This is a genomic window from Verrucosispora sp. WMMC514 (genome assembly GCF_027497295.1).
GTDB lineage: Bacteria > Actinomycetota > Actinomycetes > Mycobacteriales > Micromonosporaceae > Micromonospora > Micromonospora palythoicola.
This window is the reverse complement of sequence record NZ_CP114906.1, coordinates 746,364-803,498: the sequence shown is the minus strand read 5'-3', so window position 1 is coordinate 803,498 and position 57,135 is coordinate 746,364. Positions and strand designations below refer to the sequence as shown.

Here is a 57,135-nt window from a genome sequence, read left to right as displayed (position 1 = left end):
CCGGTGCCGGTGCCGCCCTATGCGGCTCCGGCGCACGCGGCGACTTCATCGATGGCTGGAGCGACCTCGACCTCATCGCCTGGGGACTCGAACCCGCATCCCCGGCCGCGCTCGCCCTGCGCCAACTCGCCGACGAGGTCAGCCACCAAACCGGCATCCGCATCTCACTGCGCCTCGCCCGCTCCGACGACGCCAATGCCGACGGGATCAAGCGGCTGCATGCCATGAAGCTGCGCGCCGTCCTGCGTCGAACCCACATCGACGTTCCGATCGTGGCCGGCACCCCCACAGCGTCGCTGCCGGAAGTGCCCCACACCGCCGACCTGGCCGCCGATATCGGTCACCTGCTCGACTTCGCCCACCAGCGCCAGGCCGCAATACCCACCACCGACACCGACCGCGCTGATTGCGCCCGCCGTACCCTGGCGGTGCTGTCCAGCGCTGCCCGTCAAACCGTCCTCACCATTGGCACGCATGGATTACTCCGCTTGCCCGACGTCGTGGTGACCCTCGACCAGCACTGGCCCGGCACCGAGGCTGCGCGGCTCCTCGACGACTACGACGCCTTCCGCCGCACGGGTGCGGCCGACCTCATCCGAGCCGAGCAGCTCGCCAGTCAGGTGCCTGCAGCGTTGGAGGAACTACACCAGCTCGCAGCCGCCCGCGACGGTCGACGCACCACGATCCAGGCCACCTGAGCGGCGACATGATCGTCTTCATAGACGGCCCGGACGGCAGCGGCAAGTCCACCCTCATTGCCCACCTCGCCCCGGCCTTGGTCGCACACGGGCGTACCGTCACGCACGCACCGCCGCTGTGGACCTACCTGAACGAGCTGTCCGCACCGGAGGACTTCGCTCCCTGGGTACGGACAACACCAGGTATCCAGATTGCCCATGCACTACTCGAAGCCAAGGTACGCCGAATCGAATCGCTGGTCACGACAGCCGGAACCCGCCGCGCTCACGACGTCGTGCTCGTTGACCGTGGCCCCAAGACGGTCATCTGCTCCGCGCTGGCCCACCACAAGACCGGCATACCCTCGCCGGACAACCCTCGGCTGCGATCTCCGTCCACCGGCCAGCACCGTGCGCGACTCGAACAGCACATACGCCACCTCGTAGCCGTCGAAGCGTGCATGGCGATAGAGCTCCGGCTGCCGGAGCAGCCGGGAGGGCTGGACCTGATCCTCGCCCGGCTGTCGCAGCGTGAAGAATTGCCGCCTTCCTATGTCGGCTACCTCAAGGCGCTGGTAGCCGAAATGGCGACCTTCTCCTACACAGTCCTGCCACTGCTACCACTCGACGCCACGGCGGGCATCGCGGTCAACACCGAGGCGGGCCTCACGCCCGCGCCCAGCCGATTGGCCGCACCGTCGGATGCATAGGCTGGATAACCGAAGCAGACGCACGTAGCGCCGATTCCGTCACCGCTGGGCGGCCTGTCCTCCCGGGGCCACTCGTTTAACGAAACTTCCATCTGGCGGATGACCAGGTCGACGGCGGCCCGCTCGTGGTCGGGCGGGTAGTCGTAGCGGGCGAGCAGGCGGCGGAGCGCTGAGGCGGCGAGGTGCGGGTGTCGGAGTTCTGCAGGCGCTGCAAGGCGACTTCGTTGAGCTCGGTGATGCCGAGCTTGCCGAGGCCGGCTTCCTCGTAGATGTCGTTGATGTCGGCGGCGTCGACCACCTCGGCAGCGAGTTGGGAGAGGTAGCGGCTCAACTTGTGCCGTTTGGGCAATCCCTTGGCCCCCGCTCGGCGGATTCTTCCTTGACGATCCAAACCCGTACGTCGCGGAAGAAGTGGATGTCACGCCCAGGTGTTGGATGTCGCCGGCACGGTTGACGAAATCGCGGCTGGTGGCGCAGAGCGTGTAGAACCGTTCCAGCCGGCCCGCCGAGTCGCGGGACCGGGCGCTGCGCAAGCGCGAGGCGGTGCAGCACACCTTTGACTGGGTTGAGGACGGCTGGTAGCACTCACTCCTGTTCGAGCGCGGCCACGATGGCCCCAGCCAACTGTTCGATCCAGTCGATGGTCTGGGTCGTGGCCGCGGCATCGATCGGCCGCTTCCTCGGAGCGTTCTGGGGGTCCTCGTCGTACTCGTGCGCGATCTTGTTCCGTCGGCGGACAATCTCCCGAAGCTGTTGCTGCACCTCGATGCCGGAGGTCTTGACACCGTCACCGGCCTGCTCGCTGAGCACCCTCGCGACCCGGTCCCACAGCCCGTTGACGTTGCCCACCAGGGCGAAGCCTTCCCGGATCTTGTTCGGGTTCTGGTAGGTCAGGTGGCTGTGCGTCTGTCGCAACTGCTGGTCGAGCGCTTCGGCGAGGGTGAGCTTGCCCTGCTGGACCTGCTGGAACAGGCCGAGTGTCATCGAAAAGGCGCCGAATCCCTGGAACTTCTCCGCCGCGTCGGGCTGCTCCGCCAGCCGGCGCATCCGTTCCCTGATCTCTTGCCGCACCCAGTGGTCCAACGCGGCGACCGCCTGCACCCAGGCCGCCCGGAACACGTCGTCGACCTCGAACGCCCGCACCTTGAGCTGTGCCAGATGCTGACCCGCCGTAGCAAGGTTTCGCGCATAGTTGAGGTTGCGCTGGAGGTTGACGAACGGCCCGGACTCCTGGGCCGTCACCGGCTGGTCGGCGGCGGCGTCGGGCGCCTCCGGAGTCGCCCCGCCGAGCAGGCGGCGCATCCGCTCCACCACGTCGGGCTGGTTGATCCGGAAGATCGTGGCCAACGCCGGGAGGTTCAACAGTTCGGTTGCCAGCACCGATCGGGGCAGGTCGGTCCGTACCCAGTTCACCGGCCGGACGTGTCGCATCGTCCGTCCGAGATCCGCACGGTACTGGTATGACCCGGTGACCCAGCCGACGGCGACGTCTGGACTGGTGCGGCGCAGCAACAGAACGAGATCACCGACGCGCATCCGACTCCGGAAGGCGAATAGCTGAATAGCGTACGTGTCTGCGGACCTCGGCTCCACCTCCGGGTAGTTCGCCCGGACAACATCCTTGATGTCCTGCTGGGTGGAGCGTGACGTCAGGTCTCCGGCGGCCGACCAGCCGATCGAGATGATGTTGTGCTTGAAGATGCTTTTTTCGTAGTCATCTTCCCGCCCGGCCCGGACGATCCATGCTTCTGCCACGGCGCATGCCCATTCATGTTCCAGCAACTGTCACTCTGTGTTGGTGACGGGGAAACGGACCCGTTCGTCGTTCCATGGAGCGGGTGGGACCTCGGGAATGGCGGACATTGGGCGGGCACTCGCCCGCTCGCGATCGAGCACTGACCGCCATTCCTCCGGAGTGCCGACGACCATGAACGGTCCGATCGGCACCTCGACCGAGTCTTCGGCGATCCGCACCGGCACCGATTCACCCGCAATTTCCAGATCGCTGTCAAGACCGGCGATCCGGGCCGACTCGATCGCGTTCTCCAGGTCGGCCATCCGTGCCGAACCGGTCCAGTCGACCCCCTCGCCCGTGGCGATGAAGATCATCCGACCGTCCTCCCATGGACTCTCGTAGAGCGCGAGGTCAAGGGCGAGGCCCGTTGTCGAGTCACTGGGTACGGCTGACCCGGCATCGAGCCACGCCGGACGGAACCGGTCGAGCAGATCGTTCATCGCGCGGGCCAGCAGACTCCTGCGGATGGCCAGGAAGTCCCGGTACGCACCCGGATCACGCAACTCCTCGTCCAACGGCACCAGGTGGGCGGCCAACTCGTCCTTCGACAGCTCCGGGAAGTAGTCGGCCGGAGACCGTCCGGCGATTTTCTTGCTGGCCTTCCCGGAGATGAAGGCAAGGTTCGCCAGGTCGTTGATCTCGGCCTTCTCGTAGGCGTCGGCAAGGGTGGTCGGCGGGTGAATGTGGTGTTGCTCGATGCCCCGTTCGCTGTCCACGCCGGGCAGGATCTCGCTTCCGTACCACCAGTCGCGGGCGTCGTTCGATTGAGCGACGAGCAGACTAAGGAAGAAGTACGAGCTCTCCTTGGTGCGGCCCACGAGCGCCCGCTCGGTCACCTCGACCCGGGAGTGCTCGACGTCCAGGTTGTCCAAGAGGGCCCGCACGGCTCCGCCCCCCTTCTCCGCAGCCTGGATGTCCTGGCTGAGCCGAGTGTCCGTTGAGCCGCTGTAGCGGGTCCGCACAGTAGCGATCAGCAGCCAGTAGATGACGCCGTTGATGGTGTCCCTGTCGGTCGGCTCCTCGTCGGGCCTGCCGAGTACGACCACCAGCGGGATCAGCACCACCAGCGAGGGCAACGGATCGGATCGGGTCAACTTGAGCTGGGAGCGCAGCAGCGGCACCAACCGGCGTAGACCGCGCTGCACCACTGTCCAGCCCTGCGCCAGCTCTACATCCTTGGCCTGACGCAGCCGACTGTGAGAGTAGGCGGAGAGACCCCGACCGAGGACAACGCCGGCCAGCGCCCGGGAGAGAAAGTTGACGTCGATACCGCCGTAACCCTGGGATCGCCAGTAGTCGGCTTCCTGCTCCAGCTTGGCCAGCACTCCGGTCCATCGGGTAGAGAGCGTGGCCATGGCTAGGTCAAGCGTGCCTAGCCGACGACCACCACTGTTCACCCGTACGAAAATTTCCGCGACCTCCTCGTACGGGAAGCCCTTCAGCACTTCCATCATGAAGCGCCCGCTGCGCAGTTGCTTGACCTTGCTCAGACGTCGTTCGATCTCATGATCGGGAAGGGTGGTGCCCGCATCGAGCATCCGTTGCGTGATCCGCAACATGCTGGCCTCGGGGTTGAGTACGTCGTACACCTTGATCCATTTGGGATCTCGGCGGGTGGCGGCGCTCTGGTTCTGGAAGCGTTCCCCCTCCACGTTGAACACGATCTGGGCCTCTGGATGATCGGTGAAGACCCGGTGCAGCGAGGTGAGTCGCTGCTGTCCGTCGAGGAGAAACAGTGGGGGTCGCGTGGGTCGGACGTCGAGCCCGGTCACCGCCATCTCCCTGGTTTCCGGCATGTCGTTGGTCTGCCAGAACAGCAGTGACCCGAAGGGGTAGCCCCGATAGATCGAATCCATCAGCTTGGCGATCTGTGTCGGCTTCCAGACATACTCCCGCTGGATCTCCGGCAGCCGGATCTCTGCGCTCGAAATCTGGTCGATCAACTCTCCGATCGACCGCTCAGTTCGTTCGACGTGCACGGGGTGATGCCTCCACGGCGAGAGGAATTGATCATTCGTCTTCGAACTCGGCCTGCTCGAACCTTAAGGCACGGGCATTCTCCCGGACCGTACGCACCCGATCCACACTGAAGCCCGTCGCTTGGACCGCGGTGATCTCCACTGAAACGGTGAGTTCGACACCCGGGTCTGCCGTCAAATGCTGAAGCACCTCCCGATCTAGGTCGGTGAGCAGCTTCATGCGACGCAGCGGGTTGGGGTCAACGCGGTAAACGCCAAAGAACCGCCTCGGGCGCTGCGACGACGTCAGGGAATCATCTTGCTCCACCGGCTCGGAGCCACTGTCCTTCGGAAGGTGGATGACGCCCGGCACAACGACGTTGACCTCGAGGCCCTGCCGGCGAGCCTCTTCGGCCCGCCGCTCGGTGTTTTCCAAGTCCCGCTGGGCCCGCGCCCGTCCAGCGTCGACGATCAGTGTGGAGTCGACGATCTGGCCGAAACTGTCCTCGTGCGGCAGCGCCAGGCCAAGGTAACGCCCGTCGTTGTCGTCGTAGCCGACGGCCAGCGCGAACCCGGCCACCGTCCAGGCGAGTTCGTCCAGCACGTACCGCACCGCCGTATCGAGCACCTGCCGGTTCCGCAGCCGGGCCAGGTACGGGTACCGGCAGTAGAGTGCCCACAGCTCGCCGACGCTGATGTGCCCGCGTTCCCAGAGGGAACCGAGCCGCTTCGGGTCCTCCAGATCCAGCCGGATATTGCGCACCCCGTGCTGTACCCGTAGCAGGTCGGACTGCCGCAGCTTGGCGCTGGTTCGCGGCCCGAGACCGGCGGTGGAGCCCTCGGCCCGGACGGTTTCCCACTCCACCGGTCGGTCCGGTTGCGGCTGTACCGGGACGAGGGCGTAGATGTAGGTCTCGGGGATGCGCAGGTTGATCGCGTGGTCGGCCTCGGTACGACGGGTCTCGGCAAGCTTGCGCTGCGCCGTGTCGAGGTTGCGTTCATCGCGGGAGTTGTGGATCTGGTCCCAGGCGATGAACTGCCGGGCCGCCGTCTCCAGCTCGGCCACCCGCTTGTGGTCGGGGGCGAGGAAGACCAGCATGTTGCGGTTCACCCGTTGGGCGCTGCCCCGGGTGTCGAGCGCGTTGCGGGCGAAACCGATGGCCTCGGAGTCGGTCGCCCCGCGAGTGTGTGTGAAGCGGGGATGCAGGATGACCAGCCGGGCCTCGGGATCGTCGGGTATGTCGCCGCTGTCATCCGCGGCGGCGTGCACCTGGACGAAGTCGCCGGGGGTCGCCTGCTCCTTCCGTAGCCGGCGGACGATCAGTGCCCATGCCTCCTCCGGGCGCTCTCGCAGCCGGTCGGCAATGTCGGCGGCGGTCCGGGCGACCGACTCCTGGACGTCGTACCACCAGCGGCCCCGGTCGCTGTAGAGGTAGGTGGCGCGCTCACCGAGCAGGTGCAGGGCGGACCCGAAGTTGCCGACGACGTCGCCGGGGATCGCCACCCCCAGCCAGATCCGCTGCTGGTCGATGCCCTTGTGGCCGCTCTTGATGGTGGGTGCCGAACCGAGGAAGATCGTCCGCGCGATCCGCTGGGTGAGCGCCCGCTGCTGGAAGGCGGGGCGGGTGGCATCGATGGCGGCCGGGGTGGCCTGCGGGCCATCCACGTCCTTGTCAAGGATCGGTTTCCAGGAGTCTTCGAGATACTGGGTCAGCTCGTCCCGGGGAGCGGAGATGTCCAAGGGCACGCTGCCCGGCATGATCAGAGGGCCGGCATCGTTGGAGATCCAGAGCGTGTGGATCACCTTGCTCATCAGCCGCAACACGCCCCGGGTGCGCTGAAAGCGGTCCAGGGTGGACCAGTCGCCATAGAGCCGGTCGAACAGGTCCGGGTGGATCGGGTAGGCAGCCCGGATCCGCTGCTCGTACTCCCGCTCCGAGCATCCGCTGGGAAACTCGCCCTTGTGCTGGTGGTAGAACCGGGTGAACTGATGCGCGACGGCGGCGATGTCCCGCAGCGCGTCTCCGTTCGGGGTCTCGAAGAGCCGACGTCGCACGATCTCGAAAGACTCCTCGGCGCTGGCCGGTCGCCAGTTATCAGCGAGCCGGCGCACCACGTGCTGTAGCCGGTTGAGCGCCTCCTGGCCGTTAGGTCCGCCGACCTCCAGGTCCGTGGCGCGGTGCGAATCCTCCGGACGGTGCGAGGCCGGGATGGAGACGACCAGTAGCGCACCGGGCACCGCTGCGACCGCCTCGGTGAGGGTCTGGGCGAAGGTGAACTGGGTCTCGAACGTGCCGCCGGCCAGATCGTCGCGGCCGAACAGTTCGCGGGCGTAGGCCACCCACTCGTCGATCAGTATCACGCAGGGCGCGTAGGCGGCGATCAGCTCGGTCAGCGCGGCCCCGGGGTTGGTTCGGCTGGTGTCCGAGTCGGCGATGCTGTCATACGCTGCGCGCCCGCCGAGCTGCCAGGCCAGCTCTCCCCAGAGCGTATTGATTCGAGTGCCGTCCGGCTTCGCCGGCAGCCCGTGCGCGGCGAGCCGGTTGCCGACCAAGACCACCCGACGCACCCGTTCGCCAAGCTTGGTCAGGTCGCGGTCCGCGAGCAGCTCCTGCACATCCTGCGGGTACGCGGTGAGTGGCCGGCCGCAGAAGACGTGGTACAGCGCCAGCATCGAATGTGTCTTGCCGCCGCCGAAGTTGGTCTGGAGGTTGACCACCGGGCTGGCGTTGGCGTCGCCGGAGACCCGCCGCACTGCCCGGTCCAGCAGGTCCCGCAGCCCCTCGGTCAGGTAGGTGCGGCGGAAGAACTCGACCGGGTCGCCGTACTCGTCGCTGGCCGCGTCGCCGTGCGCAACGTGCCACAGGTCGGCAGCGAACTCGGCGGCGTGGAAGGCGTTCTCCCGAACGTCCTGATGTGGCACGACGACGTCGCGCCACGACTTGACTCCGAGCCCTTCGACGAGCCGGGCGGTGCTGCTCTTGGTGTCGCGGCGAGTTTCCTCGGCGTAGACCGCCCGCTGGTGCTCGATCTTGGCCCGGCGGACCGTCTCGGCCTGGTCGGCCGCGCCCATCGCCTGCAACAGCAGCTCGATGGTGTCGAGCGTACGGTAGGTCTCGTCGGCGCTGAACGGCTCGTGGTGGGCGACCTTGTTGCGGGCGTCCTTAAGCAGGCCGGCGAGGTTGCGGTGGCTGTGGCCGAGGACGCTGCTGAAAGCCCGCCACTCCTCTAGCAGCATCCGGATCTGGACCTGCGGATCCGACTTGTTAATGGTGGTACGGCGGCCGTGGCGCTGCTCGTCCCGGGCGACGATTACCGCCGTCCAGTCGTCCTTGCCGGAGGCCCGCATGTGGGCGGTCATGTGCTCGTCGACGAACGGGGCGGCACCCTCGGCGAAGAGTTCGAAGGCCCGGTTGACCCGGTCGCGATTGCTGATGGCCATGGGAGGGGAGTCCTTGCCGTCGTGAGTCGCTTATTGGATTGGCTTGGTCGGTTGGCGTCGGCTCAGAACAGCGCGTCGAAGTCGATCTCGGCCTGCTCGCGACGGACCACCGGCATCGAGCGAGCAGCGCTGCCCAGGTCAGACCACATGCTCACCAGGTTGTTGAACCGCAACGCCTGCTTGGCCCACTTGCGGCGTTCGCAGATCGCGTAGAGCAGGTAGGCAAGCTCCTTGACCGCGTCCAGGTCGCCACGGCTGGCTCCGGCGTCGGCCATGAACCGGGCCGCCGAGTCGATGCCCTGGGTGTCGAGCCGCTTCACCAAGTGCAGCACAACCTCCCAGACCGCCACCCGGTCGTCGTCGACCAGTGAGTAGTCGTCGGGCAGTTCCTCGGGGGTGATCAGCCGCGCCTTCCCAGCCCGCGCCCGGAAGATTCCGGCCCGCTCCAGCCCCGCCACGCTGGTGTTGATCGCCTTGGCGAGCGTCTCGGCGGTGCCGTACGGCCCTTCGTCCCAGCCATACTGCTCGAACCACTTGAGCGCGAACCGGCTGTCGGCGTCCAGGTCGCCCTCCTGCTCGGTCAGCACCTCGGCGAGCACCTGATTAATCAGCGCCAACGCCGTCCGCACCCGCATCGGGGAACCATCCGGCTCGGTCACCTGGCTATAGCCGCTGAACACCGCCATCCCCGGCCCAATCGCCGCCTGCGCCAAGTCGACGGGAGCGATGTTCCCCTGCTGAAGCTCCTTAAGCGCAATCGGCAACTCCTCACGGAGATAAGCGATCAAGCCCCTCCGGTCAGTCGACGCAGCCTGCTGTTGCCGTCGTCGGCACGCCAGGACCACTGATGACGCCAGCGCATTCGATCCAATATCGCGCATTCGACCGCCGCGCTCCGTGCGAATTGGCCAAGTGCCGGTAATCGCCCACCCTGCGCGGATTAAGCCCTCAAGCAGACTCTCCCATCCGGTAGAGGCGCTACCTTCACCACTCGCCTCGGCCTGCTTGAACGCGTAGTAGATGGTAATCGGATATCCAACTGGCGCATTGTCGCAAAGTCGTCGAAAAACCTGCTCAAATCCCTCTCGGAAAAACTCTTCAGCCGCCAGGGGGCCACCTTGCCGAACGGGGTCAGCAACAAGTTCCATGTCTTTAGGGGTTGCTATTGTCTCGAATATGGAATGAAATCGCGGAGCCAGCGCCCGACGAAGCCATACGTAGAAGTAGTCGGCAAGATTCGCGTAGGACACGTTGTCGTAGTATGGCGGATCTGTCGAGACCAGCTCGCCCCTCGCGGCGGCCGTTCGAGTAGCTGCGTCGGACTGAACGACATACCCTACTTTGCCGGGGCGCAACTGATAGAGAACTCGGACTATGCCGCGGAACATAAAATCCAAGTTGCCCGATGAATTGCTGAACGGGTTGACCTCTGCATAGTCCCAGGTCATGGGTAGCGCCTGTCTTGCGAACGCGTTGCGAATACCTTCATTTTTGGGGTCAGGCATCCACGTGCTGACCGTCGAACTGTAGTCACTAAGTCGACTCACGGCGAGAGCCAAATATCCGGAAATTGCATCAGCGTACGATAGAGAACGATCGTCGCCTCGACTATGAGATGCCACCATGGCATGGCCTGCCACTATGTCACGGGCTTCTCTTGCAAGGTCGCATAAGGTAACAAGTGCAGCCAACTGCCGCCCAGTAAAAAGTTCAGCGTACCGAAGCATCCCGTAGCCCGAGATCCACAAATTCCGCGGATCCAGCGCCAACTCCGTATCAGGCACTTCAGGAATGATTAGGTTATCGACCGGCATATGGGAAGCACCGCAAGGCGGAAGATAGACACGCCGACGCCGACCCTCGGCAACGATGGCCATGAGTTGGGCACCGATCCGCTTCGCCCTGCCCTCCGAGCGCACGTAGGAGAGCGGTACCGGCTCGGCGCACCCGATGCAGATCGCGCCCGTTCGGCTGACCGTGCCGTCGTTGTCCTTCGTCGGGGCGTTCGACACATCGTGACCGATCGCAAAGGTCACCTTGCCGCCCACGACGGACGGGATGACGTACGCCTCCTTGCCCTTCTTCTTGCCCAGCCACCACGATCGGACGAGCGGCATCTCGATCCGGCACGCGGGGTTCGGGCAGCGAACCGTGCGCGCCCAGATCCAGGCGATGACCGTGGCCTTGCTGCCGTCCGGCAGCGTCGCCTTCGGATAAAGGTGCCCGATTCGCTTCTCGGCCTCGTCCCGCATCCACTGTCCGTACCGGCGCACGTCCTCGGCGAGGCCCGTTGTGCCGGGCCAGCCACCGATCCGAGATGATGCGGCCCCCGGAAACACTGGCGGTTGTCCGGCCCACTTCGGCGGAATCTCGATCAACGCCTTGTTGATCAGGACGGCCACCGGGTTGAGGTCGGATGCATGCGCCTCCAGACCGAGCCGCTGGGCCTCCAGTGGGATCGAGCCACCCCCGGCGAACGGGTCCAGGATCGGCGGCGGGTTCCCGCCGCACGACTTCCAGATCTCCCTCCGTGCCTCCTCAAGCAGCGCCTCGTCGTTTGTGTTCTCCCAGACGACCATGCGCTCGATGAGGTTGTGCAGCCTTTTGCGCTCCAGAATTTGATCTTCTTCGGACAGGGCCGGGTCCGATGACGGGTCATCCACGAGCTGGGCAAACAGCACGGCACGGCAGGCCGCGAGCGGGCGTCGAGCCCACCAGAGGTGCAGAGTTGAGGGGTGCCCGTGTCGGATCGACTTCTCCCGGGCGGACTCCTTGTTGATCGCCTCAAGCGGCAGCGACACCTCGATCAGCTTCCGCTTACGGAACTCCATTGCTCTCGACCCCCCTAGCGTCAGTCTGGGAGCGCACCGACGCTATTGAGGCCGATTCAGTTTTGCCAGTGCGTCATATCGCGACCTTTGAACCTTCAAGGAAGCCACGAGACTATCCAGACCGCAGCGAAAAAGCCTCATACAAGCGAGTGCTGTCGATGGCACTGACGGACGGATGTGCTGACAAGTACAAGACAAGGGCATTGACAACATTGCTATCAATGGGTAAAAGGGTGCGCCATTAAAGGGGTGTCCAAGGGGGCCTTGCTGAGAGTAACGCCCAAGACGTGCCGGCTCGAAAGACTCGGACTGTATGTAGGCAGGTGGGTGGCACGGGAATTGGAATCACGCACAGGCGTTCGAATGACTAGTTGTAATGTGCCCATGGGTCGACCGTTGCTGGAACGACTCGACAAGTTGGCCCGGTCACACAGCTGGCCAGTTGGAAACAGATGACGAGCGGCATCGACGCGGTCACGAGCAGGTGGAAGGCTCTGGAACAGGGACACCTCGCTCACCAGGGTGGGCGGGCCCGCGCCCAGTTGTCGGCCCAATCGCCGGTGATCCCGGTCGACTCAAAGTCGCCGAAGTCGGCACCGAGGAACGGGTTCGCCAGGTAGCGCACCTCGTCGTACTCCGGACCGCGCGCCAGATCCACCGCGACCAGCGCCAGCCGGTACGCCGGCCCAACGTTCTTGGCGTGGAATACCTGAGTCCGGGAGACGAAGAAGTCTCGCGCCCCGGCCACCCGGCCTTTCACCTCGATATCGATCCGCTCGCCGCTGTCAGGGGTGCAGCTGCGTACGTCGTACCCCGGATTGTTGTGCGGCATCGGCTGCGGCTCGCGGCCCAGCGCCCGCTCGGCGGCGAGCACGGCCGCTACCGCCCGGCGGTCCACCCTCGCCGGATCCGTCGCGTGGGCTGCGGGGCCGCCGGCCAGCCGGTCGAGCAGCCCCTGCGGCACGACCAGTGCCAATCCGGCCAGCGTCGGCGGTTGTGGCATCACCGCACCGTCCCGGTCCAGTTCGGCGATACGCCGCTCCAGCCGGCGTTCCAGATCCTCGGCCCGGCGGCGGGCCGTCTCCGGCCGCATCATGACCTGGCGATCAGCGGCGACCGCCGCTGCCAGCCGCCCCTCCTCGCCGTACCAGTAGTTGATCTCCTGGGTGAGTCGCTGGGTGACCTGCTCGCGCGTCCGCCGAACCAGCGCACCGATCCGCTCACGCGCCTCGGCCAGGTGTTCGGCCATGCCATGCTCGACGGCCCACGCGATGGCCAGATCCTCCGCGCCGTCGACCCACCAGCCGGCCTCGATGATCGGCACGAGCAGCACCGATTCATCACCGTGCAGGGACCGGTAGTCGAGATACGGCGCTACTCCGGCGGATCGGGCCGTCCCGTCACCGACAAGTTCGACAAATTCGAATCGCTCGGAGACCACCCGTGGCGGGGCGTGCCCGTCGGTCAACTGCTGGGTCAGCGCCACCAGGAGCCGCGGCTGGTCGCTGGCGTCTCGCTCATCCACCAGGATCGCGCCCTGCCGCAGGAGCGTGCCGTGCCGCTCGATGACCGCCGCCACCACCGCATCGAGCAACGCGTGCCCCGGAGCGAGCAGGTCCGCTCGGGGGCGCCCCGGTGGCCGGATATGGATCCGGTCGAAGCAGACCCGCTCGTAGCGGCGGAGCACCGGACTCGACGGGTCGGTCGGGGCACTCGGATCCCGCAACGCCGCCGGCACGTGGGTGATTTCCCACCGGCCGGACTCCCGCCGGTTGATCCGCCCGCCCAACGCTGGAAAGGCGCGGAGGAAGAACGCCTCGACGAAGTGCGGTTGCAACCGCCGCGCCCGGGCCTCCTCCATCTGCTGGCGGATCGTCTCTAGGTCCGCCAGCGAGAACAGGTCCCGGTGCAACGCCCGCTCGGCCAGCAGCTCGGCGAGCCCGTCACCGACCCTGGCATCGATCACCTTGGTGAGCCACTCCCGCCGCTCGGGCCGGTCGCCATACCGCAACGCCTCGATCAGCAGCTCGCGCAGAGGTTGGCCGTCAAACGCCTCGCCGAGCACGTCGAAGACCTTGTCGGTGCCGAGCGCCCGGCGCTGCTCCTCCAGCTTTGTGAAGAGGCGTAGGAAAACGGCTCCCTCGCGGGTGTCCTTGGCGACCAGGTTCCATAGATGGCAAACCTCGGTCTGGCCGATGCGGTGGATACGGCCGAACCGCTGCTCGATCCGGTTGGGGTTCCACGGCAGGTCGTAGTTGACCATCAGGTTGGCGCACTGGAGGTTCAGGCCCTCGCCGGCCGCGTCGGTGGCCACCAGCACCACGCAGTCCCGATCGTGGGTGAACGTCTCCTGGATGCGCCGGCGGTCCTGTCGGCGTACGCCGCCGTGAATCGCGACCACGGCATGCGGGCCGATCAGGGCGCCGATCCGCTCGACGAGGTAGCTCAGGGTGTCCCGATGCTCGGTGAAGATGATCAGCTTGCGCAACCGGCGGGTGGAGTCCCGCATCGCAACCGGATCGAGCAGCAACTCCCGTAGCTCGCCCCACTTGCGGTCATCGCCCGCGTTACGGACCTGGCGAGCCAGCGCCTCCAACTCAACCAGGACCGTGATCTCATGGTCCAGCTCCGCGACAGTACGGGCGGCGGTCGCCGCGTCGACCACGTCCTCCTCGACCGTCTCCACCTCGTCGGCGTCGAACTCTTCCAGGGTCAATTCGAGCTGGTCAGAGCCGGTGCCAGCAATCAGCTGGACGAACCGGCGGTTGGTAAGCGTGTCTTGCGGCCGTCCGTACACCATCTCCTGCCGACGGTTCTCCAGCCGATTGCGGCGTCGTTCCAGCGACCGCCAGATCGCCTCCGGGCTGGAGGCCAGCCGCCGTTGCAGTACCGTCAGCGCGAACCCCACGGTGTTGCCCCGGCCACCCTCACCCGCCTGCCTGAGCGCGTCCACCCGGTTCCACTCACCGCGTACGTACGCGGTGACCTCGTCATAGAGCCGCTGTTCTCCCGGTGAGAGTGGGTACGGCACGGTCGACGCTCTCCGCTCGGGAAACAATGCTGTGCCGTCGAACCGGAGCAGTTCCTCCTTGACCATTCGTCGCATGACACCACTGGTGTCCAGGCTATGTGCGCCCGGACGATACCGGCCCTCGAACCGATCCCGGTCGAGCAGCGCCAGGAAGAGCTGAAAGTCCTCTTCCTTACCGGCATGTGGGGTGGCGGTCATCAGCAGCATGTGCCGGGTCAGTCTGCCCAGCATGCGGCCCAGCTCGTAGCGCCGGGTCGTCTTCAGCTCCCGCCCGAAGTAGTGAGCCGACATCCGGTGCGCCTCGTCGACCACGACCAAGTCCCACTCGCTGCGCTCCAGCATGGCCAGCAGCTCGTCCGAACGGGAGAGCTGGTCCATCCGGGCAATCATCATCGGATGCCGCTCGAAGACGCTCGCGCCGGTGCTCCCCTCGGTCAGATCCCTGGTCAGGATGTCAAAACGGAGACCGAACTTGTCCAGTAGTTCGTCCTGCCACTGCTCGACCAGGCCGCCAGGTGCGACGACCAGGCAACGGACCACGTCACCCCGGAGCAGCAGCTCCTTGATGTAGAGGCCGGCCATGATGGTCTTGCCCGCCCCCGGATCGTCGGCGAGCAGAAACCGCAGAGGCGTACGCGGCAGCAACTCGCCGTAGACGGCCCGGATCTGGTGCGGCAGTGGTTCCAGCTCACTGGTGTGTACCGCCAGCATCGGGTCGAACTGCCCGGCCATCCTGATACGCAATGCCTCAGCGACGAGCCGGAAGGCCACGCCATCGGCGTCGAACAACCTGCGCTGCTCGGCGGGTGTGTCAACCTCTAGAGTCGACAACTCACTGGCATAGACCAGACGTTGGCCGGTTCGTCCGTCACCAAACTCGTAGGTAACCTTCAATGCGACGGCACCCACCGGTTGAACAGCCAAGATGGTGACCGGGTTATCAGGCACGAGACCGACAACCCGCATGCCCTGATCCAGGGTGGCTATCGGCTCTTCAACCACAGTCACGGTCCCTGAGGGCTCGACGATCCATCCAGTGGTGCGGCATCGCTTATCCGTTTCGACACCGCCGGATCGGCTAGCCTCTCATACAGCAAGGACTCGCCTCTCCCCGCCTTGAATCTCGAACAACTGGTCTGCGGCGCCGGCGGCGTCCGAAGCGGATCGCCCGCAAGGTGGGCGGTCGCGTCACCCGTCAAAGCGGCCGGATGCCGCCGTCCGGGCGACGGCATGGTCATGTAGGTCGAGGAGAGCTTGAACCCGTTGATCTCTTCCGCATCGAACCGCACCGGAGGCGCGGCCCACCGGGCGGGGGTCACCGGCCACAGCCCGAACCCCGTGAGCTGGGCAAAACCAGCGGTAGCGGATTACCTGCGATCGTGATGGTGTGGTTCGCATGGTGGTACCTCCGCCCCACCCAGCCGTTTTCCTGACCTGCTGGTTCGTGGCGGGATGTGGTCACCATGCGAACCGCCGGAGTGGCGCCTGGAGGAATAGTGGACGCCATACGCTCTTCGAGCGGTTCGCTGGCTGTCGGCTCGGTCTGCAACTGGCCCGATCCGCCTGCGCCGTCCGTGCCGGGCCTAGTGACTGAGCACGACCTTGCCCGAGAGGCGGCCGGCGCTGTGACGACGGTGCACCTCGACGATCTCGGTCATCGGGAGACGCTCGCTGACGCCCGGCGAGATTTGGTTCGCATCCGCCAGGCGAGCGATCGCGTCGAGCTGGGCGGGATCCCGGCGGACGGTCATGACCATCGCGCGTACCGCGTGGCGGCGGTCCGTTGACGCGGACGAGGTGATGGAGACCAGTTGACCCTCCGGCTCGATGAGGGTGACGAGCAGGTTCAGGCCGGACCCGTCGATGGGTGCTGTGTTGAACACCGCGTCGACCGGCTCGGTCAGCCGGTCGACGGTGTAGTCCAGAATCTGGTCGGCGCCAGCCGACTGGGCTGCCGTGATGCTGGCCGGGCCTGCGACGCCCACGACGGTGGCACCGGCCAGCTTGGCGAACTGCACGGCGAACCGACCGACGCCGCCGCCTGCGCCGTTGATCAGGATGCGTTGACCGGGCCGGACCCGCAGATGGTCGTGGATGCCTTGCCAGGCGGTGAGCCCGGCGACCGGGAGGGCGGCGGCGTCGGCGAGCGGGATGCTCGTTGGCGCGGGAACCACCGTCGCCGCCGGTGCGAGGGTGAACTCCCCGGTAGCGCCGTCCGCCGGCCGCGGCAGAGCCGCGATGACCTGGTCGCCGGTCGCGCGGTCGGTGACGCCCGCGCCGAGTTCGACGATCGTGCCAGCGACGTCTGTGCCAGGGATGTGCGGCATCCGGACGGGATGAGAGTGGCGCAGGATTCCGGCCCGGATGATGGCGTCCGCCGGGTTGAACGACGTGCCGGCGACCCTGATCAGGACCTCGCCGGGCCCGGGGACGGGGATCGGGGCCTCCTCGTAACGGAGCACCTCCGGTCCGCCGTACTCGTGCATCCGGATGGCGTGCATGTCTTCTCCAGGAGGTCGGGCCCGTGGCCACGAGACCCGGGGGGCGGGTTCGTGGCCACGGTCGCGCGGGCGGGTCAGCCGCTGACGAGCTTGCTGGCGTACTGCGGGTTGTTGTGGTCGCGCCGGGCGGCGATCTTGCCGTCGGGGTGCAGGTAGGGCGCGAGGCGGTCCGCGTCCTTGGTGTTGAACGCCTCGACGAACTCACGAAAAAAGGGTGTCGTTGCTCTGTGTCATGTCAGGTTCCTTCACTTGGTGGGTTGAGCGGCGCCGTTGAACACCGGCGGGGCGTAGCCGGCCGGCTTGTCGCCGACGCCGAGGCCGGGGCTCACCACCCAGGACTGGTACTGCGGGGTGAACATGCCGTACGGCATGCCGAGGATCGGGGCGCTGGCCTCGTCGAGGCGGCGACGGGCGTCGGCGGGAATCTCGAAGTCGAGCGCCTCGAAGTTGCTGCCGACCTGCTCGGCGCTGCTCGCCCCGATGATCACCGAGGCGACGGCTGGCTGGGTGGCGACCCAGTTGATCGCGACCTGGGCCATGCTGCGACCCAGCTCGGCGGCCACGCTCTCCAGGGCCTCGATGACCTGCCATTCGCTGGGGCTGACCGCGCGACCTCCGGCCTCGGGATTGGTCAACCGGCCGGTCCCGCTCAGGCCGTCGCCGGTGCGCCGGTACTTGCCGCTGAGCAGGCCGCTGGCGATCGGGCTCCACGCGGTCAGCCCCATGCCGACGGTCTGGGCCATCGCCACGTACTCCGCCTCAATGCCCCGGCCGACCAGGGAGTAGGGGAGCTGCAGATTGATCATCGGGGCCAGGCCGTGCGCCTCGGCGTAGCTCTGCGCCCGGGCCGCGTACCAGGCGGGCACGTCGGAGAGGCCGGCGTACCGGATCTTGCCGGCGCGCACCAGGTCGTCGAGGGTGTGCACGACCTCCTCGACCGGGGTGATCCGGTCCCAGGTGTGCAGCAGGTACAGATCGATGTAGTCGGTGCCGAGCCGACGCAGCGACGCCTCCACGGCCCGCATGATGTGCTTGCGGCCGTTGCCGCTGGCGTTCGGGTCGGTCGGGTCGACGGTGTTGGTGAACTTGCTGGTGAGCACGAGCCGCTCGCGGTCGCCGGCCTGGTCGATCAGGCGGCCGAGGATCTTCTCGCTCTCCCCGGCGGTGTAGAAGTCCGCCGTGTCGATGAAGTTCCCGCCCGCCTCCAGGTATCGGCGGAAGATCGGCTCGGCCTCCTCCTCGAGCTTGCCGTACGCGGCATGGAAACCGTCGACGCCGAAGTTCATGGTGCCCAGCGCCAGCCGACTGACTCGCAGACCGGACCGCCCGAGCAGGTAGTAGTGGTTCATCGTTGCGTCCTCCCGATCATGGTGTCGGCCCGGGTGCGGACCGCGTGTCCAGACCTTTGCTCGCTAAAAATGGACCTGCAAGTCCAAACCTGAGCTAGGGTTGGACCCGCAGATGCAGACCAGGAGGTCCCAATGACACGGGCGTTGACCCGCAAGGGCGAGGCGACCCGGGCGCGGATCGTCGTCGGCGCGGCCGCCGAAATTCGGGAGCGCGGCGTCGATGAGGTACGCCTTGAGGACGTGATGGCCCAGACCGGCACCAGCAAGGGTCAACTTTTCCACTACTTCCCCGGTGGCAAGGAGGAGTTGCTGCTCGCGGTGGCCCAGCACGAGGCCGACCAGGTCCTCATCGACCAGGAGCCGATGCTCAGCAACCTGACCTCCTGGCCGGCCTGGCTGGCGTGGCGCGACCGGCTCATCGAGCGCTACCTCGCGCAGGGAGTTAAGTGCCCGCTCAACGGTCTGCTCGGTCAGACCGGCCGGCGCGCGCCGGGCGCCCAGGCCATCGTGACCGGGCTCATGTGGCGCTGGCAGGCGGCGATCACCGAGGGCATCCGGCATATGCAGTCGACCGGGGACATCGCCGCCGAGGTGGACGCCGACCGCGCCGCAGCGGCGCTGCTGGCCGGCATTCAGGGCGGCGTACTGCTGCTGCTCTCCACCGGGAAGATCGATCACCTCGAGGCCGTTCTCGACCTCACCATCGAACGCCTGCGGGCTGGCGCCCGCACGGCCTGACGCCCGGTCGGCGGCTGGTTCGCATGGCGGTACCTCCGGCCCACGCATTCAACTGACCTGCGGTTCCTGGCCTTGCCGCAGCCGCCATGCGAACCTCTAATGGCCGAAGTCCGACGCTGGCTCCGGTGCTCGGTCGTCGGCTTGGCTTCGCAGCCATCCGTACAGCTGAACCGGCCTACGGAGAGTGACGAGCTACAGCGACCGACGGGGCGAACAGGTGCACGGCTGTCACCGACGCCGGCCGACAGCAGCATCGATCTTCGCAGGGTGCCTGTCCTGCGACGCGAACCGACTCACCGAACCGAAGGCTGACGGCTGGTGGGTTGCCACGAACGTCTACCGGGTTGAATTACTGTCTGTGGCCGGCTCCAGTTCGGCACCGAGACCGTCCAGACGAGGTGACGGGCGGCGCGGTTCACGGTCGCCGGCCAGGTTGTCCGGAACCTCCTCAACGGCGACCACCATCGAGCCATAGCGGCGCATCGTCGTCCCGGCTGCCGGCTCCTGGCCTGTGATGAGCCATACGCCCGATGAGGTCAACTCACTCAGCGGCGGCCCGTCCGGATCACCGCTGGTCATCCTCACATGATGATCCGTAGCGACCTGCGATGCGGCCTCGACGGTCAGGCCGACAAGGTCAGGCACCTTCGTCTCCCTCTCACCCGCCGGGCCAATCCAGACCACGCCAGCCTCCCTGAGAGTCACACCGCACAGGACGTCGCGCGAGAAGACGTGCTGGGGCGACGTTAGTGGACACCTCACCAGCGCGGTCCGCGACCAGTACACAAGAGGACCGCGGTCTGCGGGGGCGAGAGTACTCGGATCGACCCGTCGCCAACTGCGGTCGCCACCGCTCGCGGGTGTTAAGGGTGGCGCATTTCTCGGCCGTTCCGATGGTCTTGGCCGACGAGTCATGAAAGGGTGTCCCGATGAGCGCCTTAGCCGTAAGTCACCGGGCCGGTATCCTGGGTGTCGGCTACGAGGGTCGCTCCATCGATGAGTTCGTGAACGGCCTCGCGGACATGGGCGTCACACGCCTAGTTGATATCCGGATGACGCCGATTTCGCGCAAGCGCGGCTTCAGCAAGTCGGCCCTCGGTCAGGCGCTCGCGACGCAGGGCATCGCATACGAGCATCGCCGGGAGCTTGGTAACCCGAAGGAGAACCGCCCTGGGTTTGGTGGCAACCCCGAAGAGTTGCGATCCGCGCGGGCGGTGTACGCCTCTCGGCTGGAGCACTCTGAGTCACTGGCGGCGCTCGACGCGCTCGCGGAGACGGCGCAACGCGAGCTGGTGGCGCTGCTCTGTTTCGAGGCGGATGAGCGTCGCTGTCACCGCCAGGTCGTGATAGGCGCCATCGAACGCCGGATGCCTATCGTTTCGGCCAGTACACGCCCAGCACGCTGAAGACGTGCACGCGCTTGGCCTGGTTGCCGACGTAGAAGGCGACGTCACGATTCGGCGCACACATCTCCCGCAGAAACTTGGCCTCCAGAGCTTCCCGCAGCGCGGCATCCGAGTAGCCGGCGAGCCGACGCTGTAGCGCTACCAGCTCCCAGTCGATGACGTGCTGCTTGTGTCCGTGGCACCCAGGCTCGTGGCAGCGGTAGTGGTACGCCGCCTTGAAGCGTGGCGCCTGTAGCGGGAACCTGCTCCGGCCGCTGAAGAGGTCGGGCTGACTCGCGTAAGCCTCAATCTTGCGCTGCTCGTCAGCGCTCCAGCCGGGGTGCGGCGTGACCTTGAGGCCGCGAACCTCCTTGGGGCGCACGAGTGCCAGCGATTGCGCGTCAGCGCGTTCCTGGGCGTCGCGGTTGAGGCGGCACATCGAATCCTCTACAGCTGGGTCAAGCAACGGCCGTCGCGACCTCCAGCCGTCGAGATGGCGCTCCTTCTGGAACCGCTCCATGATCGGCTTCCAGCTTTCGCGCCGCTGGTCCTGCCGTGCCGGCTTGACGTCAACGGAGACGATGTCGTACTTCTTGAACGCCTCGTCGCTGTCCAGATGGCGGAAGTTGATCGGGTAGAGGCGCACCCACGTCGGTTTCAGCACGTCCGTCCGCAGCCCCGCTACGCAGACGGTCTCTCCGTACCTCTCTGAGGGGTTGGGCGCAGCCTTAACAGTTATCAGGAGCTGTAGCCGTACAGTGCGGTCGTCGGTCGGCTTCGGGTCAGGTCCGGCCCCACTGGGACCGAAGAGCGACATCTGGGCCATTCGCGCCTCCAGCGGAGATAACCGTAGGTAGCCGTGCGGTCACGCGAGGGATTAAGATTCTCACGGATCGACGGACCGGCATAGAGCGCGTGGTGCCGCTTGTGGTGCGACGCCATGAGTGGTTCAAGTGGCTGTAGTCGCGGCTGCGAGTCCCGCCCGCGCCACCAGCCGTTTTCCCTGTTCAACGGCGGGCGAGAGGTCAACATTCGGCCGAAGCAGAGGAGCCAAGAGTTCAGCCAGCGTTGACAACCTTTGCGACGTTCGGGTCGGGGTGCTTTGCTCAGCTGGTGAGATCTGATTTCGAGGACTGGGCGCGCCGGACGTTTTCAGGGTGGAATGCGGTCACCATTGCATCCACCATCCTCGGTCTTCTCCTGTTCGGCTTGGGGCTCATGCTCGGGACCAGGTAGGGCTCCCGGTGACGTAGGGGTGGTTCATCAACATCAGGCCGTTCCCATCGCGAGCCAGATGATGAAGGATCAGCCTCGGAGCGCCGAGACGTGGAGAGATCGCCATGAACCCCGACGAAGCTGAGAAGGCCGCGAGAATGAAATTCCTTCTCGCCGGCACTGCCTTTTTCCGCGCAGGGCAGGTGGCTGCGTGGGTCGGAGTGGTCTACGCCCTGGTGGCGTTGTTGCAGCGGGTCAGCGGCTAGGAGCAGGCGGGTGAGCGGCCCGCGTCTGGCCAGGGTGCACATGTAGAGCATGCGGGCCGGTGCACCTGAGGTCTTGCGAAAGTTGTGCGGCGCGTTGGCCGGAATGTTGATCGTGGAGCCGGCCCGTACGACGTGCTTCTTGCCTCGGAGGGTGAACTCGATCTCGTCTCGACGTCGTCCACGGGCCAATTGTGCCCGGCGGCGCCGCACGGCGCGGCACCCGGCCTCGGCCACCGAGCGCCTGCTGGATCACTGCCCTGTGCGGCGGTCGCGGAGCTGCCGGAACGGCGGACCTTTCGCCCTTCTCCGGCGTCTGGAAAGGCAAGGTCCACATGGTGGTTCGGGTCCTCCACCACCGCTGATCTAGCTGCAATAATCTTCGATGAAGTGGGCGGCGGTGTGGTCGCCGACTCGATCGATTGCGCACTGGGCTCTGACCAGGAGGTCCGGCTTGATCGCAACGTCGTCTCCGTCGAGGCGCAGTCGACACTTACGCGGCAGGCCCAGACTCGTGAGGGCTTCGCCGGCCGAGTCCGAGGAAACAACCCGTGGCGACGGCGGTCCACGCGCGGACTGCGGCGTCGAGTCCCACCGCCCCGAAACCCCTCGGTATTCAGCGTTGCTATCTACCGGTACCTAGTGTTACTGTCTACTGGTAGTCAGCGACGCTTGGTAGCGAGGGGGCGATGGTGTGGGCAACCAGATGACGGAGATGCTGAAGGGCACGCTCGAAGGCATCGTCCTGGCGATTCTGGCGCGGGAGTCCGCGTACGGCTACGAGATCACCGCGTGGCTGCGCGACCGCGGATTCTCGGACATCGCGGAAGGCACCATCTACGCGTTGCTCGTCCGCATCGAGCAGCGTGGGTTCGTGGACGTGGCGAAGGTCCCCTCCGAGAAGGGCCCCCCACGGAAGGTGTACACGCTCAACGCGAAGGGGCGCGAGCAACTCACCGAGTTCTGGAGGACGTGGCGCGTCCTCGCGGACCGCATCGAGCAACTTCACCACAACGGCAACCAACACGACCAGGGAGCATGAGCATGGCCGCGAAGTGGATCGAGACACTCGTCGGGTCGCTCGAGCAGAAGAAGCAGTACCGGGCCCTCATGGCCCGGATCGAGGCCCTGCCGGAGCCCTATCGCGGCGCGGCCAAGGCGCTGCACCGGTACTTCATGTACCACGGCGCGATTCTCGACGGCGACACGCTCACCACCATGCTCGGCGACTTCGTCGACCTCTGGGAGCGCGCCGTCGCCGACGGAACGCCGGTCCGCGCGATCGTCGGCGACGACCCGGTCGAGTTCGCCGAGACGTTCCTGCAGGCGTACGCCGGCAGGCAGTGGATTGACAAGGAGCGCGAGCGCCTGCGGAAGGCGATCGACGCTGCTGACCACAACAACGGTGAGGAGAAGAGCGAATGACCACCACGGCTCGCGAACCAGCGATCAGGGTGCAGGCCATCACCAAGTCCTTCAAGGACCTGCACGTGCTGCGGGGCGTCGACTTCGACGTGGCGGCGGGGAGCATCTTCGCATTGCTCGGCTCGAACGGCGCCGGCAAGACCACGCTGGTGCGGATCCTGTCGACGTTGCTGAAGGCGGACAGCGGCACCGCCACCGTCCAGGGGTTCGACGTCTCCTCGGCGCCGGCCGAGGTACGCAAGTCGATCAGCCTGACCGGCCAGTTCGCCGCGGTCGACGAGGTGCTCACCGGCCGGGAGAATCTGATCCTGGTCGCGAAGCTCCGTCACCTGAAGGACCCGGGCGCGATCGCCGACGATCTGCTCGCCCGCTTCTCGCTCACCGATGCCGGGAACCGCAAGGCGGGCACGTACTCCGGCGGTATGCGCCGCCGGCTCGACATCGCGATGAGCCTGGTCGGCAACCCGCCGGTCGTCTTCCTCGACGAGCCGACCACCGGCCTCGACCCGCAGGCCCGCATCGAGGTCTGGCAGACGGTGAAGCAGCTCGCCGAAGGTGGCACGACCATCCTGCTGACCACGCAGTACCTCGACGAGGCCGAGCAACTCGCCGACCGGATCGCGATCCTGCACAAGGGCACGATCATCCAGAACGGCACCCTCACCGAGCTGAAGCAACTCCTCCCGGCCGCCAAGGTCGAGTACATCGAGAAGCAGCCGAGCCTCGAGGACGTCTTCCTCGCCCTCGTTGGCGAAACCAGTGACATCGCCGACCAGCCGGCCACGCCCGCAGGAGAGGAATCCCGATGACCGCCCACGCCCTCAGCGACACCGGAACCCTCACCGGCCGCTCCCTGCGTCACATCCTCCGCAGCCCGGACACCATCATCACCACCGCGATCACCCCGATCGCGCTGCTGCTGCTCTTCGTGTACGTGCTGGGCGGAGCCATCAACACCGGCACCGGTGAGTCGTACATCAACTACATGCTCCCCGGCATCCTGCTCATCACCATCGCGTCCGGCATCGCCTACACCGCGTACCGGCTGTTCCTGGACATGCAGGGCGGCATCTTCGAGCGCTTCCAGTCGATGCCGATCTCGCGTCCCTCCGTGCTCTGGGCGCACGTCCTGACCTCGCTCATCGCCAACCTGGCCTCGCTCGTGATCGTCATCGGCGTCGCGCTGATCATGGGCTTCCGCACCAGCGCGTCCGTGGTCGACTGGCTGGCCGCCGCCGGCATCCTGATCCTGTTCACCCTCGCCCTCAGCTGGATCGCCGTGATGCCGGGCCTGACCGCCAAGACCATCGACGGCGCGAGCGGCTTCAGCTACCCGCTGATCTTCCTGCCCTTCATCAGCTCGGCGTTCGTCCCCACCGACTCGATGCCCGGCCCGGTCGCGTGGTTCGCCGAGAACCAGCCCGTCACGTCCATCGTGAACACGCTCCGCGCGCTGTTCGCCCAGGAACCCGTCGGCAACGACCTGTGGATCGCCCTCGGTTGGTGCGTCGGGCTGCTCGTGGTCGCGTACCTCGGCGCGACAGCGATCTACCGCAAGAAGATCAGCTAGCCGAGCGCAGAAAGGCGGCGTCACGTCCACAGTGGATGCGGCGCCGCCTTTTCGCGTGCTCCGGCCACTCGACGGGTGAGTCCGGCCGAACGGTCAGTGGTGGCCCGACCGCCGATCGTCGCTACGGCGGCGGCCCTCGTCACGCAGGTCACCCGGTCGGCCGCGAAGCAGGGCACGTTCGAAGACCAGGCGTTGCGCGCGTACGTACCTCGCGTCGTTGAGGTACTGGATGTGGTGTCCATCCGCGAGATGACCGGCGAAGGCGGTGTTGCCGGCGGCTGCCTGGGTGTGCATGAATTCGACAAGTGCGTGCAGCCGGGCCACGGTGATGTCCACCAGGTCGGCTCGTGCGTTGTCGTCCAGCCCGTACCGGTCGCAGAACGTGCGCAGCCGGGCGGCCTGTTCCTCGGTGGTTCCGAAGCCGTCGGTGTTCTCCGGTGCGGTCATCGGCACCCAGCGGTAGGCCGCGTAGGCGACGTCCCAGATCCGGGGCCCGGGCTGGGCATGGTCGAAGTCGATGATGCCCACGACGCGGTTGCCGTCGAGCACGCAGTTGTGCGGGGCGTAGTCGCCGTGACAGATGACCTCGACCGGCTCGGTCGCCGCCACCTGCCAGCCGTCGCGCGGTGCTCGCCGCGCGTACTCGGCCGTCGCGTCGTGGTAAGCCCGTAGCAGCGCGGCGGCGCTCTCCAACGCGTCGATCGAGGCCGCCGCGGGGGTCGGCGGATAGTTCGACACCTCGCCCGGCAGGAAATCGAGTAGCTCGAACCCGGGCTCGCTCGTGTCGCGTACGCGGGGTGCCGCCGTGAAGCCCTGGGCGGCGAGCTGCCGCAGCAGGTCGTGAACCCGGGCGGACCAAGGGCCGGTGGGTCGACGCACCATGTCGCCGATCCGAATGACCTCGTTGACGCCGCCGCCCGTCAGGATCTCCCGCTCGACCATCCGCCCTACTTCGTCGCCTAGAGTCCTACGTCGTCCCGCTGCCCTGAGCGGCTGCCGGGGGACGTCCGGCCGGGCCACCGTACTCCGTCGCCGAGGTGCGGCGCTGGTCGGTGCCGAGCGGCTCGACCAGCCGTCGGGACCGGCCGTGACCGACGACCGCGAAGGCGACCACTCGCCTGGTCCACGGGCGGACCCGGATGGTGACGACGTCCCCGTCGCGGCAGTCACCGGCCCACCGGCTGGGCAGGCCCCAGGCGGTGGTCCGGTCGCCGGTGCCGTCGTCCACCGCCAGGTAGTGCAGCCACGGTCGGGCCGGCCGGTCCTCACCCTGGTTCGTCGTGCGCCACACCTCCAGCCACAGCACCTCGCCGGTGACGGTCCGCTCCGTGACGAGGTCCGCGACACCGCGCACCAACGTGTGGCCACCGAGCACCAGCAGTATCAGGCCCACTACGACGAGGCCGGTGGTCGCGAACGTGACGATCCGCTGCGGCTGATCGTCCGATGTGGGCGTGAGATCGAGGTCGGGGCCGAAGACCTTCAGCAGGAAGCCGCCCACCGCGACGCTGATCACCGCGCGCAGCAGCAGCTTCGGCACCGTCTGACCGTAACGGAGGGAGAAGCGCGGGTACCGTACCCGGACCCGGTGCCACCTGCCACCGAGCGAGGACCAGACCAGTTTCCGGTCGCCCATCCCGAGGTCGAGCAGGGCGCTGGTCCGGCGGGTGGCGCCGACGGCCGCCCCGTAGCCCAGGTAGCGGTCCCAGATCGCCACCGACGCCGGAGGCAGTTCGTCGAACTGCTCGTGTCCACGCAGCCAGTCCCGCACTCCGAGCCAGTGTGCGGCCACCTGGCGGCCGCGTGGCGTGTCGCGCTCGCCCGGTGACAGTCCCGCGATGGCGGTGAGTACGGCGAAGACGACGACTCCGGCTCCGACAGCCGGGTTTCCGTCGGTACTGTGCAAGCTCCCGTAGCGCCACAACATCACCACGACGACCACCGCGACGACCCCGGCGGCGGCGGTCAACAGGCTGGTCACGGCGGGGCCGAAGCGCCGCCGCGACAGCCCGGCGGCCCGGGCGTCCGCGACGACCTGCGCTCGCAGCCGTCTGTTCCATGCCTGCGCCTGCGCCCGGTCGCGGAAGGTCAGCGCGGTCACGGGTACGACGCCGTCGACCGCCAGCCCGCGTACCCGGTCGAGCACCCGCCGCTCGTACGGCCGCAGTTCCCCGTCGTCGGGCGGGCTCGACGGCAGGTGCAGGGTGGTCCGCGTCGGATCGTCGTCGGGCTGGCGTAACTCGAGGAAGCCACGGGCGGCAAGATCGAGCAGAGTCGACTCGGCCGCGTCCTCGGTCACCGACCACCGGTTGACCAGCAGACTGACCACGGCGGGTGGTTCGTTCCCGAGTTCCATGGTGGCCGGCGCGGGCGCCGGACCGGCCGGTCGGGTGACGGCGCGGACCAGGCCGTACGCGCCGAACCAGGCCCCGACTGCGAACGCGCTCGCGGCCAGATCGAGAAGCAGTCGGAGATCCACCGGGCCCACTCCCGTCAGGAGCGCACCTGGACGGCGGCGCGTTCACCGTCGAGCGCCTCGAAGTAGGTCATGGTGCGGAAACCGCCCAGGCCGGCGATGAGGTTGATCGGTGCGGACTGCACACTGGTGTTGTACGTCTGAACAGCGCTGTTGTAGAACTGCCGGGCGTAGGCGATCTTGTCCTCGGTCCGGGTCAGTTCGCTGTGCAGGGCCGCGAAGTTCTGGTTGGCCTTGAGGTCCGGGTATGCCTCGGCGAGCGCGAGGAGCCGGCCGAGCGTTCGGGTCAGCACCTCCTCGGCTCCCGCGCGGACGGCCACCCCGGGCGTGACGGCGGCGGCCATCGCGCCGGCACGGGCGGCCAGCACCGCCTCCAACGTGCCGCGTTCGTGCGCCGCGTAGCCCTTGACCGTCTCGACCAGGTTGGGCACGAGGTCGTACCGACGCTTGAGTTGGACGTCGATCTGCGCCCACGACGCCTGCACCTGGTTGCGTTGGCGGACCAGACGGTTGTAGGCGCTCAGCGCCCAGCCGATCATCAACACCGCCGCCAGGCAGAACAGCCCTGTGGCCCCGATGATGGAACCGGTCTCCACCCGAACTCCCCGAATCCCGTCGTGGACCACCTCGACGATCCGACGGCCCGTCGACGACCTCCCCGACTGGCCTGAGCATGGGCACACCGGAAGCCGTCCGCAATCGGGCGAATGGCTGGCACCCTGCCGGCGGCGGCAGGAAACGGGGACATCGCCCGGATCCTCAAGGAACGATCGTGAAGAAGGCATTGCTCTCGGTGGCCCAACGCGGCGGATGCACCACCTACCGGCGCAGCAGCGCGTTGAGCCGGGCGGCCTGCCGCGTGAGGTGTTCGACCTCGGGAAGGCTGGGCGCCGATCGGGCGGCCTCGGCGTAGAGCCGTGCCGAGGTGACCAGGTCGCCGTCCCGCTCGTGCAGGTACGCGGCGACAGCGGCGTACCGGGGCAGGGCGGGGTCGAGGTCCGCCAGGGCGGCCAGGCCGGCTCGTGCTCCGTCGGCCTCGCCGACCGCGACCGCCCGGTTGAGGCGGGCCACCGGGCTGTCGGTGAGGCGGACCAGTTCGTCGTACCACTCGACGATCTGCACCCAGTCGGTCTCCTCGGCGGTGCGGGCGTCGGTGTGCAGCGCGGCGATGGCGGCCTGCGCCTGGAACTCGCCCAGGCGGTCGCGGGCCAGGGCGTTCTGAAGTATCTGCACACCCTCGGCGATGAGCCGGGTATCCCAGCGGCCCCGGTCCTGCTCGGCCAGCGGCACCAGGCGGCCGTCGGCGGTGGTTCGCGCCGCCCGGCGGGCGTGGTGCAGCAGCATGAGCGCGAGCAGACCCGCCACCTCCGCGTGTCGGATCCTGGCCGCCAACTGGCGGGTGAGTCGGATCGCCTCCGCGGCGAGGTCGACATCGCCGGAGTAGCCCTCGTTGAAGACCAGGTAGAGCACGCGCAGCACAGTCCCGACGTCCCCGGGCTGGTTGAACCGGACGCCACTGACGGTCCGCTTGGCCCGGCTGATCCGCTGCGCCATTGTCGTCTCCGGCACCAGGTAGGCCCGGGCGATCTGCCGGGTGGTCAGGCCGCCGACCGCCCGCAGGGTCAGCGCCACCGCCGAGGCCGGGGTCAACGACGGATGCGCGCACAGGAAGTAGAGCGCGAGCGTGTCGTCGATCGGCCCGCCCGGTCCGGGCGCGGGCTCCACCTCCACCTGGGCCTCGCGCCGGCGCCGTGCGGTGTCCGAGCGGGCCACGTCGAGGAACTTTCGCCAGGACACGGCCACCAGCCAGCCCTTGGGGTCGCGCGGCGGGTCCGTCGGCCATGCCCGGACGGCCTCGACCAGCGCGTCCTGCACGGCATCCTCGGCCGTCGCGAAGTCGACTCCGCGACGGACGAGGATGCCGATCACGGCGGGAGTAAGGGTCCGTAGGACGGCCTCATCCACCGTGCGTCACTCCGAGATGGTCGGCGGCTCGGTGAGGAACGGCCGCACCTCGAGCCACTCGTGCAGCGGCTTCCCACCGGCACCCGGCGCCGCCGACAGCTCGCCGGCCAGCTCCAGCGCCCGGTCGTAGCTGTCGACGTCGATCACCATCCAGCCGGCGATCAGATCCTTGGTCTCCGCGAACGGGCCGTCGGTGACCGGCGGTCGTCCCTCGCCGTCGTAGCGGACGAACGTGCCCTCCGGGGAGAGCGCCTGTCCCTCGACGAACTCGCCGGTGTCTTCGAGTCGAGCCGCGAAGTCGCGCATGTACTGCACGTGGGCCGAGATCTCCTCGGGCGTCCACTGGTCCATCGGCACGTCGTGCAGCGGAGTCGGGCCGCCACGGTAGTGCTTGAGCAACAGGTACTTGGCCATCGGATGCTCCTTGTCAACTACGGGCCATTCTGGCCGCGTTCGTAGCAGGGACGGAGCACGGCCCGGCTTCTCGACATGCCGGCGGAAGATTTTCACTGAGGATCGTCGGCGGTCCCGCACGCCGGTTCGTCCGACGCCCCGGCCAGGCAGGTCAGCGCCCGGGCGGTGGCCGCCGGGGTGGCGGGCAGCAGCGGAGGGCGGACGAGCGGTGTCGGGATCCGGCCCTGGGCGTGCAGGACCGCCTTGACCACTGCGGGGTTGGGTTCGGCGAACAGCGCGGCCGAGAGGGTGGCGAGCCGGTGGCCGAGCGGCCGGGCCCGGGCGACGTCGCCGGACCGCCAGGCCGCGACCAGGTGGGCATAGTCGGCGGTGGCGAGATGCGCGGAGGCGAGGATCCCGCCGGCCGCGCCGAGGGCGAGCAGCGGCGAGACGTACGCGTCCTCGCCGCAGAGCACCGCGAAGTCGGACGGCGGGTCGGCGAGCAGGGCGATCGTGTCGGCGTCGATGCCGCCGACGGCGTGCTTGACACCCGCCAGGCCGGGCAGCCCGGCGAGGCGGCGCAACGTGTCGGCGCCCAGCTGCTGCCCGGTGCGGTACGGAACGTGGTACGCGACCAGCGGCACCGGTGATTCCTCGGCCAGCCGGGCGTAGTGCGTGAGTACCGCCTCCTCGCCGGGGCGCAGGAACGGCGGGACCAGGCAGAGCGCCGCGGTGACCTCGGGTCGCCCGGCGAGTGCCCGCAGCTCCGGCGCGGTGTGCGCGCCGACCAGGAGACCGGCCCGGTGCTCCCGACAGATCGCGGCGATCGCGTCGACCACCAGCTGCTGCTCGGCGGCGTCGAGGGCGTGCGGCTCGGCGGTGGTGCCGAGGGCGACCAGACCGGCCGCGCCGGCGGTCAGCACCTCTCGGGAGAGTGCGCGCAGTGCGTCGAGTGCGATCGCGCCGCTCTCGTCGAACGGGGTGATCATGGGTACGTAGAGACCGGCTGGTGTCATGCCTTCAGCCTCCGACCGAAGAAGGTGAAGCACCAGCTCCGATTACTCACCAAATGCGTAAGCTGAACTGATGCTTGACGTCCGTCGCCTGCGCCTGCTGCGGGATCTTTCCCACCTCGGCACCATCGCCGCCGTGGCCGAGGCGCACACCTACACGCCGTCCGCTGTGTCCCAGCAACTCGCCGCGCTGCAACGCCAGGCCGGCGTGACGCTGCTGGAGCGGGCCGGTCGGCGGGTCGCCCTGACCCCCACCGGGGTGGCGCTGGTCCGGCACGCCGAGGTCGTCCTCGCCGCGCTGGAGGCGGCCGACGCGACTCTCGTCGCCGCGCGGGGCGGGCTCTGCGGCACGGTACGCATCGGCGCGTACCCCAGTGCGGTGCGTACCCTGCTGCTGCCCGCCCTGGTCGCGCTCGGCCGTGACCATCCCGCGCTCGACCTGATGGTCACCGAGTTGGACCCGGTCGCGGTGCCCGACGCGCTGCGCGACCGCCGCCTCGACGTGGCGCTCGTGCACGACTACGACATCGTGCCCGTCGAGGCGGGCCCGGCCCTGGACTCGGTGCCACTGCTGGAGGAGACGGTCCACCTGGCCGTCGGGGCGGACCGGAACCTCACCGGCGACCCGATGCGCTCGGTACGCGACGCGGACTGGATCGTGGGCAGCCCGGGCACGCTCTGTCACTCGGTGACCCTGCACGCGTGTGAACTGGCCGGCTTCCGCCCGACGGTGCGTCACCACGCGGACGACTTCACCGCCGTGCTCGCCCTGGTCGCCGCCGGTCAGGGTGTCGGTCTGGTGCCGCAACTGGCTGTCGGGCGGCCGCCGGCCGGGGTGACTCTGGTCCCGCTCACCATCCGACGGCGTACCCGGATCGCCTACCGGCAGGGTGCGGGTGGCCATCCCGCGGTGGCCGCGAGCGTCGCCGCGCTGCGGGTCGCCGCCTCGGACCTGCCCGGCGAGCACCCGGCCGGGTCCTGAGACGCCGCCGCGTCGCACCCGCCGCCGGTCCCCGCCCAGCGTGCTCTGGGCGGGGACCGCCGGGCTCAGACGCTCGACGAGAAGGTCGAGCTGAACTCGCTGTCCTGCGGCCGGCCGGCGTTGCTGAAGCAGGAGACCGGCAGCACCGCGTCGCTGCCGAACTGCGCCCATCGGGACTGGATGGTGCAGTACGAGGGGTCGTCACCGATCGCGGTCACCTGCGCCGTGGTGCTCTTCTCGTGCAGGGCCGGGAACTTGACCGTGTAGGTGCCGAGACCCGTGGGACCGAAGCCGTTCGCGCCCACACCGAGCGGGTGGGAGTAGTTCGTCGGACCGACGAAGGGCGTCGCGAGGTACCCGAAGTACTTCGGTGGGCCGAACGACGCGTAGACCGAGCGCTCCCGATGGAACGAGGCGGTGAAGTCGCTGTTCATCAAAGCACCGGTGGCCGGATCGTGGCAGGCGACGTAGACCAGCACGTCCGGGCCGGTCGCGCCCCAGCGAAGGATCTTGCAGCGGCGTGGTTGGGCGTTCGGCTGCTGGGCGGTCACCTGCACGTTCCCGGAGAGCGTGCCGGCCGTGCCGACCGCCAGGAAGCGCAGCGCGTAGATGCCCACGCCGACGTTGGCGACGGTGACGGGTGCGCCGGCCGAGTTGTACGACTGCGCGAGGACGTTCGACAACACCTGCGCCGAGGCGTACGCCCCGACGCCGGCCGGCAGGACGCCGGAACTCACCGTCCACAACACCGTGAACGGGGTGTCGGTCGGGGTTCCGCCGGGTCGGAAGCACTGCACGTCGACGATCTCGTCGGCGCCCGAACTGCCCCACCGCACGAGCTGGCAGAACCGGCCGTCCCTGGCCACGGCGGTGACATGGGCGTTGCCACGGGCGCCCAGTCCGATGTTCGGAAACCGCACCAGAAAACGGCCGGGGGCGACCTTGCCGCCGGTGGCCACCGGGCCCGCAGCCCAACTGCCGAACTGGTACGCCGCGGGCAGCGGTGTCCAGACCGGCACGGTGGGATCGGCGACGTACGCGAATCCGAAGCGGTCGGCGGTGGCGGCGGCGGCCGGTGCGCCGGGGACCGCCAGCGTCGCGGCCAGCACCATGGCCAGGGCGGCGCAGAGGTGACGGAGTCGGAGAGACATGGGCCACTCCAATCGGTGGTAGTCGATGCTTTTTCCACTGTTCCGGGTATCGGTCAAGGTCACAGTCGGCTTGCCTACAACCGACGGGACGGGTGCCCGGCACCGGTCCGACCGGGTGGCCGGCGACGCCGCCCGCAGCGTCGAGAATTGGGTGGCCCACCCGCGCGTCCGGCGCGAGGATCTCGGTGTGCCGCTGCACCAGGGTGAGATTCCGGTCGACGAGGATGTCGTCAGTGCGTTGGTGACGCAGCAATGTCCACAGTGGGCGCATCTGCCGCTGTCCCTGGCGGGCGCGGGCACCGACAACACGATGTACCGCCTCGGCGCCGACCTGCTCGTACGGCTGCCGCGCACCGCCGAGAAGGCGCCGTCGCTGCGCAAGGAACAGCGCTGGCTGCCCCGGCTGGCCCCCCGGCTCGGCTTCCGGATCCCGGAACCGCTGCACACCGGCGTTCCCGCCAGCGCCTTCCCGCTTCCCTGGTCGGTCTACCGGTGGATCGACGGCGAGGAGGCGGGGCCGCAGACCGTCTCGGACTGGGCGGCCTTCGGCACCGACCTGGCGGGGGTGGTGCGGGAGCTGCACGGCGTCGACCTCATGGGGGCGACCGGTACGGGCGACCTGAGCTGGTACCGGGGCGGACACCTGCGGCCCTGTGCCGACTGGATCGGCCGAGCCCTCGCCGACTGCCGGACCATCGTCGGCGCGCAGATCGACGTCGACACCCTGGAACGGATGTGGCAGGCGGGGCTCGCCCGGCCCGAACCGTCCGGACCGCAGGTGTGGCTGCACGGCGATCTCAGGCCCACGAACCTCCTGGTCCGACACGGCAGACTGCACGCGGTCATCGACTTCGGTGGCCTGTCGGTCGGCCTGCCCGACGCCGAGCACGCCCCGGTGTGGGATCTGCCGCCCGAGGCCCGCCACGCCTACCGCGACGCCGTCGACGTGGACGACTCCACCTGGCTACGCGCCCGCGCCTGGGCGATCGCCGTGGCCGCCAGCGGCATCGCGTACTACCAGCACAGCTACCCGGCGTTCGTGGCCGAATGCCGGGCCCGCCTCCGTGCGATCCTCGCCGAATAGCACCCGTCGTGGGGGTGGACAGCCGCACATACGGTGTGGTCGATGCCGCGTTGGTCGAGAACGTCCCGGATCCTGCCCGCCGTCCTGGTGGGGCTGGTGGTCGCGACCCTCCTCGTCGGCGATCGGGGCAGGGGCGGCGCGCCGCGCCTGCGGCTGGACGTGACGCCGGCCGTGGCGCTCGTCGACCAGCCGCTGCGGGTACGGGTGAGTGGGCTGGCCGCGAGGGAACGGGCGGAGATCGCCGCCGAGGCCCGGGATCACGCGGGGCGTCGGTGGCGCGCGGCGGCGACGTTCGTGGCCGACGCCGACGGTGTGGTGGACGTGTCGCGGGACGCACCGGTGCACGGCTCCTACTCGGGTGTCGACCCGATGGGTCTGTTCTGGTCGATGGATCCGCTGGACGGCGACGCCTCCTACTTCGCACCGGTCTGGCCGCACGTACGGCGCGACTTCCCGGTCCGGCTGTCGGCCTCGCGTGGCGGGCGGGCGCCCGCCACCGTCACCGTGCGACGGGACTGGACGGCGGGTCCGGTCTCCTTCACCGAGCTGACCCGGGCGGCCGACGGGGTTCACGGGTTGCTCGTCCTGCCGCCGCCGGATGTGCCGCGACGGCGCGGGGTGTTGTGGTTCGGTGGCTCGGAGGGCGGCGTCGGCGGGCTGTACGACGCGCCGCTGCTCGCCTCCCGCGGGCACCCGGTGCTGTGCCTGGGCTACTTCGGCGCGCCGGGGCTGCCGGACAGCCTGCACGACATCCCGCTGGAGTACTTCGTCACCGCCGCCGAACGTCTCGCCTCGCACGCCGGTGGCGAGGTGGCGGTGATGAGCTACTCGCGCGGCACCGAGGCCGCGTTGCTGTTGGCGCAACAGCGCCCTGACCTGGTAGGCGCCGTCGTCGCCTACGCCCCGAGCAGCATCGTCCACCTCGGCTACCCGTACACCGGAGCGCCCGCCTGGACCTACCGTGGCCGGCCGGTACCGAGCGGCCCGATACCCGTCGACCGGATCGACGGACCGGTACTGGCCATCGCCGGGGCGGACGACCTGCTCTGGGACGCGCCGACCTACGCCGCCGAGCTGGTGCTGGCCCTCGGTGGTCCACCCCACCGGGTGCTGCTCTACCCGGAGGCCGGTCACGGCGTGGGCACCTTCCCGTACCTGCCGTCGAAGACGGTGCACCAGGGCCGCACCGGCGAGCAGATCCACGGCGGCTCCCGGGCCGGTGACGCCGCCGCCCGCCGCGACGGGTGGTCCGAGGTGCTCAGCTTCCTCGCCACCCGCTGACGGCGCCACCGGCCGACGGCACGGCCTACGGGGTGCCGGTGCCGCGGCCGCGGTCGTCGAGGACCAGCGGGGCGCGACCCTGCACCGCGTACCGGACGTGGGTGACGTGCGGGCTGGCGAGTACCCGTTCGGGGGTCAGCTCGATCGCCTCGAAGTCGTCGAGAGCCAGGTCGTCGAAGAGTCGGAGCCCGGCACCGAGGACGACCGGCACCACGTGCAACTCCAGTTCGTCGAGCAGACCCGCCCGCAGCACCTGCCGGACCAGGCTGCCCCCGCCGGCCACCGCGACGTTCCGGTCACCGGCTGCGGCCCGGGCCTGGGCCACCGCACTGGCCAGCCCGTCGGTGACGTAGGTGAAGCTGGTGCCACCCTGGCGGTGCAACGTCGGGCGGGGCCGGTGGGTCACCACGAAGACCGGAGCGCGGAACGGTGGTTCGTCGCCCCACGGCACCTCGCCGCCGTCGGCCATCCGGCGACCCATCACGTACGCGCCGGCCGCGGCGAACGACTCGGCGATGATCTCGGAGTCGGCGTCGTGCCGGCCGCCGGCGAAACCCTGCCGTTCGCGCCACGCCATCGCCTCGGTGGCCCACCGGGTCACCCGGAAGAAGCCGTGGCTCTCCGCCGACCGCAGCCAGTCGCCCACGCCGTCGTGCTGCGGGCCGGCGTAGCAGCCGTCCAGCGACACCGACAGTTGGGCGGTCACCTTCGTCATGTGCTGTTCCTCCCGGGTGCGACGGCACCCACCGTGGGTGCCGATCCACCTGTGGATCGGAGCGGTACGGCACGCTTCTACCGACCCCGAAGGTGACCTGGTTCACATGGTGGACGGTCCGGGTCACTCGCGGTGGCGGCTCGGCGCAGCAGGTACCGCCGCTCGGGGTCGCTGCCGGCGTGCTGCGCCGCTGCCCGCCACTGCGCGGCCGCGGCGGGCCGGTCGTCGGCGAGTTCCAGCAGGTGGGCGCGGACGGCGTGCAGTCGGTGGTGCCCGGCCAACGGCCCCGACTCCACCTCGCAGAGCAGGGCCAGCCCGGCGACGGGCCCGTGCACCATGCCCACCGCCACCGCCCGGTTCAGCGTGACCACCGGGTTGGGTGCGAGGTGCTCCAGCACCTCGTACAGCGCGAGCACCTGGGGCCAGTCGGTGGCCTCGGCGCTCGGCGCCTCGGCGTGCACCGCCGCGATGGCGGCCTGGACCCGGTACGGCCCCGGTGGCGTGACGGCCAGACTCCGTTCGACAAGTGCGCAACCCTCGGCGATCGCCACCTGGTCCCACACCTGGCGGTCCTGCTCCGCCAGCGGCACCAGATCGCCGTTCCGGTCGACCCTGGCCGCCGCACGGGCCTCGGTGAGCAGCATCAACGCCAGCAGGCCGGTCGTCTCGGCGTCGTCGGGCAGTTGCTCGTGCAGCCGGCGCGTCAACCGCAGCGCCTGCCCGGTCAGGTCGGCGCGGCGCAGTTGAGGGCCGCTGCTTGCGCTGTATCCCTCGTTGAACATCAGGTACAGCACCTGGCGTACGACGGCCAGCCGGGCCTGGCGTTCCGCCGTCGGTGGCGGTGCGAACCGGGCACCCGCCTCCCGCAGGCGCAGTTTCGCCCGCGAGATCCGTTGCCCCATGGTCCGCTCCGACACCAGGAAGGCGGCGGCGACCTCGGCGGTGGTGAGCCCACCCACCGCACGCAGGGTCAGTGCCAGCTGCGCGGGCGCGGGCAGCACCGGATGACAGCAGAGCAGGAACAGCTCCAGCAGGTCGTCCCGGGGTGGCACGGCGTCGGGCGGTGGGGCGACAAGCGTGTCGCGGGGGGTGAGGTCCAGCGCCGTACGCTCGCGGCGGGTGCGGGCGACCTCGGTGCGCACCAGGTCGACGTAGCGGCGGGCGGCGACCGTGTGCAGCCAGCCCGACGGTTGCTCGGGGACGCCGTCGAGCGGCCACCTCTCCACGGCGTCGACGAGCGCCTCCTGCACGGCGTCCTCGGCCCGACCGAAGTCGCCGTACCGACGCACGAGGGTGGCCAGCACCTGCGGCGCGAGCCGGCGCAGCAGGTCGACGGTGGCCTCGTCGAGGCTCAGTGGTCCGGCCCGGTCATCAGCGGCCAGATCTCCAGGCCGCCGCTGGCGGTGCCGAACCGCAGACCCGGATAGGCCCGGGCGATCTCCAACGCCCGCTGCTCGTCACGGACGTCGACCACGAAGTACGACCCGACGTACTCCTTGGCTTCCAGGTACGGCCCGTCGGTGACCACCGGAGTGTCGGCGACGATCCGCACCGACCGGGGATGTGTCTCCAACCCCTGCACGTCGACCAGCTCGCCGGAGGCACGCAGTGCCCCGGTGAAGGCGTCCACCTCACCGATCAATGTGGCCAGGTCGCCGTCCGGCAGGCTGCCCCAGATCTCCTCGTTGCCGTAGATCAACATCAGATACTTCACGTGTCGCCTCCATAAGAGTCGATATGTCCGGAAACGGACAGGACGGCGCGGCCTGCCCCGACGCATTGTTGTAGCAGGTAGCGAGGCTGCGGATGGCGGGCCACATCCGATCCTCCGGCCGGGTCGGGGCCGTGACGTCCCGCCGGCCGCCAGCACGGAAACGCCGGGGCGCGCCGCCGCGCCGCCCGGCTCCGGCCCGCCGTCGCCGACCAGCCGCACCGAGGGTGTTGCACCACTGGTCGCGACGACCAAGCCAGGAAGGAGCTGCCATGGCCGCTCCCACCGCCAACGCCTCGATGAACCCCACCACCTACTCACCGGGCGAGCAGATGCTGCTGACGGTCAACTACGGCGACGCGGACCACCAGCGGCTCACCGTGACGGTCACGGTGGCCGACGCGCAGGGCAACCGCAGCGCCCCAGTCTCGGTGACCGCCGTGATCGACCCGCTCACCGTCACCGTCGCCGACGACTCGGGGCGTACCTGGTCCCGGGTCTCCGACGACGGCGCGGTGGCCGTCTTCCGGGCGGTGGCGTGATGCCACGGGTGACCGTCACCGTGCGCGACTCCGCCAGTCGGACCGCCACCGCCAGCGTCGCCTACACCGTGCTGTCGCCGGTGCTGGGCGGCTACTACCTCTCCGGTGGTGCGGATCCGACGGCCGACATCACCCGCGGCAACTTCCGGTCGCTGACCCAGTACCGCAGCTTCGCCGACGCCTACATCTTTCCCGGCTACGAGCGACCCTGGCTGATCACTCTGGGGCGGGCCGGGGTGCAGATCAACATGGTGCTCGAACTGAAGCACTACGGCGCGCCCGACACCGGGTCGCAGACCTTCACCGTGGACGGGGTGCGGTACACCGTGCCCGCTCCGGCGATGACCATCCAGCAGCGGCCCGGCGCGGTCTGGCCGAAGGCGTACGGCTACGGCCAGGTCATCGCCGGGCAGTGCGACGGGTTGTTCGCCCGGGCGCTGTCGCAGTACCGGACGATGGGCTTCGGGGTGAACATCCAGCTCGCCTCCGAGCTGGACACCGATCACGAGTTCGGCACCACGGAGGCCGGCAAGGCGTACACCTGGGCCGAGTCGGACGCCCGGGCGGTGCAGGCGGTGACGTACATCGTCAACTGGTTCCAGGCCAAGGGGCTGCCGCAGGGCAGCACCTTCTCGGTCGGGGTCGGCGGCTTCAACCGGGACTGCTTCCGGCGCACCCACCCGGAGGCGTTGATGACCCGGCTGGACTACCTCCAGTGGAACGTCTACGCCACACATGCCAGCCACACCGCGCTGGAACGGTTCCGGCGCACCAAGGACTGGGCGGTGGCCGATCTGGGTCCGGTCGCGTTGTCCCGTCCGGTGCTGATCGCCGAGTGGGGCGTACGGGTCATCGAGATTCCCGACCAGGCGGCCTGGATCGCCACCGTGCCGCCGGCCATCGCCCAGCTCAACGCCGAGCGTGGCCCGCTGATCGCCCGGACGAACTACTTCAACTCCGGCTGGGGCACCCTCAGCCCGAAGTCGACCGGGCTGGCCGCGCTGCGGGCCGCGTACGCCCGGCCACCGTACGGCTGAGTTCCGGTACGCCGGCCCGGTCCGGCGTGACTGCCGGACCGGGTCGGCGTACGCGGCGGGCCGACCCCCGTCAGGTCCGACCCGGATCGCACCGGCTCACCGCGACGGCGGCTGGCCGAGCAGGTCCGTGACGGCCGCCAGCAGTTGCGCGCTGAGCTGCCGGCTGGAGCTGTAGGCGTGGCGGGCGCTGCGGCACGGCTCGTGCCGGATCCAGAACTCGGCAGTCTCGCCGGTGGCGTCGGCCACGGTCAGCGTGTCGAAGACACTGGGCTCCTGGTAGTCCGGCCAGTCGCCGCAGTCGCTGCCCTTCGCCGACCTGTCGAACGCCTGGTTGAGTACGGCCCGTACCTCGTCCGCCCCGGCGCGCCGCCGCTGCTGCCCGACCAGCTCGCCGGTGTCGCCGCGCACCTCGTACCGGCAGGCGGTGACCTCGATCAGTCGGGTCGGCAGGATCGGGTACGTGGCGCTGTTGTTCAGCCTGATCCGATCCGGCGGGTAGTCCTCGGAGTTCTTCCGCATCCGCTCGATGGGAAAGGTGTCCACGCAGGCCGGGGTGGTGACGGTGGCCGGGTCGGTGGTCGTGGCCAGTTGCGCCCGGTACCTGTCGAGGAACGCCCTGAGCACCCCGAAGTCCGCTCCCCGGCCGTGGGTGGCGGTGACCGCGACTCCGCAGTTGGCGTCCGTCCAGACCGTGACCGGGTCCCGGTCCGGGTAGCGCAGCACCAGGACGGTCTCCTCGTAGCGCGCCATCAGGGCACACGCGAAGTCGCCGTCCGGTCGAGGTCGACCTCGACCGTCCTGCTGGGTCGGTGGCTGGGCGTTGAGCAGCCGGACGATCTCGTCGACGCCGGTGGTGAGGGTCCGGGGGCCGATCCGGTCCGCCGGGCGGAGTCCGCCACCGACCGGAACCTGGCAGCTGGTGATCTCCACCGCGCCGGTCGGCACCAGCGGCTCGTCGTCGCCGTAGCGTACGGACGCCAGGTCCGGACGCCCGACGAGGTCGGTCGGGCAGTTGGCGTCACCGCGCGGGCCGGGGGTGACGAGTGGGATGACGTCGTCGCGTCCGGGACCGGCCACAAGCGCCGGCAGGCCCACGCCCAGGCCGACGGTCAGCGCGACCGCCGCCGCCGCGCCGCCGGCCATCCGGCGGCGGTGCCGGCGTACCCGGACGCCGACCTCGGCGACCCGCTCCGGCGGTGCGGCAAGCGGCGGTACGGCCCCGGCGAGCAGCCCTCGGATGTCCTCGTCGTCACGGGTCACGGCACGACCTCCCGGTTGGTGAACAGGCTCAGGTCCGGATCGGTACGCAGGCTGCGCAGGGCACGCGACGACTGCACCTTCACCGTGTTCGGCGAGCAGCCCAGCACCTGGGCGGTCCGCTCCACGGAGAGGTCCTCGACGTAGCGCAGCACCACGATCGCCCGCTGCTGGCGGCTGAGCCGGGCCAGCGCCCGGCGGACCGCGTCCCGGTCGGCCGACTCGCGGGCCAGGTCACCGGGTCCGGTGTCCTCCGGCGGCCTGGCGGCCGGCAACTCGGCCCGCCACCGTCGTCGCCACCAGGAGACGTAGGTGGTGAACAGTGCCCGCCGCAGGTACGCCTCAGGATGCTCGGCCGCGACCACGGTCGACCAGCGTCGCCACGCCCCGGCCAGCACGGTCTGGAGCAGATCCTCGGCGCGGCCGGCGTCGCCGGTGAGCAGCCAGGCGGAGCGCAGCAGCGCGGCGGACCGGGCCGCCACGAAATCGGCGAAGCCCTCCGGTGGCGCCGGATACCTGTCGGTCATGCGTACCTCCCGACAGGTAGACGCGCCGGTCGGGCCGGAAGGTTAACGCCGCCATCCATCCCTTGACAGCACCGCCGCTCAGGTTGCATGGTTAGTTACATGAGTAATGAACCAGCCAACCAGTGTGGCGACTGGGGATGGTGGACGTGATGGAGGACGGCCGGCCGATCTTCCTCCAGATCGCGGAGCTGCTGGAGAACTCGATCCTGGACGGGACGCTCGCCGAGGAGAGCCAGGTGCCTTCGACGAACGAGCTGGCCGCCTTCCACCGGATCAACCCCGCGACCGCCGCCAAGGGGGTCAACAAGCTGGTCGACGACGGAACTCTTTACAAGAAGCGAGGAATCGGCATGTTCGTCTCTCCCGGCGCCCGAGCGAAGCTCCGCGGCCGGCGCCGCGACGAGTTCGCCCGACAGTACGTCCGGCCGCTGCTGACCGAAGCGCGCAAGCTCGGCATCGAACCGGCCGAACTCAAGAGCATGATCGACACCTGGGAGGATGGCCGATGAGCGCGGTCGTCACCGTCACCGAGCTGACCAAGCGGTACCAGGGAGTCACCGCCCTGGACGGGGTCAGCTTCTCGCTCGCCGAGCATCGGATCCACGGCCTGCTGGGGCGCAACGGTGCCGGCAAGACCACCCTGATGCAGATCCTCACCGCGCAGAACTTCGCCAGCAGTGGAGAGGTCAGCGTCTTCGGGCAGCACCCGTACGAGAACGAACAGGTGCTCTCCCGGATCTCCTTCATCAAGGAGAGCCAGACCTACCCGTCGCACCTGCGGGTCGCGCACGTCCTGCGGGCGGCTCGCCTGGTGCATCCGGGCTGGGACGAGGCGCTCGCCCAGCGACTTGTCGACGTGTTCCAGTTGCCGCGCGGGCGCAACGTCCGCAAGCTCTCCCGGGGCATGCTCTCCGCGCTCGGCATCGTCGTCGGGCTCGCCTCGCGCGCTCCGCTGACCTTCTTCGACGAGCCCTACCTGGGCCTGGACGCCGTCTCCCGGCAGCTCTTCTACGACCACCTGCTGGCCGACTACACCGAGCATCCCCGCACCATCGTGCTGTCGACCCACCTCATCGACGAGGTCAGCGACCTGATCGAGCACGTCCTGCTGATCGACCGGGGTCGGCTCCTGCTCGACGTAGAGGCGGAGGCGCTGCGCGGCCAGGTGGTCACCGTCTCCGGTCCGGTCGCCGCGGTGGACGAGTTCACCCGTACCGGCACCGAACTGCACCGGGCCTCGCTCGGCGGCACGGCCCGGGCCACCGTACGCGGCGACTTCGGCCCGGCCGCGCACGACCGCGCCCGGTCGCTGGGCCTCGACCTCGAAGCGTCCTCGTTGCAGGACATCGTCGTACGCCTGACCACCTCGACAAACGGGCACGCGGCCGGTGGCGCCGCCGTGGCAGACAAGGAGGCCGTCCGATGAACCGCGCCCTGACCGTGGCCCGGCTCCAGTTCATCGGCTGGCGCAGCGTGGTCGGCTGGCCGTGGGGGATCCTCGCGCTCAGCTTCCTCATCAACCTGGCGCTGTTCAGCGCGATGAACGAGGCCGACGACTTCGAGCCGACCACCGGCGGGCTGATGAGCATCTACGTGGTGATGTTCGTGGCCAGCGTCAACGCGATCACCCAGGACTTCCCGTTCGCCATCGGGCTGGGCGTCTCCCGCCGCAGCTTCTACCTCGGCAACGTGCTCAACTACCTCGGGCAGGCGATCAGCTACGCGGCGGTGCTCTACCTGCTGGCCGTGATCGAGGAGGCCACCGACGGGTGGGGCGTCAACCTGACCTTCTTCGGCATTCCCTTCCTGCTGGTGGACAACCCGGTGCTGCGGTTCCTCGGCTTCGCGATCCCGTTCCTGCTGCTCGGCTTCATCGGCATCGCCATCGCGTTGGTCTTCAAGCGGTGGGGCGTCAACGGCCTGCTGATGCTGAGCACCGTCGCGTTGGCCGGGATCGGTGGGCTCGTCGTGCTCGCCACCTGGCGGGGCTGGTGGTCGGCGATCGGCGGCTGGTTCGCCGACCAGCCCGGGTGGACGCTGCTGGTCGGCTGGCCGGCGCTGCTCACCGTGCTGCTCGCCGGCCTCAGCTACCTGACCATCCGACGCGCGACCCCCTGACCGTCGACCGGCCGGCGTCCGAGGCGGGGCGGACGCCGGCCGTCGACGCACCATGGCACGAGGCAAAGCGACACACCTGCCGCTTACCTATGCTCGACCCATGGAACTGCGGATCTTCACCGAACCTCAGCAGGGCGCCAGCTACGACGACCTGCTCGCCGTGGCCCGACGCGCCGAGGAGACCGGCTTCGGCGCCTTCTTCCGGTCGGACCACTACCTCAAGATGGGGTCGGTCAGCGGCGAGCCCGGCCCCACCGACGCCTGGACGACGCTGGCCGGGCTGGCCCGGGACACCCGGTCCATCCGGCTCGGCACGCTGATGAGCGCCGCGACGTTCCGGCTGCCCGGCCCGCTCGCCATCACCGTCGCGCAGGTCGACCAGATGAGCGGCGGGCGGGTCGAGCTGGGCATCGGCACCGGCTGGTACGACGCCGAGCACCAGGCGTACGGGATCCCGTTCCCGCCGCTGGGGGAGCGGTTCGACCGGCTGGACGAGCAGCTCGCGGTGATCACCGGTCTGTGGCGTACCCCGTCGGGCGAGACGTTCGACTTCACCGGCCGCCACTACCAGGTGGTCGACTCGCCCGCGTTGCCCAAGCCGGTGCAGCGCCCACACCCGCCGATCCTGCTCGGTGGCAAGGGCGCGAAGCGTACGCCGCAGCTCGCCGCCCGCTACGCCGACGAGTTCAACCTGCCGTTCGTCTCGATCGACGAGACGGTGGCGCAGTTCGCGCGGGTCCGCGCCGCCTGCGCCGACATCGGCCGCGACCCGGCCCAGCTGACCTGGTCCAACGCGTTGGTGCTCTGCTGTGGCAAGGACGACGCCGAGGTGGCGCGACGGGCCGCCGCGATCGGCCGGGAACCGGACGAACTGCGCGCCAACGGCCTCGCCGGCACGCCCGCCGAGGTCATCGACACCATCGGCCGGTACGCGGAGGTCGGCAGCCAGCGCCTCTACCTCCAGGTCCTCGACCTGACCGACCTGGACCACCTGGACCTGGTCGCGGCCGAGGTGATGCGCCAGCTCTGACGCCGGCCAGCACGGGGCGGCTCCGATTGCGGCAAGCCGGGGTATCAGCCGCCCCGGCAACACCGGCATGCCGCAATCGGAGCCGATCTCAGACCCGGTGCTCCTCGCGCAGCACCGTGTCGAGCTGGCCGTCCCGGTCGCGGTCGAGGTAGGTGACGTCCGGCAGCCCGTCCCCGTCGAGGTCGAACTGCACCTGGTCGGCCACGCCGTCGCCGTCGAAGTCGGTGACCACCTGGACCGAACCGTCCATGTGCCGGGTCACGATCGACCGGGCGCCGGCGTCGACCCGGGGCGGCGGTCCGGGGGCGGGCGGCGGCTCCGGCACCGGCTCCGGGGTGGGGATGGGCTGCGGGTCCGGCTGGCTCGCCCACGGTCCGGCGTCGGACCAGGTGACCGCGGCGCCGTCGAGGGTGCCGGCGGGACCGGTGGCGGGCTCCACGCCGTTGCCGGCCGGATCGATCTCCTCCTCGGAGGGGTACACGTCGCCACGAGGGGCGGGATCACGGTAGCTGCTCATCGGCGTAGGGTTCCCCGACGGAGCCGGCGGTAACCGCCGGCGGGCAGAGGGGGTCGTAAGTGTCGACGCACCGCAACTGGGCCGGCAACGTCGAGTACGCGGCCCGCGCGTTCCATCAGCCGTCGTCCGTTGACGAGCTGCGGGAACTGGTCGCCGGCAGCGACCGACTCCGGGCGGTGGGCAGCGGACACTCCTTCAACCGGCTCGGCGACACCACCGGAGACCTGGTCACGCTGGCCGGACTGCCGGCCACCCCGCACCTGGACGAACAGCGGCGGGTGGTGCACGTGCCGGCCGCGCTGCGCTACGGCGACCTGGCCACCTGGCTGCACGAGCGGGGGTACGCGCTGGCCAACCTCGCCTCGCTGCCACACATCTCGGTGGCCGGCGCGGTCGCCACCGGCACCCACGGCTCCGGCGAGACCGTCGGCAACCTGGCCACCGCCGTCGCCGGCCTGGAACTGGTCACCGCCGCCGGTGACCTGCTCGCCGTGGACCGCACCGACCCCGACTTCACCGGCATGGTGGTCTCCCTCGGCGCGCTGGGCATCGTCACCCGGCTCACCCTGGACGTGGTGCCCACCTTCGAGATACGCCAGTACGTCCGCCTCGACCTGCCCCGCGAGGCGCTGGACGAGGCGCTCGCCTCGGCGTACAGCGTCAGTGTCTTCACCGACTGGCGCTCCACCCGCGGCACCCAGGTCTGGTGCAAGCAGCTCGCGGACCAGCCGGAACCTCCGGCGGACTGGCTCGGCACCACGGCGGCCGACCGGCCCTGGCATCCGGTGCCCGGCATGCCGGTGGTCAACTGCACCGAGCAGCTCGGCGTGCCCGGCCCCTGGCACGAGCGGCTGCCGCACTTCCGGCTCGGCTTCACCCCGAGCAACGGCGACGAGTTGCAGTCCGAGTACCACCTGCCCCGCGCGGTGGCCGCCGACGCGCTCGCCGCGCTGGACCAGGTGGCGCACCTGATCGCCCCGGTCGCGCAGACCAGCGAGCTGCGCACCATCGCCGCCGACGAGCTGTGGCTCAGCCCGCAGTACGGCCGCGACAGTCTCGCGGTGCACTTCACCTGGATCGCCGACGCGGCGGCGGTGCTGCCGGTCCTCGCCGAGGTCGAGCGGGCACTGGCCCCGTTCGCGCCCCGGCCGCACTGGGGCAAGGTCTTCACCATGCCGACCCCGACGATCGCCGAGACCTATCCCCGCTGGGCCGACTTCGCCGCGCTGGTGGCCCGCCTCGACCCCGAGGGCAGGTTCCGCACCGAGGAACTCGACCAGCTGTTTCCCCGCTGACAACGACCGTCGGACCGACGCGGCGCGGCCCGGTGGACGTGCCCGGACCTCGAAATAGGATGGGTCCATGAGCGCTGAGGCAGTCGGCATGCACATGCCCGCCGTCGTGACGCTCGACGACGTGGCGGCGATGAACGCCGCCGACGCGAACGGTCACCGTTACGAGACCAGCCCCGAGGGTGTCCTGTCGGTCATGCCGCCGCCCGACTCGGAGCACGCCACGATCGCGAGCCGACTGTTCGCCTGGCTGATCATGGCGGGCTGGCCCGCGGAACAGGTGCTCCAGGCGGTCGGTGTAGGCATCCCCGGCCCGGACGGCAACGGCGGCCGGATTCCGGACCTCAGCGTCTGGCGCAAACCTCCCCGGCGCGGCGAGTGGTCGGCGGTGGCTGACGTCGCGCTCGTGATCGAGATCGTGTCGCCCGGCTCCGAGGCGATGGACTCGGTGACGAAGGTGCGCGAGTACGCCGGGGCCGGCATCCCCCGGTACTGGGTGGTGGACCGGGACGGCGCGCAGACTGTCACCTTGCACGAACTCGGCGGCGACGGGCGGTATATCGAGCAGGCCCGCATGCCGCTGGCCTGGTTGTTGCAGACCGCCCCGGCCGACCACCTCGACTGAGTCAGCGCAGTCGGCGGTCAGCGGCCGGTGGTTAGCTGGTCGCGCATGCTGCTGCGCTGCACGGCGCGGCTGATGTCGCTGGGGGAGACGATGCCGACCAGTCGGCCGTCGGTGACCACCAGCGCCCGGCCGTCGGCACACTCGCTGAGCCGGGGCAGCAGGTCGGTGAGCGGCTCGTCGGGGGAGGCGAGCACCAGGTCGTCGGCGCGGCACGCCACCGCCGCCAGGGTGGTGCTGCCCCGCTCGCCGGACGGCACGCCGCGTACCCGGTCGAGGGTGACCAGCCCGACCGGCCGGCCGTCCTCGATCAGCGGCAGCGCCGTGTGCCGGTACGCGAAGAGGTAGTTGTCCACGAAGTCGGCCACCGTCAGCTCGCCCGACGCGGTCTGCGGCTGCGGGGTCATCACGTCGGCGACCCGGATGCCGCGCAGCGCGTCGCCCACCCGGGCCTGTCGCTCCTCCATGGTGGCCGCGCCGATCAGGAACCAGCCGATCAACGCCAGCCACAATCCGCCGACACCGGTGCCGGTGAGGAAGCGCCACAGCCCGAACCCGATGAGTGCCAGACCGAGAATCCAACCGGCCCGGGCCGCCACCACGGTGGCGCGGGTCCGGTCGCCGGTGGCCTTCCACACCGCCGCCCGCAGCAGCCGCCCACCGTCCAACGGTGCCGCCGGCAGGATGTTGAACACGGCCAGCAGCAGGTTGATGCCGCCGAGCCAGGCCATCACGCCCAGCAGCAACCCCTGCACCCCGGCCAGCGCGAGCAGCGTCGCGATGGCACCGAAGAAGACGCCGATGATCAGACTGACCAGCGGTCCGATCCCGGAGATGCGCAGCTCGGCGCCGGGGGAGCGGGCCTCGCCGCGCAACTCGGCGACCCCGCCGAAGAGCCACAGGGTGATCCCCTGCACGCCCAGGCCGTTGCGCTTGGCCACCACCGCGTGGGACACCTCGTGGGCGAGCAGGCCGAGGAAGAAGACCACCGCGGCGGTCAGTCCGGCCAGCAGGTACGCGACCACGGACCGATCCGGGTACGACTCGGGGAACAGGTTGGCCGACAGCCCCCACCAGATCAGCGCGAAAATGACCAGGACACTCCAGTTGACCCCGACGGGTACGCCCGCGATCCGGCCGAGCCGGAAACTCGCCCTCATGTCTCGGTCATACCCCGGCAGCCCGTGCCCATGCCAGGGCCGGACGTCACCGATCCGCTGCGTCGTCCATTTTTCCGTGCCGTGAGGGGGTGGCTGCCTCCGGCGGGCGGCTGGGTCGATCAGTCTGCGGTGCCGGGCGGCACGACCCAGGTGGTGGGCTGGCCGGTGATGGCGGTGATCATGTCGTAGTCACCGTCATAGTGCAGCACGGTGACTCCGTGCCGCTCGGCGGTCGCGCCGATCAGTAGGTCCGCCATGGAAAGTGCCCGATGATTACCCTTGTGCAGCGCCTGGAGCTGCACCTCGACGGCCCGGTCCCAGACCTCGTCGGGGGTGGGGAGCCAGTGGAAGCCGCCAAGTAACCAGCGAGCACGCTGCGCGTCCTTGACCGTCCGGGCGCTCTGGATCACCTCGATCTCGACCGAGCCACACACCGCCAGCAGGCCACGTTCGGAAAGTTCGTCGAGCACTGGCGCGACTACCGGCTTGGGCCAGCGGGCCAGAGCGGACTTGTCGAGCAGATACAGTTCCCGACTCACGCCGCGTCCGGTCTGGTACCGGCCTGTCCGGTGAGATCCGGCAGGCCGCCGCTCTTGAGCCAGTCGGCGAACTCACGTCGCTTCTCCCGGTCGACCGCGGCCTTCAGCGCTGCGTTGACGGTCGCCTTCTTCGTGGTCGTGCCAAAGATCTTGGAAGCCTGCGCGAGGAGTTCGTCATCGACGTCGAGGATCGTTCTGGACATGTCGCCCCCAAGGTTGTTTCGCCGCCAGGATGATATCAAGTTCGGGTGATTCTGATACCTAGCCGGGGAAGCTCAGCGCGTGGCAGCGGGCGACCCCGCCATGGGAGTCGCCATGTCGACAGCAGCCGAGTCCGGTGCCGAAAGGTACGTCGGCGATAGTTCGAGGGTGGCGATCTCGACCGACGACAGTGATGACCCGTACCTCTGGTTGGAGGACCTGGACGGCCCGGAGGCCGCGACCTGGGTCCGGGCCCGCAACGCCGAGACCGTCGCGGCGTTGACTGGCGGCCCGGCGTTCGCCGTCCGGCAGGCCGAGATCCGGCAGGTGCTCGACGCGGACGACCGCATCCCGTACCCGGCCTGGCGCGGCGACGGCTACTACTACGACCTCTGGCGCGACGCCGCCCATCCACGCGGGCTGTGGCGACGTGCGACGCTCGATGAGTACCGCCGGGCCGAGCCGGACTGGGACGTCCTGCTCGACTTGGACACGCTTGCCGAGCGGGAGGGCGAGAACTGGGTCTGGGGTGGTGCGCGGACGCTGCCACCGCGGCACCGGCGCTGCCTGGTCAGTCTGTCGCGGGGCGGCGCGGACGCGGTGGTGGTGCGCGAGTACGACCTGGTCGACCGGGCGTTCGTGGACGGTGGGTTCACCATCGACGAGGCCAAGACCGACGTGTGCTGGATCGACGCGGACCAGATCTTCGTCGGCACCGACCTCGGGCCGGGCTCGTTGACCGACTCCGGCTATCCCCGCACCATCCGGCGGTGGCGGCGCGGCACCCCACTGGCCGAGGCCGAACTGGTCTACCAGGCGGCCACCGAGGACGTCGGCGCGCACGGCTGGCATGACCCGACGCCCGGCTTCGAGCGGGACTTCGTGGGTCGCAGCCTCGACTTCTACCGGGCGGAGAGCTACCTGCTGACCGGGTCGGGAGAGCGGGTCCGGATCCCGGTGCCCGAGGACGCCGGCTGGGACGTACACCGGGAATGGCTGCTGGTCTGGCCGCGCACGCCGTGGACACTGGGTCAGTCGACCCACCCGCCGGGTGCCCTGCTGGCGATCCGCTTCGACGCGTTCCTTGCCGGCAGCCGGCAGCTGACGGTGTTGTTCCGACCCGACGAGCACACCTCACTCGGCGGCTTCGCCTGGACCCGTGACCACCTGATCCTGACCACGCTCACCGACGTACACAGTCGGCTGGAGATCCTCACCCCCGGCGAGGACGGCTGGCGGCGCGAACCGCTGCCGGGAGTGCCGCCGGACGAGGAAGGCTGCCTTGTCGAGACCGACCCCGAGTCGGGCAACGCCTATCTGGTCGCCTCGGAGGGCTTCCTCCAACCGGCCACCCTGCGCCTCGGGCAGGTCGGTGGCAGCGTCGAGACGCTGAAGCGGGCGCCGGCGTTCTTCGACACCGACGGCTTGGCGGTACGCCAGTTCTTCGCCACCTCCGCCGACGCCACCCGGGTGCCCTACTTCGTGGTCGGCGATCCGGAGGCGGCGGCCAGGCCGACGCTGCTCTACGGGTACGGCGGCTTCGAGGTGTCGATGACTCCCGGCTACGGCGGGATCACCGGCCGGGGCTGGCTGGCGCGCGGCGGCAGCTACGTGGTGGCGAACATCCGGGGCGGCGGGGAGTACGGCCCCCGCTGGCACCGGGCCGCGCTGCGGGAGAACCGGCCCCGAGCGTACGAGGACTTCGCGGCGATCGCCACCGACCTGGTGGCCCGGGGAATCACCACGCCGGACCAGTTGGGCATCGAGGGCGGCAGCAACGGTGGCCTGCTGATGGGCGTGATGCTGACCCGCTACCCGACCGTCTTCGGTGCCGTCGTCGCGCACGTTCCGCTGCTGGACATGCGCCGCTACCACCGGCTGCTGGCCGGGGCATCATGGATCGCCGAGTACGGCGACCCGGACGTTCCGGAAGACTGGGCCTACCTGCGGGAGTACTCGCCGTACCACAACGTGCGAAGCGAGGTGCGGTACCCACCGGTCCTGTTCATCACCTCCACCCGCGACGACCGGGTGCATCCCGGACACGCCCGAAAGATGACCGCCCGGCTGCGCGAGCACGGTCACGACGTGGCCTACTACGAGAACGTCGAGGGCGGGCACGGCGCGGCGGCCAACAACGAGCAGCGCGCGTTCATCGAGGCCTTGTCACTGGAGTTCCTCTGGCGACGGTTGGTCCCGTCAACCGGCGGGTTGCCGCGCCAACCGCTGCGACCGCACGACCGGACGTCGGTTGCCGGTCACTGACTCTGGCGCGGCGGTGCTCGTGGACCTCGCCGGAGCGCCGAGCAGGTCGGCTCAGGCGGTGGAGGGTGGGGCGGGCAGTTCGTCGACGACCACCACCGGCGTGCCCGGACGCACCTTCTCCAGTAGCAGGCGCTGGCCGCTGGCGGTCAACCGGATGCAGCCGTTCGTGGTCTGCTGGCCCAGCTCCCCGTCGTGGTACCAGGTGTGGATGCCGATGTGCGCGCCGCGCAGCCCGGCCGGCACCGAATCCAGGTCGTCGGGGATCGAGCCGAGAGCGTAGATGTCCACGCCGCCGTAGACCGACTCCGGTGGTGGGGTGCGGCCCAGCACGAAGGTCCGGCCGAGCGGGGTTTCCTGGCCGCGTTGGCCGAGGCTGACCGGCCAGGATCGTCGAGCGGTGCCGTCGCGGTACCAGGTCAGCCGGAACGGGGTCCGTTCCACCACGATCTGGTCGCGCAGCGCGACGGTACGGAAGCCGCCGGGTGGTAGCCAGGCCAGTTTGCGGTTGGCCGAGGGCAGCAGCACCGCTGTCCAGCCGGACTCGCGGCGGGCGATCGGCACGGTGAGTTCCACCTCGCTGATCGTCGGCATCAGGAACGCCAGCGGCCGTCCACCGGGCGCGTCGTACACGGCGATCCTGCGGGTCGGGTGCAGGCCCCGGGTCAGCGGTGTGGCATCGAGGGCGTCCGGGTCGTCGGGAAAACCGGCCGGGGCCGGGTCGTAGTCGATCTCCGGCAGCCCGTCCGGAGCCGGTGCGGCGGGCGGCACCCGCTCGGCGTCGGCGGACGGCGGCACCTCCGCGGTCGGCAGCACCGCCCCGGCGGTGGGCCCGGCGACCGGCGCCGCCCCGGGCGTCGGCGTCAGCGCCCACCCGGTGTACGCGGCCCCACCCATCAGCACCGCCACGCCCACCCCGACAGCGACCCCCCGCCGCCCCCGCGACCCCAAAACCCCCAAAACTCCCACCCTCTCACCCTACCCTCCGAAACCCCCGAACAACCCCAAAACCCCAACCCCGCCACCACCCCCACCCGCCGCTGCGGGCGTGTTGATCAAGAAGTTTGCGTCTGGGTCCGCGGGCGGGGCGACCGAAACTTCTTGATCAACGCGGCGGGTCGCGGCGGTCGCGGCGGGTCGCGGCGGGGAGGGCGGCGGCGGGGAGGGCGGCGGCGGGGAAGGGGTGGGGAAGGGGTGCTGGTTAGGGGAGGCGGGCGTTGAGGTGGAGGGCTATGGCGTCGTGGGCGGGGATGTTGGCGGCGAACCAGCCGTTGGCGTCGACGGTGATCACCGGGCCGGAGCAGGTGCCGTTGGTGAAGGTGCCGTGGATGATGTCGCAGTAGCGGCCGGCGGGCAGTCCGGTGTAGTAGGAGCGGCCGTTGATCGCGGAGCCCTCGTCGTTGATGGTGAGGTAGCCCCGGCCGGTGCGGCTGAAGGCGATGTGGTTGTTGCCGTTGTCGTACCAGTTGCTGACCCCGGCGCCCTCGGTGGCGTTGCGGAAGCCGACCATGTTCGCGATCACCGGCCAGCGGTGCTCGCACTCCCAGCCGGAGTAGCAGACCGTGTTGAGCGTCTTGTTGTTGCCGTCCGAGGGCGGGCCGGCGTCGCGGCTGCTGAAGGTGTAGCTCGACATCACCGTCGGGGAGCCGTACGGCCAGGCCAGCATGAACGCGTTCGCGAGGGCGTAGATCCCCCGGTCGCGGTAGGTGAGCACACCGCCGTCGTCGCGTTGGGTGTCGTGGTTGTCCACGAAGACCGAGGAGACGCCGGTGGGCAGGTGTCCCCAGCCCTCGCCGAAGTTGCGCAGGTACGCCAGCCGCTCGGAGCGGAACACCCGGGCCAGGTCCTTGCCGTAGCGGAACTCGTGCACGTCACCGTTGCCGGTGTACTCGTTCGGCGTGATCGGCTCGCCCGCGCCGTAGATGACCTCCTGCACGATGTACGCCGACCGGCTGAGCCGGCTGCGGATGTTGGCGATGTCGGCCGCCGGCATGTGCTTGCTGGCGTCCAGCCGGAAGCCGTCCACCCCGAGCGACAGCAGGTCGTTGAGGTACGCGGCCAGCCGGGAGCGGACGTAGTCGGACTCCGTCTTCAGGTCGGAGAGGTTGACCAGCTCGCAGTTCTGCACCTCGTAGCGGTCGTTGTAGTTGACGATGTCGTTGTTGCCGTTGCGCCCGCAGTAGTGGAAGTCCTGCGACTGGTAGATGCCGGGGTAGACGTGGTGCTGGTAGGACGAGCCGGCCCACCCGGTGCCGCCGCCCGTCTGGCCGGACATGTGGTTGATGACCGCGTCGACGATCACCTTCACGCCGGCCGCGTGGCAGGCGTCGACCATGGACTTGAACTGTGCGCGGGTGCCCTTGCGGGATTCGATCCGGTAGCTGACCGGCTGGTAGGCCACCCACCACTGGTTGCCGCGTACGTGCTCCTGCGGTGGTGAGACCTGGACGTAGCCGTAGCCCTTCGGGCCGAGGGTGCTGCCGCACTCGCTGGCGACGGAGGGCCAGTTCCACTCGAAGAGGTTGGCGATGACCTTCTTGCCGCCGCTCGGGGCGGCGACGGCCGGGGGTGCGGTCACCATGCCGGGGGCGAGGAGACCGGCGATCAGGGCGAGGGCGACGATCGCCGGGCGGAGTCGACGTCGATGCATCGGGTGCTCCAGGGGTGCCGGGGGACGGGGAGGTGGTGCGGGTTGCCCGGACCTTGCAAACCGGGACTGAAAATTTCAGAAAGGTTACAAGCCGATTTCAACGCCTGTCAATGCACTGGTGTGGACGGTCGGCGCGGGGCCGTTATACGCGCCGGGCGGCGGGGCGGTTCGACAACTCGGCGAGATTTTTTCTTACGACACTGATCCGACCGGAGCCGCGCTGCGTACTGGAATGGGGAACAGGGTCGGCCGGCGGTGCGCCGCCGCGAGACGATCGAGGAGCAGATGGTCCGGGCTACGCAGAACGAGAAGGCAGCTGCCGTACGTACCAGCAGCAGCAGTCGAGGGATCCGCGTCCGGTCCCGCGGCCAGATCATGGCGCTCTCCGCGTCCGGGCTCGCCGCGCTGTGGGCGTTGACGATGCTCACCGGCGCGGGCCAGAAGATGTACGCGATGGGCTTCTTCTTCACCGAGTTCTTCGCCGGCGTGATCGCGCTTGTCGCGCTGAGCCTCACGGTGATGATGGGGCTGCTCGCCACCGACCGGCTGGTGCTGCTCATCCGGCACCGGGTGCTGTTGCAGTCCGCGCACCGGGCGACCGGCATCCTCGGCGTGGCCGGGCTGGCCTTCCACGTCATCACGAAGATCGCCAGCGGCCGGGCGGGGATGACCGACGCCGCGGTGCCGTTCGTCGGTGGCCGGGGCCTCTATGTCGGACTGGGCACCATCGCCGCGCTGCTCATGGTGGGTGTGCTCTGGACCGGCATCATCCGGGCCCGGTTCGCCGATGTCGGCCCGAAGTGGGTGTGGCGTGCCCTGCACTCGATGGCGTACGTGTCCTGGCCGTTCGCCATCTTCCACGGCCTGCTCGCCGGCCGTCCGCCGGCCACCTGGGTGGGCCTGAGCTACTTCGCCTGCGTACTGCTGGTGGTGATCGCCCTGATGGTCCGCCTTTCGGTCACCCTGCAACGGCGCAGCCGCGAGCAGCAGCAGGCCGCGGTGCTGAACGAGGTCATGAGCGGGGCCAAGTCCACCGAGGAGACCCGGGGCAAGTCCCTGCTGGGCACCCTGACCGGCCGGCGCGAGGAAGCCGACGACGGCCGGGAGAAGCGGGTCCGTCGCGACACCAGCTGGGCCGACAGCACCTCCGGCACCTGGGCCAGCCCCACCATCCGGCGCAACGACCCGGAACGGTTCACCGTGCCGGTGGTCCCCGAGCCGGGCACGTTGCGGGAGCCGGTCCGGTCCGGCCGGGACCGTCGCGACGAGGAGTTCGAGCCGGTCGTCCGGCGCGCCTCGCGCCGCGAGGAGGAGGAACTGGAGCGGGTCGTGCGCCGCGAGACCGAGGTGCTGGAACCGGTGGCACGTCGGCGCCGCGATGCCGAGCCGACCGGCCGGCGTTCCGCCCGCCGTGACGAGGATCTGGAGACCACCGGGCGGCGAGCGGCGCGGGTGGAGGAGGACCTGGAGCCGGTGGTCCGCCGGTCCCGGCGCGACGAGGAACCGACCGGCCGCCGGTCGCGGCGCGAGGTGGAGCGCGAGCCGGTGGGCCGTCGTGCGGCCCGCCGCGACGAGGACCTGGTGGACTACGAGTACGAGGAGCCGGTGCGCCGCCGCCGCGACCCCGACGACGAGGAGGAGTACGGCCGTTCCCGCCGGTCCCGGCCCGACAGCCGGTACTCGGCCCCGCCGCAGCGCATGGTCGATGAGCCGGAGGAGCCGTGGGACAGCCCTCGGCGGTGGGAGTCGAGCAACCCGATCTCGGCCGGCCCGATCTCCGGTGCACCCATCTCCGGCTCGCCGATCTCCGCCGAGCCGCGCAGCGGCGGAGGACGGCACAGCGCCGAGGACGACCTGCCGGAGGCGGAGACCGACTACTGGCGTCCGCCGGCCCGGTACGCCCCGGACGACGTGGCCGACGACGACACCCCGACCCTGGTCGACCTCGCCTCCCGGCGGGCCCGCCGAGCCTCCTCGGCGGAGAGTCGGCGCCGCCGGCGGGCGGATCCGGACTCGGTGGACGGCGCCTACTGGGCCGGGCTGCGGGGCGAGGCCAAGTGACGACGCGGACCACCGTTCCCCCGGTGGCCGCCGTCGGTGAGCCCCGGCTCACCGCGGGGTTCGCCGAGTTCGGCCGGCTCGACCTGCGCGCCCACGAGATGGTGCACGGCCCGATCAGCCCGATGGAGCCGTCCAACCTGCTGCGGCTGGCCGAGGGCATCCAGCTCAAGGGCAAGGGCGGGGCCGGCTTCCCGTTCGCGCGCAAGCTGCGGGCGGTGCTGGAGTCCTGTGAACGCCAGGATCTGCCGCCCGTGGTGGTGGTCAACGCCACCGAGGGCGAGCCGGCCAGCTGGAAGGACAAGGTCCTGCTCACCCGGGCGCCGCACCTGATCCTCGACGGTGCCGCGCTCGCCGCGTTCGCGCTGGACGCCGAGGAGATCGTGCTCTGTGTGGCCGACGACATGGTCGGCCGGGAGTCCCTGATGGAGGCTCTGGACGAGCGCCGGATGCCGGTGCCGACGAGCGTCGTGACGGTGCCGCACCGGTTCATCAGCGGTGAGGGCGGCGCGCTGGTGAACGGGATCAACGGGCTGCCGCACATCCCGCCCGGCACCAAGAAGCGGGCCAGCGACTCCGGTGTCGGCGGGCTGCCGACCCTGCTGTCGAACGCCGAGACGTACGCCCAGGTGGCGGTCGCCGCCCGACTCGGCCCGTACGAGTACGCGGCGCTCGGCACCGACGACGAACCCGGCACGGTGCTGCTCAGCGTCACCGGCGCGGCGAACCGGCACGCGGTGGTGGAGTGCGCGGCCGGCACCCCGTTGGCCGAGATCCTCGAACTGTGCGAGGTGCCGGACGGCCCCGGCATCCTCATGGGCGGCTACCACGGCAAGTGGATCACCAGGGAGGCGGCCGAGCGGGCCGAGGTCTCCCGCAAGGGCCTCGCCGCGGTCGGTGGCACGCTCGGCGCCGGCATCATCGTCCCGCTCGCCGACGACACCTGCCCACTGGGCGAGGCGGCGCAGGTGGTGCGTTACCTCGCCGGGGAGTCCGCCGGGCAGTGCGGCCCGTGCAAGCGGGGGCTGCCCGACCTGGCCCGCGCCGTCGACCTGGCGGTTTCCGGCAGCGCGCCGGTGGAGGTCGTCCGGGCCGCCGCCGGCGACGTCAAGGGCCGTGGCGCGTGCAGCCACCCCGACGGTACGTCCCGGTTCGCGCTCTCGGCGATGGAGGTCTTCGCCGACGACCTGAAGAAGCACACCACCGGCGAGGGCTGCGGTCGGCGGGTCAAGGGCATGATGGGCCTGCCCGGCGCCCCCGATCCCGACCCGCAGAAGCTGGTCCTGGACTGGTCCCGGTGTGACGGGCACGGTCTCTGCGCCCACGTGGTGCCGGACTTCATCCGGCTCGACCAGAACGGGTATCCCGCGTTCCCGCCCACCCCCGTACCGACCTGGTTGCGGGAGGGTGCGGTGAAGGCGGTGAAGGTCTGCCCGGCGCTGGCACTGCGGCTGACCCAGGCCTGAGCCCGCCGACCGTGGCGGCTCCGCTGCCCGGCTGACGGGTGAGCGAATCGAGGGAGACGCGGATGGGGTCGCTTTCACCGACGGGGCGGTCAACCGGGGCGGCCACCGCCGTCCTGCTCGCCGCCGTGCTGGCCACCGCCGGATGCGGTGCCGGTCCGGACGCCGAGGCGGCCCCGCCGGCCGGTGGCCCGCCGTC

The 57,135-nt window shown here is 69.5% G+C and carries 52 protein-coding genes and 1 pseudogene (2 of these 53 running past the window's edge); 24 read left to right on the top strand and 29 right to left on the bottom strand.

What is annotated here, in order from left to right:
• Both O7597_RS03530 and O7597_RS03525 read left to right on the top strand, forming a co-directional pair.
• Positions 1-698 carry the 3' portion of an NUDIX domain-containing protein gene (locus O7597_RS03530; RefSeq protein ID WP_281582002.1) on the top strand. The gene continues 523 nt to the left of window position 1, outside the view, so 698 of the gene's 1,221 nt are visible here — the last part of the coding sequence; the start codon falls outside the window, past its left edge; the stop codon is at positions 696-698.
• An 8-nt stretch (positions 699-706) separates the two neighbouring features.
• A complete protein-coding gene (locus O7597_RS03525; RefSeq protein WP_281582001.1) occupies positions 707-1,387 on the top strand; it encodes an AAA family ATPase in 681 nt (226 codons plus the stop codon).
• Between the two features lie 76 nt (positions 1,388-1,463).
• Here the strand turns inward: O7597_RS03525 and O7597_RS03520 are convergent, their stop codons facing one another.
• From O7597_RS03520 to O7597_RS03485, 8 genes are all read right to left on the bottom strand, one after another.
• Complete coding sequence (locus O7597_RS03520; RefSeq protein ID WP_281582000.1) at positions 1,464-1,718, bottom strand: hypothetical protein; 255 nt, start codon at positions 1,716-1,718, stop codon at positions 1,464-1,466.
• Between the two features lie 254 nt (positions 1,719-1,972).
• Positions 1,973-3,142, bottom strand: a complete 1,170-nt coding sequence (locus O7597_RS03515; protein ID WP_281581999.1) for a hypothetical protein — start codon at positions 3,140-3,142, stop codon at positions 1,973-1,975.
• Positions 3,143-3,172: 30 nt separating this feature from the next.
• Positions 3,173-5,161, bottom strand: a complete 1,989-nt coding sequence (locus O7597_RS03510; protein WP_281581998.1) for a DUF262 domain-containing protein — start codon at positions 5,159-5,161, stop codon at positions 3,173-3,175.
• 31 nt (positions 5,162-5,192) lie between these two features.
• Entirely contained in the window at positions 5,193-8,582 is a 3,390-nt protein-coding gene (locus O7597_RS03505; protein WP_281581997.1) for a Swt1 family HEPN domain-containing protein, read from the bottom strand.
• A gap of 62 nt (positions 8,583-8,644) precedes the next feature.
• Positions 8,645-11,413 (bottom strand): DUF1156 domain-containing protein, encoded by a 2,769-nt coding sequence (locus O7597_RS03500; RefSeq protein ID WP_281581996.1) that lies wholly within the window; start codon positions 11,411-11,413, stop codon positions 8,645-8,647.
• Positions 11,414-11,927: 514 nt separating this feature from the next.
• Complete coding sequence (locus O7597_RS03495) at positions 11,928-15,446, bottom strand: helicase-related protein (protein WP_281581995.1); 3,519 nt, start codon at positions 15,444-15,446, stop codon at positions 11,928-11,930.
• A 581-nt stretch (positions 15,447-16,027) separates the two neighbouring features.
• Positions 16,028-16,945, bottom strand: a complete 918-nt coding sequence (locus O7597_RS03490) for an NADP-dependent oxidoreductase (protein WP_269737712.1) — start codon at positions 16,943-16,945, stop codon at positions 16,028-16,030.
• A gap of 245 nt (positions 16,946-17,190) precedes the next feature.
• Positions 17,191-18,294 carry an aldo/keto reductase gene (locus tag O7597_RS03485; RefSeq protein WP_269737711.1) on the bottom strand — a complete coding sequence of 368 codons (1,104 nt, stop codon included), beginning with the start codon at positions 18,292-18,294 and terminating at the stop codon, positions 17,191-17,193.
• Positions 18,295-18,426: 132 nt separating this feature from the next.
• On the opposite strand from O7597_RS03485, the gene O7597_RS03480 reads away from it, so the two are divergent.
• Positions 18,427-19,032, top strand: a complete 606-nt coding sequence (locus O7597_RS03480) for a TetR/AcrR family transcriptional regulator (RefSeq protein WP_269737710.1) — start codon at positions 18,427-18,429, stop codon at positions 19,030-19,032.
• Between the two features lie 336 nt (positions 19,033-19,368).
• Here O7597_RS03480 and O7597_RS03475 read toward each other — a convergent pair whose 3' ends face one another.
• The gene (locus O7597_RS03475) at positions 19,369-19,677 is read right to left on the bottom strand and encodes a PASTA domain-containing protein (RefSeq protein ID WP_269737709.1); all 309 of its coding nucleotides are present in this window, start codon (positions 19,675-19,677) and stop codon (positions 19,369-19,371) included.
• A 284-nt stretch (positions 19,678-19,961) separates the two neighbouring features.
• Here O7597_RS03475 and O7597_RS03470 point away from each other — a divergent pair, with 284 nt between their 5' ends.
• Positions 19,962-20,438: a DUF488 domain-containing protein gene (locus O7597_RS03470; RefSeq protein ID WP_269737708.1), complete on the top strand. Its 477-nt coding sequence runs from the start codon at positions 19,962-19,964 to the stop codon at positions 20,436-20,438.
• Here the strand turns inward: O7597_RS03470 and O7597_RS03465 are convergent.
• Complete coding sequence (locus O7597_RS03465) at positions 20,404-21,243, bottom strand: hypothetical protein (protein WP_269737707.1); 840 nt, start codon at positions 21,241-21,243, stop codon at positions 20,404-20,406. The two genes, O7597_RS03470 and O7597_RS03465, sit on opposite strands and share 35 nt — an antisense overlap.
• A gap of 514 nt (positions 21,244-21,757) precedes the next feature.
• On the opposite strand from O7597_RS03465, the gene O7597_RS03460 reads away from it, so the two are divergent.
• Complete coding sequence (locus O7597_RS03460) at positions 21,758-21,898, top strand: hypothetical protein (RefSeq protein ID WP_269738764.1); 141 nt, start codon at positions 21,758-21,760, stop codon at positions 21,896-21,898.
• A 54-nt stretch (positions 21,899-21,952) separates the two neighbouring features.
• Here O7597_RS03460 and O7597_RS03455 read toward each other — a convergent pair.
• Positions 21,953-22,108, bottom strand: a pseudogene (locus O7597_RS03455) (cupin domain-containing protein); the annotation flags it as partial.
• Between the two features lie 481 nt (positions 22,109-22,589).
• Here O7597_RS03455 and O7597_RS03450 point away from each other — a divergent pair.
• The 4 genes from O7597_RS03450 to O7597_RS03435 are packed head-to-tail and all read left to right on the top strand — an operon-like array spanning position 22,590 to position 24,890.
• Positions 22,590-22,937 carry a PadR family transcriptional regulator gene (locus tag O7597_RS03450; protein WP_332317107.1) on the top strand — a complete coding sequence of 116 codons (348 nt, stop codon included), beginning with the start codon at positions 22,590-22,592 and terminating at the stop codon, positions 22,935-22,937.
• 2 nt (positions 22,938-22,939) lie between these two features.
• On the top strand, positions 22,940-23,320 hold the full coding sequence (locus O7597_RS03445; RefSeq protein ID WP_269737705.1) for a DUF1048 domain-containing protein: 381 nt from the start codon (positions 22,940-22,942) through the stop codon (positions 23,318-23,320).
• On the top strand, positions 23,317-24,129 hold the full coding sequence (locus O7597_RS03440; RefSeq protein ID WP_281581994.1) for an ATP-binding cassette domain-containing protein: 813 nt from the start codon (positions 23,317-23,319) through the stop codon (positions 24,127-24,129). The genes O7597_RS03445 and O7597_RS03440 overlap by 4 nt, the downstream gene beginning before the upstream one ends.
• Positions 24,126-24,890, top strand: coding sequence for an ABC transporter permease (locus O7597_RS03435; protein WP_269737703.1), 765 nt, complete (start codon positions 24,126-24,128; stop codon positions 24,888-24,890). The genes O7597_RS03440 and O7597_RS03435 overlap by 4 nt, the downstream gene beginning before the upstream one ends.
• A 93-nt stretch (positions 24,891-24,983) precedes the next feature.
• Here the strand turns inward: O7597_RS03435 and O7597_RS03430 are convergent, their stop codons facing one another.
• The 6 genes from O7597_RS03430 to O7597_RS03405 all read right to left on the bottom strand — a co-directional run bounded on the left by O7597_RS03430 (position 24,984) and on the right by O7597_RS03405 (position 30,740).
• Positions 24,984-25,832 carry an aminoglycoside phosphotransferase family protein gene (locus O7597_RS03430; protein WP_269737702.1) on the bottom strand — a complete coding sequence of 283 codons (849 nt, stop codon included), beginning with the start codon at positions 25,830-25,832 and terminating at the stop codon, positions 24,984-24,986.
• Between the two features lie 25 nt (positions 25,833-25,857).
• Complete coding sequence (locus O7597_RS03425) at positions 25,858-27,369, bottom strand: DUF2207 domain-containing protein (RefSeq protein ID WP_281581993.1); 1,512 nt, start codon at positions 27,367-27,369, stop codon at positions 25,858-25,860.
• Positions 27,370-27,383: 14 nt separating this feature from the next.
• Entirely contained in the window at positions 27,384-27,962 is a 579-nt protein-coding gene (locus tag O7597_RS03420) for a LemA family protein (RefSeq protein WP_281581992.1), read from the bottom strand.
• Positions 27,963-28,185: 223 nt separating this feature from the next.
• Positions 28,186-29,331, bottom strand: coding sequence for a DUF6596 domain-containing protein (locus O7597_RS03415; protein WP_269737699.1), 1,146 nt, complete (start codon positions 29,329-29,331; stop codon positions 28,186-28,188).
• Positions 29,332-29,337: 6 nt separating this feature from the next.
• On the bottom strand, positions 29,338-29,745 hold the full coding sequence (locus O7597_RS03410; RefSeq protein WP_269737698.1) for a YciI family protein: 408 nt from the start codon (positions 29,743-29,745) through the stop codon (positions 29,338-29,340).
• Positions 29,746-29,837: 92 nt separating this feature from the next.
• Positions 29,838-30,740 (bottom strand): dihydrodipicolinate synthase family protein, encoded by a 903-nt coding sequence (locus O7597_RS03405; RefSeq protein WP_269737697.1) that lies wholly within the window; start codon positions 30,738-30,740, stop codon positions 29,838-29,840.
• 70 nt (positions 30,741-30,810) lie between these two features.
• Here O7597_RS03405 and O7597_RS03400 point away from each other — a divergent pair, with 70 nt between their 5' ends.
• Positions 30,811-31,719 (top strand): LysR family transcriptional regulator, encoded by a 909-nt coding sequence (locus O7597_RS03400; protein WP_281581991.1) that lies wholly within the window; start codon positions 30,811-30,813, stop codon positions 31,717-31,719.
• 65 nt (positions 31,720-31,784) lie between these two features.
• Here the strand turns inward: O7597_RS03400 and O7597_RS03395 are convergent, their stop codons facing one another.
• Positions 31,785-32,870, bottom strand: a complete 1,086-nt coding sequence (locus tag O7597_RS03395) for a hypothetical protein (RefSeq protein WP_269737695.1) — start codon at positions 32,868-32,870, stop codon at positions 31,785-31,787.
• Between the two features lie 187 nt (positions 32,871-33,057).
• Between O7597_RS03395 and O7597_RS03390 the strand changes: the two genes are divergently transcribed.
• Together O7597_RS03390 and O7597_RS03385 are read left to right on the top strand one after the other, a co-directional pair.
• Positions 33,058-33,954, top strand: coding sequence for an aminoglycoside phosphotransferase family protein (locus O7597_RS03390; protein ID WP_269738682.1), 897 nt, complete (start codon positions 33,058-33,060; stop codon positions 33,952-33,954).
• Positions 33,955-33,996: 42 nt separating this feature from the next.
• Positions 33,997-35,235, top strand: a complete 1,239-nt coding sequence (locus tag O7597_RS03385) for an acyl-CoA thioesterase/bile acid-CoA:amino acid N-acyltransferase family protein (protein WP_281581990.1) — start codon at positions 33,997-33,999, stop codon at positions 35,233-35,235.
• Positions 35,236-35,260: 25 nt separating this feature from the next.
• Here the strand turns inward: O7597_RS03385 and O7597_RS03380 are convergent, their stop codons facing one another.
• The 3 genes from O7597_RS03380 to O7597_RS03370 all read right to left on the bottom strand — a co-directional run bounded on the left by O7597_RS03380 (position 35,261) and on the right by O7597_RS03370 (position 37,664).
• Positions 35,261-35,950, bottom strand: a complete 690-nt coding sequence (locus O7597_RS03380) for a dihydrofolate reductase family protein (RefSeq protein WP_269737693.1) — start codon at positions 35,948-35,950, stop codon at positions 35,261-35,263.
• A 77-nt stretch (positions 35,951-36,027) separates the two neighbouring features.
• Complete coding sequence (locus O7597_RS03375; protein WP_164449562.1) at positions 36,028-37,305, bottom strand: DUF6596 domain-containing protein; 1,278 nt, start codon at positions 37,303-37,305, stop codon at positions 36,028-36,030.
• The gene (locus tag O7597_RS03370; RefSeq protein ID WP_281581989.1) at positions 37,302-37,664 is read right to left on the bottom strand and encodes a YciI family protein; all 363 of its coding nucleotides are present in this window, start codon (positions 37,662-37,664) and stop codon (positions 37,302-37,304) included. Before O7597_RS03370 ends, O7597_RS03375 begins: the two co-directional genes overlap by 4 nt.
• Before the next feature lie 269 nt (positions 37,665-37,933).
• Here O7597_RS03370 and O7597_RS03365 point away from each other — a divergent pair, with 269 nt between their 5' ends.
• Together O7597_RS03365 and O7597_RS03360 are read left to right on the top strand one after the other, a co-directional pair.
• The gene (locus O7597_RS03365; RefSeq protein ID WP_164449524.1) at positions 37,934-38,203 is read left to right on the top strand and encodes a hypothetical protein; all 270 of its coding nucleotides are present in this window, start codon (positions 37,934-37,936) and stop codon (positions 38,201-38,203) included.
• Entirely contained in the window at positions 38,203-39,240 is a 1,038-nt protein-coding gene (locus O7597_RS03360) for a hypothetical protein (protein ID WP_281581988.1), read from the top strand. The genes O7597_RS03365 and O7597_RS03360 overlap by 1 nt, the downstream gene beginning before the upstream one ends.
• Before the next feature lie 96 nt (positions 39,241-39,336).
• On the opposite strand, the gene O7597_RS03355 is transcribed toward O7597_RS03360, so the two are convergent.
• Together O7597_RS03355 and O7597_RS03350 are read right to left on the bottom strand one after the other, a co-directional pair.
• The gene (locus tag O7597_RS03355) at positions 39,337-40,500 is read right to left on the bottom strand and encodes a hypothetical protein (RefSeq protein WP_281581987.1); all 1,164 of its coding nucleotides are present in this window, start codon (positions 40,498-40,500) and stop codon (positions 39,337-39,339) included.
• A complete protein-coding gene (locus tag O7597_RS03350) occupies positions 40,497-41,024 on the bottom strand; it encodes a SigE family RNA polymerase sigma factor (RefSeq protein WP_269737688.1) in 528 nt (175 codons plus the stop codon). Before O7597_RS03350 ends, O7597_RS03355 begins: the two co-directional genes overlap by 4 nt.
• A gap of 149 nt (positions 41,025-41,173) precedes the next feature.
• Here O7597_RS03350 and O7597_RS03345 point away from each other — a divergent pair, with 149 nt between their 5' ends.
• The 4 genes from O7597_RS03345 to O7597_RS03330 all read left to right on the top strand — a co-directional run bounded on the left by O7597_RS03345 (position 41,174) and on the right by O7597_RS03330 (position 44,172).
• Positions 41,174-41,533, top strand: a complete 360-nt coding sequence (locus tag O7597_RS03345) for a GntR family transcriptional regulator (RefSeq protein WP_269737687.1) — start codon at positions 41,174-41,176, stop codon at positions 41,531-41,533.
• Positions 41,530-42,450, top strand: coding sequence for an ABC transporter ATP-binding protein (locus O7597_RS03340; protein WP_281581986.1), 921 nt, complete (start codon positions 41,530-41,532; stop codon positions 42,448-42,450). Before O7597_RS03345 ends, O7597_RS03340 begins: the two co-directional genes overlap by 4 nt.
• A complete protein-coding gene (locus O7597_RS03335; protein ID WP_281581985.1) occupies positions 42,447-43,142 on the top strand; it encodes an ABC transporter permease in 696 nt (231 codons plus the stop codon). The genes O7597_RS03340 and O7597_RS03335 overlap by 4 nt, the downstream gene beginning before the upstream one ends.
• A 100-nt stretch (positions 43,143-43,242) precedes the next feature.
• Positions 43,243-44,172, top strand: a complete 930-nt coding sequence (locus O7597_RS03330; RefSeq protein ID WP_281581984.1) for an LLM class F420-dependent oxidoreductase — start codon at positions 43,243-43,245, stop codon at positions 44,170-44,172.
• A gap of 88 nt (positions 44,173-44,260) precedes the next feature.
• Here the strand turns inward: O7597_RS03330 and O7597_RS03325 are convergent, their stop codons facing one another.
• Positions 44,261-44,689, bottom strand: a complete 429-nt coding sequence (locus tag O7597_RS03325; protein ID WP_269737683.1) for a hypothetical protein — start codon at positions 44,687-44,689, stop codon at positions 44,261-44,263.
• A gap of 59 nt (positions 44,690-44,748) precedes the next feature.
• On the opposite strand from O7597_RS03325, the gene O7597_RS03320 reads away from it, so the two are divergent.
• Both O7597_RS03320 and O7597_RS03315 read left to right on the top strand, forming a co-directional pair.
• Positions 44,749-45,984: a D-arabinono-1,4-lactone oxidase gene (locus O7597_RS03320; RefSeq protein ID WP_281581983.1), complete on the top strand. Its 1,236-nt coding sequence runs from the start codon at positions 44,749-44,751 to the stop codon at positions 45,982-45,984.
• Positions 45,985-46,051: 67 nt separating this feature from the next.
• The gene (locus tag O7597_RS03315; protein ID WP_281581982.1) at positions 46,052-46,606 is read left to right on the top strand and encodes a Uma2 family endonuclease; all 555 of its coding nucleotides are present in this window, start codon (positions 46,052-46,054) and stop codon (positions 46,604-46,606) included.
• 17 nt (positions 46,607-46,623) lie between these two features.
• Here the strand turns inward: O7597_RS03315 and O7597_RS03310 are convergent, their stop codons facing one another.
• The 3 genes from O7597_RS03310 to O7597_RS03300 form a co-directional block, all read right to left on the bottom strand.
• The gene (locus tag O7597_RS03310; protein ID WP_281581981.1) at positions 46,624-47,763 is read right to left on the bottom strand and encodes a site-2 protease family protein; all 1,140 of its coding nucleotides are present in this window, start codon (positions 47,761-47,763) and stop codon (positions 46,624-46,626) included.
• A gap of 119 nt (positions 47,764-47,882) precedes the next feature.
• Positions 47,883-48,302 carry a PIN domain nuclease gene (locus O7597_RS03305; protein WP_269737679.1) on the bottom strand — a complete coding sequence of 140 codons (420 nt, stop codon included), beginning with the start codon at positions 48,300-48,302 and terminating at the stop codon, positions 47,883-47,885.
• Positions 48,299-48,505, bottom strand: a complete 207-nt coding sequence (locus tag O7597_RS03300) for a type II toxin-antitoxin system VapB family antitoxin (RefSeq protein WP_269737678.1) — start codon at positions 48,503-48,505, stop codon at positions 48,299-48,301. The genes O7597_RS03305 and O7597_RS03300 overlap by 4 nt, the downstream gene beginning before the upstream one ends.
• Positions 48,506-48,671: 166 nt before the next feature.
• On the opposite strand from O7597_RS03300, the gene O7597_RS03295 reads away from it, so the two are divergent.
• Positions 48,672-50,768, top strand: a complete 2,097-nt coding sequence (locus O7597_RS03295) for a prolyl oligopeptidase family serine peptidase (protein WP_281581980.1) — start codon at positions 48,672-48,674, stop codon at positions 50,766-50,768.
• Positions 50,769-50,819: 51 nt separating this feature from the next.
• Here O7597_RS03295 and O7597_RS03290 read toward each other — a convergent pair whose 3' ends face one another.
• A complete protein-coding gene (locus O7597_RS03290; RefSeq protein ID WP_281581979.1) occupies positions 50,820-51,674 on the bottom strand; it encodes a L,D-transpeptidase family protein in 855 nt (284 codons plus the stop codon).
• Between the two features lie 292 nt (positions 51,675-51,966).
• The gene (locus O7597_RS03285; RefSeq protein ID WP_281581978.1) at positions 51,967-53,415 is read right to left on the bottom strand and encodes an alpha-amylase family protein; all 1,449 of its coding nucleotides are present in this window, start codon (positions 53,413-53,415) and stop codon (positions 51,967-51,969) included.
• Between the two features lie 255 nt (positions 53,416-53,670).
• Here O7597_RS03285 and O7597_RS03280 point away from each other — a divergent pair, with 255 nt between their 5' ends.
• The 3 genes from O7597_RS03280 to O7597_RS03270 all read left to right on the top strand — a co-directional run.
• Positions 53,671-55,476 (top strand): ferric reductase-like transmembrane domain-containing protein, encoded by a 1,806-nt coding sequence (locus O7597_RS03280; RefSeq protein WP_281581977.1) that lies wholly within the window; start codon positions 53,671-53,673, stop codon positions 55,474-55,476.
• Positions 55,473-56,939, top strand: a complete 1,467-nt coding sequence (locus tag O7597_RS03275) for an NADH-quinone oxidoreductase subunit NuoF family protein (protein WP_281581976.1) — start codon at positions 55,473-55,475, stop codon at positions 56,937-56,939. Before O7597_RS03280 ends, O7597_RS03275 begins: the two co-directional genes overlap by 4 nt.
• Positions 56,940-57,001: 62 nt before the next feature.
• Positions 57,002-57,135, top strand: partial view of a redoxin family protein gene (locus O7597_RS03270; protein ID WP_281581975.1) — the start only. 454 nt of this gene lie beyond the right edge of the window; only the first 134 of its 588 coding nucleotides appear in the window; it begins with the start codon at positions 57,002-57,004; its stop codon lies off the right edge, out of view.

Excerpts from the sequence above, each read along its gene's own strand:
- O7597_RS03525 (WP_281582001.1), top strand. The coding sequence starts at position 707 with ATGATCGTCTTCATAGACGGCCCGGACGGCAGCGGCAAGTCCACCCTC.
- O7597_RS03505 (WP_281581997.1), bottom strand. The coding sequence starts at position 8,582 with ATGGCCATCAGCAATCGCGACCGGGTCAACCGGGCCTTCGAACTCTTC.
- O7597_RS03500 (WP_281581996.1), bottom strand. The coding sequence starts at position 11,413 with ATGGAGTTCCGTAAGCGGAAGCTGATCGAGGTGTCGCTGCCGCTTGAG.
- O7597_RS03490 (WP_269737712.1), bottom strand. The coding sequence starts at position 16,945 with ATGCACGCCATCCGGATGCACGAGTACGGCGGACCGGAGGTGCTCCGT.
- O7597_RS03485 (WP_269737711.1), bottom strand. The coding sequence starts at position 18,294 with ATGAACCACTACTACCTGCTCGGGCGGTCCGGTCTGCGAGTCAGTCGG.
- O7597_RS03480 (WP_269737710.1), top strand. The coding sequence starts at position 18,427 with ATGACACGGGCGTTGACCCGCAAGGGCGAGGCGACCCGGGCGCGGATC.
- O7597_RS03470 (WP_269737708.1), top strand. The coding sequence starts at position 19,962 with ATGAGCGCCTTAGCCGTAAGTCACCGGGCCGGTATCCTGGGTGTCGGC.
- O7597_RS03465 (WP_269737707.1), bottom strand. The coding sequence starts at position 21,243 with ATGGCCCAGATGTCGCTCTTCGGTCCCAGTGGGGCCGGACCTGACCCG.
- O7597_RS03460 (WP_269738764.1), top strand. The coding sequence starts at position 21,758 with ATGAACCCCGACGAAGCTGAGAAGGCCGCGAGAATGAAATTCCTTCTC.
- O7597_RS03445 (WP_269737705.1), top strand. The coding sequence starts at position 22,940 with ATGGCCGCGAAGTGGATCGAGACACTCGTCGGGTCGCTCGAGCAGAAG.
- O7597_RS03440 (WP_281581994.1), top strand. The coding sequence starts at position 23,317 with ATGACCACCACGGCTCGCGAACCAGCGATCAGGGTGCAGGCCATCACC.
- O7597_RS03435 (WP_269737703.1), top strand. The coding sequence starts at position 24,126 with ATGACCGCCCACGCCCTCAGCGACACCGGAACCCTCACCGGCCGCTCC.
- O7597_RS03430 (WP_269737702.1), bottom strand. The coding sequence starts at position 25,832 with ATGGTCGAGCGGGAGATCCTGACGGGCGGCGGCGTCAACGAGGTCATT.
- O7597_RS03410 (WP_269737698.1), bottom strand. The coding sequence starts at position 29,745 with ATGGCCAAGTACCTGTTGCTCAAGCACTACCGTGGCGGCCCGACTCCG.
- O7597_RS03405 (WP_269737697.1), bottom strand. The coding sequence starts at position 30,740 with ATGACACCAGCCGGTCTCTACGTACCCATGATCACCCCGTTCGACGAG.
- O7597_RS03400 (WP_281581991.1), top strand. The coding sequence starts at position 30,811 with ATGCTTGACGTCCGTCGCCTGCGCCTGCTGCGGGATCTTTCCCACCTC.
- O7597_RS03395 (WP_269737695.1), bottom strand. The coding sequence starts at position 32,870 with ATGTCTCTCCGACTCCGTCACCTCTGCGCCGCCCTGGCCATGGTGCTG.
- O7597_RS03385 (WP_281581990.1), top strand. The coding sequence starts at position 33,997 with ATGCCGCGTTGGTCGAGAACGTCCCGGATCCTGCCCGCCGTCCTGGTG.
- O7597_RS03380 (WP_269737693.1), bottom strand. The coding sequence starts at position 35,950 with ATGACGAAGGTGACCGCCCAACTGTCGGTGTCGCTGGACGGCTGCTAC.
- O7597_RS03365 (WP_164449524.1), top strand. The coding sequence starts at position 37,934 with ATGGCCGCTCCCACCGCCAACGCCTCGATGAACCCCACCACCTACTCA.
- O7597_RS03360 (WP_281581988.1), top strand. The coding sequence starts at position 38,203 with ATGCCACGGGTGACCGTCACCGTGCGCGACTCCGCCAGTCGGACCGCC.
- O7597_RS03350 (WP_269737688.1), bottom strand. The coding sequence starts at position 41,024 with ATGACCGACAGGTATCCGGCGCCACCGGAGGGCTTCGCCGATTTCGTG.
- O7597_RS03345 (WP_269737687.1), top strand. The coding sequence starts at position 41,174 with ATGGAGGACGGCCGGCCGATCTTCCTCCAGATCGCGGAGCTGCTGGAG.
- O7597_RS03340 (WP_281581986.1), top strand. The coding sequence starts at position 41,530 with ATGAGCGCGGTCGTCACCGTCACCGAGCTGACCAAGCGGTACCAGGGA.
- O7597_RS03335 (WP_281581985.1), top strand. The coding sequence starts at position 42,447 with ATGAACCGCGCCCTGACCGTGGCCCGGCTCCAGTTCATCGGCTGGCGC.
- O7597_RS03330 (WP_281581984.1), top strand. The coding sequence starts at position 43,243 with ATGGAACTGCGGATCTTCACCGAACCTCAGCAGGGCGCCAGCTACGAC.
- O7597_RS03325 (WP_269737683.1), bottom strand. The coding sequence starts at position 44,689 with ATGAGCAGCTACCGTGATCCCGCCCCTCGTGGCGACGTGTACCCCTCC.
- O7597_RS03315 (WP_281581982.1), top strand. The coding sequence starts at position 46,052 with ATGAGCGCTGAGGCAGTCGGCATGCACATGCCCGCCGTCGTGACGCTC.
- O7597_RS03310 (WP_281581981.1), bottom strand. The coding sequence starts at position 47,763 with ATGAGGGCGAGTTTCCGGCTCGGCCGGATCGCGGGCGTACCCGTCGGG.
- O7597_RS03300 (WP_269737678.1), bottom strand. The coding sequence starts at position 48,505 with ATGTCCAGAACGATCCTCGACGTCGATGACGAACTCCTCGCGCAGGCT.
- O7597_RS03285 (WP_281581978.1), bottom strand. The coding sequence starts at position 53,415 with ATGCATCGACGTCGACTCCGCCCGGCGATCGTCGCCCTCGCCCTGATC.